Source organism: Nostoc sp. (assembly GCF_036916655.1).
In the GTDB taxonomy this organism is placed as follows: Bacteria; Cyanobacteriota; Cyanobacteriia; order Cyanobacteriales; family Nostocaceae; genus Nostoc.
Genome location: NZ_JBALFY010000099.1, coordinates 57672 through 115342 on the forward strand (window position 1 = coordinate 57672; position 57671 = coordinate 115342).

Here is a 57671-nt window from a genome sequence, read left to right on the forward strand (position 1 = left end):
TTTCCCTATACTCAAGGTCAAAATCAGATTACAGGTAAGGGAGAAAAAATTGCCGATTTGCCCGCTCAAGGTTATAACAATCATTGGACGCGCAATGTCGTTGTCTCACCCGATCGCAATAAATTATATGTTTCAGTTGGTTCAGGAACCAATGTAGATGAAGAACCCCTACCACGGGCTTCGATACAGGTGATGAATTTGGATGGTTCCCAGCAGCAAACTTTCGCTTCCGGCTTGCGTAATCCTGTTGGTTTAGACTTTCATCCTATAACTAAGGAACTTTATACCACTGTCAACGAACGGGATGGAATTGGTGATGATTTGGTTCCAGACTATTTGACACGCGTTAAACAGGGGGCATTTTATGGCTGGCCCTATGCTTATCTGACACCAAACAATCTCGATCCGCGGCAAAAGACGGATGATAAAAGCAAACGCCCCGATTTAGTAGCCCGTACCCAAACGCCAGATGTCTTGTTCCAGGCGCACTCCGCAGCATTGGGTTTGCAGTTTTATGATGGTAAAACGTTTCCGAAAAAATACCAGAACGGTGCTTTTGCGGCTTTTCGTGGTTCTTGGAACCGCGATCGCGGCACTGGTTATAAAATTGTATTTGTTCCCTTCGATGCTAAAGGGCGATCGCTTGGCTACTACGAAGACTTTCTCACAGGATTTTTACTAAATCCTTCTGTACCAACCACTTGGGGACGACCTGTAGGTTTACTCGTGTTGCCAGATGGTAGTTTATTACTAACAGAAGAAGCCAATAATCGGATTTATCGGATTCAGTATACGGGGGGTTAAACAATTAAAAATTCACGGATAGGATATTTTACCTGGCGTAAAGTTAGAGCAGTTGCCATCAATAAATATGTTGTGATTGCATCTTTGTATCTAGATTTATCTTGTTTACGGTAAATTACTGAAAAATACTAATACTTATCTGGTTGAGAAATTAATTATGACTACCAATGAAAATAATACTCAGTCAAATATCAACGAATTGTCTCCACATTCAGGTACACGATATTGGGGTGAAGTCGAGGTAATCGAGGAGGGAGAAAACTATAGAATTAGTCGTGTGGAAATCAAGCCCAGGCACGGTATTAAACCACAAATTCATTATCACCGGAATGAACATTGGGTTGTAGTTTCCGGTGTAGCTAAGGTGACTTGTGGAGATGCAGAAATATTATTGAATCGAAACGAATCAACTTATGTCCCCGCATCAACCCTACATAAGGTAGAAAATCCTGGACATATCCCGCTAATTATTCTGGAAATTCAAAATGGTGAATATTTGGGTGAGGATGATACTGAGCGCCCTTATGACTTAAATTTGGTCAAATCTGTAGCTGAAGGTTAGTAAGGGCATGGGAATGAGGAGGATGAGGGAGAAATACCCAATCCCCAATCCCCAGTCCCCAATGCCGAATTAATCAAAACCACCCTTCTTGTTCCAAGGTTTCAATTAGCTGCAAGCCACGGGGATCGCCCACTCCTAAAAGTGAGGCTTTAGCGTCTTCTCGGACTCCTAAATCTTGGTCTTCGGCAAAGGCTTGAATTAGGGCGTCGATCGCTGTGGCATAAACTACATTAGAAGGCAGTTCACGGCACAGTTGACCAATTGCCCAAGCACTGTTACTTCGCACAGCTGCTACCGGATCTTGGACTAAGGCTTCAATTAAAGGTGGTGTTGCCCCGATAACTGCTTCATAACCCACTTCTGCCATTTGTGCTAAGGCGCTAGCAGCCCATAAACGCACTGCGGAAATATCAGTTCTTAAGGCGTCTGCTAGGGGTGCTAAAGAACGGCGATCGCGACAGTTTCCTAAAGCCCAAACAACACCTTTACGCACATAGCCATTCCAATCACTGTTTAGTTGAGCAATTAACGGACTCACTGCCTCGGAACTGGGATTGCGTCCGAGGCCATAAGCTGCACTCACCCGCACTAAGGGACAGACATCAGTTAATAGACGAATCAGATGGGGCGTAGCACGCGCATCTTCAATATCACAAAAAGCACGTGCCGCTAACATTCGTTGCTGGGGCTGGGGATTTTCCAGCAGGGCTAGCATCACTTCTGGATCGGGCTTTGCCACAACTGATTCGGCAGTTAGCGGCTCTATTTTATCTAAGGGGCTTTCTAGCTCCTCCTCAATATCGAGTAGGCTTAGATCGTCATCGTCATACATAATTTCATTTCAATCCCTTTTCAGGATTGATATATAATCCCCCACGCCAAATAAGTTAAAACTTTATAAGTATTAGTTGCGTAATTATACACTTTCCTTCCACCTCGTTGAATTTGATCCAACGAGAACTTCCATAATTTAGACGCTAAAGTATGTTATCGCTATCCTTAAGTTTATTTTCTGCACTCAGGAATTTTACCATCCAGATGGATTGGGTTTGATAACCTAACTGATTGTAAAGATTCAATGCGGGTTTGTTTGATTGAAACACTTGCAGTCCAATCTGGCGATCGCCCCTTTGAACAGCCCAATTTTCCACATATCGCATCAAGGCTGTACCAATACCCCGTCGCCGATGTTCTGGTACAACGTAGAGGATAAAGATGTGAGCATGACGGTTTCCGTGTACTTGATCTATAGCATTGCCCACCCAGAGGCAAGCGATAGGGGGATGTGGGGCATAGGGGCAGAGAGGCAGAGGGGCAGAGGAGAGAGATTTTTTATTGCTCCCCTGCTCCCCATCCTCTTCTACCCACCACAACGGCGTATCGCTAGAAAAATATTGTTTAACTGTTTGCTCTAAGTGGGAAAAATCTTCATTGGGAAAGAGATCCTGGTAAGTTCGCTGCATGAATTTAAGCAGCAGCGATCGCTCCAAAAGGGAGCCACGGCGAATCATATATCCAGGTAGTAGTTGCTCAGACACTTAAATACATTTATTGACTTAGCTGGCTAAGTTAGGTGTTGCTGGTGGTAAATCAGTGGGAGTAAGTTGAGAAGTTACCTCTATGTTTTCAATTGGTGCGGGTGCTGCCATATCGGAAGGTAAAAAGATGCGGGCGCTGACTGCCACTAAGGCAAAGACAAATACTAATACTACAAGCAGTGGGGCGATGTATTGACGAAAAATAGCCATATTTTAATTGCAAAGGAAGCTACGAATTTTTATGAGAAGTTAGCTGAAGATTTGTGAAGTATTCTTGATTTATTTTAGCAATGTTATGGGCATGGAGATTGGGGACTGGGTATGGGGATTGATTATTTTTTCCTCATCCTCCCCTGCTCCCCTGCCCCTCTGCTCCCCCTGCTCCCCTACTCCCTCTGGCGATCGCTCTCCAATTCGTCAAGCACTCTTTCGCAATACCAATTTTCCGGCATTCCAGGATAAGTTTCCTTTGCCTGTTCAATTAACCGTTCGGCAGCGGCAGTATCACCGGATAATTTAGCGATTAGCCTATTTTTGAGATAGCTATCAGATAAACCCTCCTCTACCTGGTTTGGTATGCTTTCATTTATAGTTGATGGCCGGGACTGCTCTCTTCGCAACTGCCAAAATAAAACGTAATAAAGCGTACCAAAAATTAAAATTAGGCTGAGTGTTCCGAAAAAAGTTAGGAGGTTAAATGCTAGATATCCTAGAACTAACTGCGAGAGAACATAGCCAAGTAATAAACCAGTGAGTAAGAGAATAAATGTGCCGACAGCAATAACTACTTGATTCCCCATATATCCTCTTCTTCATTCTCTAATCCTGGTCTGGATAATACTACCACTGGCTTTGGATTCCAAGGGGCAAAGAATGGCAATAATAGTAATCCCGGTAAAGCTGCTATTGCTGTCAGTAGAAAGAATGTAGACCAGCCGGTGGCTTGTGCCCATGTACCTGCTGGAGCCGTGACAATATCTCTACTAAAAGCCTGCAAACTCGAAAGTAAGGCGTACTGTGTAGCGGAAAAGCTTTGGTTACAAAGACTCATCAAAAATGCTACAAAAGCAGCAGTTTCTAAACCTGCACAAAATTGTTCTATATTAACGGCAGCTAACATTAGATAGAAGTTTTTACCTATTACTGCTAACGCAAAGAAAGCCAAGTTGCCGACAGCCTGCATGATGGCGAATATCCACAGCGCCCGATTAACACCAATTTTGGTCATGACTGCTCCTGCTGCCAAGGTACCAATAATAGTGGCGAAAATTCCTAGCGCACCAGGAAATGCGATCTCGGTTTGAGTGAAATGTAAACCTTTATCTAACAAAAATGGGGTGGATACATTCTTGAGTAAAGAATCCCCCAACTTGTATATCACAATGAATACCAAAATTAAAAGTCCTTGTAACCATCCCTGACGCTGGAAAAATTCAATAAAGGGTAATTTGACGGCGGCGGATAAAGTCTGAGGTGGGCGATCGCGTAGGACTGGTTCTGGTGCAAAAATAGAACTTACCAAGCCCACGAGCATCAACAGCGACATCAACAAGTAAACAGCTTGCCAAGGCATCCTATCTGCCAAAAATAGGGTTACATAACCGGTTACTAAAATGGCAATGCGATAACCCAATAAGTAAATAGACGCTCCAGCACCTCTTTCTTCTACTTCCACGACATCAGTACGATAAGCATCAACTAAAATGTCTTGGCTGGCGCTAAAAAAGGCAACAGCCACAGCAGCAATTATTAAAGGTTGTAGCCCTTGGGATGGGTGTTGTAGAGCCATGATAGCTATACTTAACAGTAATGCTACTTGTGTAATTACCAGCCAACCTCGACGCCGCCCCAAAAAAGGCGGTACAAATCTATCTAGTAAAGGCGACCAGAGAAATTTTAAAGAATAGGGCAGCTTTACTAAACTAAAAGCGGCGATCGCTGCCAAGCTGATTCCTTCTTTGGTCAACCAGGCTTGTAATGTCTGACTGGTTAAATACAAGGGCAACCCTGATGAGAAGCCAAGAAATAACAAAGCTCCCATCTTCGGGCTGCCAAAAATTCGTAGCAGCGATTTATTTACTTCCACAATCTTGAAGATTCCTTGTTATTTAATTGAATTGCAGTTATCTTGCCATAACTGCTGTCTAATTTCGTATAAGCACACAAACCTGCTAAGATTTCCTTTATTTATAGCTGTAGTCAGATATGTTAGGACAGTGTTGATTGACAAAAGCCTTGAAGCAACTGGGTTTATACTCAGCACTCAGCACTTTGCTATAAAATACATATCAGCAATACTCTAACAGTGTGGTTATTCCTTAATTTTCCTTAATTGAATAAACCTGATGCCCTCTGATTTCGACTCTGTGGGCAGCGAGGCATTTTTTCCAACCTTCACGAGTGCCGATATCGCTTTTGCTATTGAGCAATCCTAATTCCTGTTCTTGTTGGGTGAGTTTAGCAAATTCTTCGTAGCCTGGGTAGTCGCTGGTAACAAATGTTTCCTTACGGTGCAAAATCGGTGGATTTGCCCTAGTTTCGTAGTCTCGGTGAGTGACGAAGAGGGTTTTTAAATCAATACCGATGCTGGCTTTTAACGCCGGATGGGGATCGGTATCGAATTCAGGGTAAGACAGATAGGATATTTGCGGCTTATCAGTGTGATATTTGATTAATGTCGCTTCATCGATACGCCCAATGGTACGGCTAGCGCAACCTTCACAAATTCGTAGTATGGGATCGAGTGCTGCTAATGCCGAAACATGGACGTAAATAGCACCGCGTGTATGTTTACCAATTTTGCTTTTTTCACAAGCAGTTTTAATCACCCCAAGTTTACCTAAGCTGAAAAGCTTTTGATCGGCTACAAGGCACGCTTCCTCATAGCTACTAAAAAAGGCTTTGATATCGTGACGCATTTCTGGGGCTAGCTTTTGCCATGCAGGACGTTTATCAAAGTGGGTCAGGGCAAGATAAACTTGGATATCTAGAGAACGACGATAAGCGATCGCATCCCATTCAGCCTCATCAGTAGCTTGTAAAATTACACCGAAAGCACGGCGGAAGTTACCAAATTCGCTGAGTAACTCTTGTTCATTTTCCAACTCGCCTTTCACAGGTAGTCTACCGCGCTTGGTAAAAAAAGCCATGAGTGGTTGTAGCTGTTCTTGATAGTCTTCAAACCGCTTTATGGGAATACGGACTCTGGGTGTAGAAGTCGCAGAAAAGAAGCGGACAGCTTTGTAGCTTTCTTTTTGGGCTTCATCTCGAAAAACAAAGTAAACGCCTAGTGCGATCGGTACTGCATCGACATTTAGGACTTCATCAATATAAGTTTTGAGTTCTTGTTGTTCGTAATATTTCTGAAAAGTATTGCGACGCGTCACAATGCCATCATTGTAAGCAAGTTGGGTTTTACTGGGAGCGTTAATCAGGATTTGAGCCGCGACAATTAAAACTTTCCCAGTGAGTTCCCAAGCTTGGATTAGGCTTTGACGGCGTTCCTCTGAGTCTTCAATAACGTTGAGGACATAACCCAAGTTGACCACATCGGCGGCGGTGCGTGGTACATCGGGATAATAGTAAGGGTCCCAACCTGCACTGGTGTAACCTAAGTTTGCTACTCGCTGCACATCACCACCGTAGCCGCAGCCGTAGTCAAAAAAAGTGGTGTCTTGATTGAGGATTGACCCTTCTATAGCCAATCGTACAGGACGAGATATATCAATGCGAGCGATCGCAGCTCGATGACGCTCAATTTCTAGCGCTTCAGGCATAATATTAGTTGTCAGTTAACGGTGAAGAGTTAACAGTCAACTAATATCCTTTCAATTTTTAACCGCCAGTTCAATTAAATCTTCAATTTTCTTGATATTTGGATCGCCTGCTAAGTAGCCAATACCGCGATGCAAATGTAAGCGGAATTGGGTGGCGAGGGTTTCTTTATCGGTGGGATAACCATCGTTGTGACAGCGTTGTTTGAGGGCGAGGAGAAGTATATCAGACATTTCGCCGCCAAAAACGCGCCAACTCATTTCGACGTTGCTATCTTGGGGAATTGGGACGGGGGACGGTGTGGTTGATTCTGCGAGGGAACGACAAAATGCCCAACGGCATAGAATATTCCATTGGTCGATTTTGGTGCTGCGTTTAAGTTTGGTAAGTTGGTCTTTGGCTGTTTGGGAGAGTTTTATTCTTTCGATTGGGGATTCCATAACTAAAAATAAAAGGGGAAGAGTGAGTCTGTCTACGCACACTAATATCAATATTTAAAGTGGTATATATAGTAGTTAGGAATATACAATTCAATAGTTGTCTATATCCTCGCAGTCAATATCTCATATATATTTTGAATCTAGTGTCAGGAAAATATATTTAATTAAACTTCGCATTTAGAAAATATATTATGGCTAAATTGCAATTACATTTTAATGGCTCTTTTTCCTTTAAAAAAGACGAAATCAATAGACTGCTTCATACTGCTGCCCAAGAAAAAGGCTTAAATGATAGCTTGCCTAATTTGATGGAGAAAACAAGTTTAGGCAATGGCAAAGTAGGACGAGTAAAAAGTTGGGCAGTACGTGCAGGGTTAATTAAGAATAATCGCCCCAGTCGGGAAGGCGAAATTGTCTTGCGACTAGACTCAGGCTTAGAGTCAAATATTACAGACTGGTTGATGCACTTTTATTTAACTTTTGGTGATAAAGGACTACAACAAACACCAGAAAATCCTGTTGATTGGGGTGGATGGTCTTACTTTGTATATACGTTCTTGCCTCGTTATAGTAAATTTACTAGCGAGGAATTATTGTATCATATTGCTTCCGAGTTTGAAGAAGAAAGCAAAGTGATTGCTGACAGAATCAAATTTATCTTGCGGGCATACACTGAGTTTCAAGCTTTAGCATCCTGCAAGTTTATCATTCAACAACAGGATAAATATGTTGCTGGAAATGCCCATTTACCTAACTCTTACCTAGTGGGATATTTCCTAGCCAAGCTGTGGGAACGTGACTTTAAAGGCGAAGGTTCTGTTCTTACCGAGTCCATCGTGAACCAGAAAATGGGAATTGCTGCTGTACTGGGAATCAAAGCAGACACACTACAGGAACAGCTAAATGCACTAGAAGCTTACGGCATCATCGAACAGCGACGGGCAGTACCTCCTTTTCAAGTGATTCCGCGCTGGGATGAACCTTTGGCACTGCTGGAAAAAGCCTATGACGGATAAAGCTGATTTCCTACTGAGAGATGCTAGACCCGATGACAGAATTCACTTGCTACTGTGGGATACACCTGATGAAAGCGAACTAGTACGTATCGCTTTTGACAATAATGCCCAACGGGTCAACTACCGAAAAAATTTGCTACAAAGGATTCATCCGGGAGAAAATTTTCTCACGCTTCATCATAATTTGGATCTGGAATTGGCTGCTATCAAGTCAATGTGTTCTGGGGTTAACAAGCAGATTGTTTTACTGGAAGGGTTAGATTGTCTGATTACTTATCTACAGGTGACACCTGGTAGTCACATTACCCTTTTTTGGAAGCGACTGGAAGAGACTCGCAAGTTAGAAAAACTTTTGTGGATACTGTTACCCCAGCAACTAGCACCCAAAAATTGGTCGTCAGAGCGAATTAAGCGTATTCCTTCAGGATAATTATCACCTTGCATCTGCTATTTTAATTGATTATGCTCCTCAACCAACTTGTTGAAATCAACGAAAAGGGTAGTATTGCCAGTTCTGTCAACTTTGGGATGTTGGATGATTTAGAGAAGAATTTGCCTTTGTGTGAGAGTTTTATCTTTAATTACGACTCAACAAAACCTGAATTATCGACGGTTGGTATTTTGGATGCGGTACGCCGTAGCTATCATAGTCCAAATCAGCCGAATATCCATTTGATGATTCAACAATATGGTAAGGGTAAATCTCATTTTGCGATCGCTGTAGCCAATTTTTTCAAAAAACCCTTCCACAGTCAGGAAGTGCAAGGGATTTTGTCACAAGTAGAAAAAGCGACATCTGCCAAAAATCAGGCTATTTCTGAAGGATTGAAGCTTTTTAAACAAAACCAACGCCACCAACATTTAGTTATCTGTCTGAGTGGTGACATCGGCGGTGATATCAGAAAGCAATTTCTCCAACAACTCGTTAAAAGTCTAGAAGCAGCAGGTATTCAAGATTCTTTAGCACACCATATATGCAGCGAACCTTTGCGCTATTTGGAAACTTTGAATCCAGAGAATAGGGTAAAGGCAGAGAAATATTTACAAAGTATTGATAATCCTGATGGTGATTTAAATTCTCTGATTCGCTTACTCAGAGAAAATAACTCTGGTGTAATATCCACTGTTAAAAAAATTGCCTTTAAAATCACGGGATTTACTCCTGATTTTACTGCTGATATAAATATCCAAGCAATTTTAGAAGACCTGATAAAAAATCATTGCATTGGTGAAAATGCTCACTTTCAAGGGATTTTAATTTTATTTGATGAGCTAAACCAATATCTAAAAGCTTGGGCAGCAGATGATATTGGTGCTGGAGGTACTGCACTGCAAAATATTACCAACATTTGCGAAAACTATAAAGGCAAAATCGCTCTTTTAAGTTTCACCCAAATTCATCCCGCTCAAGGAGTTGGGATTTCTGCCAATGTAATACCAGAATACCAAAAGATTGCAACTCGCCTTGCACCAAAAGATGGGACTACTTACAACCCTGCTTCTAGCTTAGAACTGGTTATAGAGAATTTATTGTTGGTAAAAAATGCATCTATTTGGCAAACATTTCGTTCCCAATGGCATAACACTCTGAGGAGAGAAGCTGAAACAGCTTTCGAGCGAAGAATTAAAATTTATAAAAATAAAGGCTGGTCTTTTGAAGAATTTTCTACCCACTTATCCGAGGGTTGTTTTCCCCTCCATCCTCTGACGGCTTATCTGCTGTGCAACCTTGATTTTACCCAAGATAGAACTGCTATCCAGTTTATAAAAGGTGATGTGAAAAAGTTTATTGCAACTCAACCTGTGGAAAATGCTGGCAAAGCCAATTATATCTATCCCATTGCTTTAGTCGATACTTTTCTTGAAAACTTTTCTAACTACCCCGTTTATAACCACTACAAAAAAGCTGTGGATTTAGTGGCAGGTGCCGAGACTGACGATGAATTAGTTGTTCTCAAAGCCTTGTTTTTATATGAAGCTAGTGGCGAGAACCTGACCAAACCAGACCGAGAAGAACATCAAGATATTTTAGTAAGTTTGACAGGTTTATCTAAATCTCGACTCCAGGCAGGACTAGATAAACTTGAAAAGGAAAGAGATTTAATTTACCACCGACCAGAAATAAAACTTTATCGTTTCTGGGAAGGAATTAATCCTAAAAGCATTCAACAAGAAATTGAAGAAAAAATCAAATTAAAGCCAACATCAATTAACGAAGTTGTTGCTTATTGTGGAGAGATTAATATTCTTAAAAAATATCCTTATAATACCACAGTTATTGCAACAAAATTTGTTAAAGATAACAAACTAGTGAGTGAAGATTGGCAGTTTGAGCGTAAAATATATAGTATTGATAAATTCCTTAAAGCGTTAGAGAACAATCGTACTCTAAACGATACTAAAGAAAAGGGAATTTTCGCGTATGTAATCGCCGAAACACAAGAAGAGTTACAAGAATTACGGAATAATATAGCTAATTACTTGTCTAAATCGCTAATTAATAATCGAATTGCGATTGCTATTCCTACAGAAGAAACTGGAAATTTAGCTCGTGTAATTCTCAAGATAAAAGCTCTTGAAGAAACTAACCCTACTTCTCAAAAATTGTTAGGAAAAGCTTATCAAGAACAGCTTCAGCGTTGGCAAGAAGAGGTAAGCACACGGTTAACGCAGTTATTAAATAATTGCACTTATTATTGTGTGGGAATCGAGAAAATTCCACCAACAGAACAACACAAAACAGAACGGGTAATCAGCGTACTTCTACAAAATTTGTATCCCTTCGTCCCGCCTGTGGATGAAATTGATAAAATGCGTTCAGACCATCAGACAGGTAAAAAAATTGTCGGCTGGACTGCAAAACAAATCTTCATAGAAGATAATATCAGTCAACAAACACTTCAAGACCAGTCTTATAGGACTGTTCTTGACCAGATTTTTGTGAAGTTATGGGGTCTATTTAAGAAAACGTCTGATAAGTATATCGTTCAAGAACCAACTCATGAAAAAATCCGCGCTGCTTGGGATAAAATTTCTGAAATAACTGATTTAGAAGGATTGCCACAAAAGATTGTTGACTTAGAAAAAATTTGGCAAGTACTTTCTGCCCCACCGTTTGGTTATAGCGAGTATAACTTTACCATGTTGCTGGCAGGATGGTTGGCAATCCACCGCAAAGAAGTTTGTTTGCGAGGACGCGTCAAAATTACTACTAAGAAGGGAGAGTTTGTTCCTTCACAAGATAAGTCTCTGCAAAACTGGGGTAATACTGATATTCTCCAAAACCCCACCGCATTTGTTGACGACTGGATTGTTAAACAAAAGTCTAAACTGATTCGTCGCCAACAAGCAGAAATGCCAATTTCGGCATCACTAATAAACTATTACGATCAGGCGCAGCAGTATTTAGAGGCAGTTGTTGCTTTTTTAGAGTCTAATGAACCAGATGAGTTACAAAAAGAAGAATTAACTAAGAATAGAAAGCAGATGAGTGCTGCGGTTGCTGAAATTGACAAGTGGTTCCAACCAGTGCAAGCTGTGGAAAATCTACCTCATGATGCACAATTGTCAGCACTTTTACCACTTTACCCGCAACTGTTGGAGCGATCGCCAAACAACTCAATTTTACCAACACAACAACAACGCGATCGCTTCTCTCAAGCATTTCAAACTGTCAGTAATAAAATTGATCAACTTGTAGCAGCAGAAAACAAGCGTGCTGAGTCACTATCTACCGAACAAGCTTGCAATGCTTATCAAAGAGAAATTCCACATATTATTGACCAAATTAACCAAATTGCAGACTTGCCTCCCCACTTAATTGAGAGTTTGCAAAATGGCCTGCGTACCAGCAATATCAGATTAACAGACATTAGGCAGCAGGCAGAAGCAGGACAAAAGCAAGCTGAAGATACACAAATCATGCACAATATTCGCAATTCTGCAACAAAAATCAAAACTATTCATCTTTCTCAAGCAGCGCTGCAAGAAATTGAAAATTTACAATCTCGCTTCAATTATCCTGATAAATTTCAGGGTGAACTTGCTGAGATTGTACAGTCAATTCAAAACAAAATCACTAGCGATCGTTCTAGTCTGGCGAATCTCCGCACTCAACTACAGTTAGTAAAGAATCTCACAGAATTAGATGTTATTAATACTGAATACGCTAAGCTTGATGTTGTCTTTCAAGATTCGGCTGATTACCAAGTTTATCAAGAACTACAACCACAAATTCAGAGTTTAAAGCATGATCTAGAGCAAATACAAAGCCTAGAAAGCCGCTATCAACAAAGTGATTCTATTCCCAGTTGTAATGATGCTTTGGCAATAATTGCTAGTGGGGAGTTGAATATTTATAATGCTGACCGCTTTCAAGAGATAATTTCTCTGTTAGAAGCAAGTCTTAGGCATAAAATAGAAGAATATGAACAAAAAGAATCGCAAATTCTCCAACAAAAACAAGCTGCTGCCCAGCAATGGGTTAAAGATTTAGAAAACAGTTGTACTCAAATAAACGAATCGCTTGATGATGCGGAGAAACTAGAGGTAGCTAACAATCTACTTGAGCAAATTCAAGCTGGAAAATCTGATTATATTAACTTAATTAGTGTTACAGAAACTCAGTTACTAGAGAATATAGAACGTCAATGCGTTGAGGAACAGAAGAAAGATATAACCAATCAAATTTTCGTACTGTTGCGGCAACTTACCCGTTTAGGGCAACAAGATGTGTACGAGAGGTTAGGGCAAATTCTCTCAGAAAAGACGGATGAGTGATCAAAATATCATACTAGACCCCACTGGATTGTACGATATTCCCTCCGGCTATATCCGAATTACAACAGAGGTGGAATGGATAAAGTTCTTTGGAATCAGTGCCGATCCTTGCTGGGTAAGAGGTGAGCGATTATGCAAATGGGCAGAAACTTGGCTGCGATCGTGGAATAGGACTGAGGAAATCGCGGAAATTAAGCAGCATCCTCGCAACAAACTAGCACAATTGTTTGATACTGTACCCTTACCGGAAGACTGGACTAACGAGCAATTACTGATTTTCGCTAACAAGTTAGATGCTTATCCCCAAGACAACCCCATTGCCCACTTTTTAGCAGATAACATCACTGAAATTAATGGGCAGATATGGTTTGCCCAAGCATCCATTTCTCATCTCGCCACTTGGTTAGCAATTTTAGTTCCACAAGAATACAAACCTTTTGAGCAAGTTTGGCAGCAACAATTTAAAGAACATGAGTTAGTAACTTATTACCAAATTGAAGATAAATTATCGCTTTTGCGTCGGTGGTTAGGTATAGCAGAACCAGTTTTTAACGAGATTGGTAAATATCCTCTGCCAATTCCCGATTTACTCAGACAAGAGTTTGACACCTATTGGGAACAACTCATTTCTCGCACCGAAGGTAAAGTCTTGGATACCCTAATGCCTGCGAACCAAGTAGGTATGGAGCGAATTGCAAATTGTGCTTACAAGGTTCTTGGCAATCGACCTAACTGGATTAATCAAGCCAGAGAAGCCAAAGTTACCCCTTATCTTAGCTATCAGCAGAAGCAAGAATTAAATCTTAATCAACATCCCCCCCAACCCTTGGCTTTAGATGCTACTCCTGGGCAAGCTTTAGCTTGGGCAACAAAAGATTACCTGCCTTTCCGTCGCTGGGAAGTTATTAAGCAACCTGCCGTTGCACCAAAAATTAGTGATAGTTTGGCGGATAGCTTTGTTGAGTGGATGCTTCAGCACTACCCCAAAATGAAGGTAGACTCAGTAGAAAATTCCTACCTCAACTACAGTGTTGCCTCAAGAGTGCAAAATCTTTGCCAAGAAAGTCCTGTTTTTTGGGTTGTGGTCGATGGCTTAGGATGGTTAGATCATCTAGAACTTTTGTCTTTACTAACGAATAATTACAAACTGGTTGTAGAAACTGCCATTGAGCCTCGGTTTAGCATCCTACCCACTAAAACAGAATATGCCAAATGGAGTTTATACGCTCAACTTTTGCCTAATGATCCTGCTTGGGTTGCTGATGCTGGCAAAGCTTTTGTAAAAATGGGTATGGGCAAACGTTATACAGATAGACAAGTTGACAGACTTGACAGCGCTTTGAGAAAAAAGACTTCTAAGTTATATTGCTGGGATACAGATGAGTTCGATAGTCTTTATCACACTCAAAAAGATTGGCAAAGTCTTTACAAACTTGACCGTCCCCACGCCCTAGAAGGCATTGCCAAGAGAATTGATTACTGTTTGCAACAATACCCCGATCCAGATGCGCTAAGAATCGTTATTGCCAGCGATCATGGTCAAATGATGGGTACTTCCGAAAAAATCACCCATTGCCCTCCAGAACTGGAAGCTAAGGGGAGAATGGCGATTGGTAAAACTGATGATACTAGGTTTGTGGTTTTAGAAGGCGATCGCTACGGTCTTCCTCACGATATTAGTATTGTTAAAGGCTCCGCTAGCTTAGGTTCTTTTAGCTACACTAGCAATAAAAAAATTATCGGTTCTCACGGTGGGCTATTTCCCGAAGAAGTTGTGGTCGGCGTATCTGTTCTGCGAAAATCGATTCAACGTCTTCCTGTGCTGGTTTTTTGCTTGGGTGAAGGCAAACCCAAACAGGCAGGAGAACTAGAAATTACTATTGACAATCCTAACTCAGTGCCGCTAACAGACCTTTGCCTATATATTCACGAACTACCTGATTTTCAGCAGGGAAAACTATTAAAGCAAGAAATTTCTGCTAATCAGCGCTTCAGTTTTCAGGTAATACTTTGCGAAGTACCCACATTGCCCCCAAATTCTTCGGTAAATAACTTATCTTTAACTGGCAATTTAACTTTTAGATTTGCCTATGCTGAAATTGAAAGCACTGCTCTCACTCCTGACTCAAAAATTATTATTAACCAAATATATAGTAGTGGATTTGATATAGATGAATTCTTGGGAAGCAACAACCTATAATAACGATTTGGTTCGTGAGGTTTTCGGAAATCTCTGTATAGATAAAACTAGACTCCCATCTAGTGGACTCAGTTCTATTGGCGTGCCTAGTTTTGTGGCTGAATGGTTATTAGATAAAATAGTACCCGGTTCAGGAACACTTACATCAATAGAATTAGAGAAAATCAATAGTTTTATTAAAAAAGCCTTTCCCCGGAAAGATGACCGGAATGAAATTATTTTTGACCTCACTCAAGGGGAAATCCGAAAACTCATTGCTTTAATGCAGGTACGCATTAAATTAGAACAGGGAGGAAAAGTAATTCCTGAACCATTGGCACAAATTCCTACATTAAATTTGACTGAATGTAGCATTGCGACTGATATTGTCGAACGTTATAAAATACTGCTACGCCAAGGAATATGGGGCAAAATTACTCTGGCTATGCTTCCCGATGGCAAAGTGGAAGTGATGGATTTTGAACCATTTCAATGTTCACAAGTTGATTTACAAGGCTATGCGGAATGTCGAGCAAAATTCAATACACAACAATGGCGGGATTTAATATTTTGCTCAATGGGTTTTAACCCCCAGCATCCCAGTTATCAGCAGGAAGCTAAAACATGGATTTTGGCTAGATTATTACCATTAGTGGAAGCTAATTACCATGTCATAGAATTAGCTCCTAAAGGTACTGGAAAAAGCTTCTTTTTTGAAAATATCACTAGTAAAGTTACTTTAATTAGTGGTGGTAAAGTTACTCCTGCCCAATTATTTATCAACGGCAGAACTAAAGAAGTTGGGCTACTCGGTCGTCATGAAGTTGTGGTTTTAGATGAAGTTCAAAGTTTAACCTTCGATAATCCTGAAGAGATGATTGGCCCACTTAAAAATTATCTGGCTAGTGGTCGTTATAATCGCTCTGGTTTTGCAGATATTTCTAGTGACTGCGGGTTAGTGATGCTAGCTAATATTGAATTAGACGATCAATTAGAACCACGCAATGAAGATAATTTAATTGCGAACCTCCCGAAGTTTTTTGCCGAAACTGCATTATTAGACCGATTATCTGGTATTATTCCCGGTTGGAAAATTCCGAAGTTTCAAAGAGAAATGATAGCTTCTCAAGTTGGGTTAAAAATGGATTTCTTTGGTGAAGTATTACTATCTCTACGCCAAGATAATCGCTTCAGATTCTACGTAGAACAGCATACGAAATTTGCCAAAAATGTGACTATTCGTGACCAAAATGCTATTCTCAAATCAGCATCAGGTTTTCTAAAAATTCTCTATCCTCATTTAGAATTAACATTAATGGACTACGAGCGCGATTGCCTGGAACCTGCTTGTAAACTACGCCAAGCAATCCGAAATTCGCTATATTATCTCGATGATGAATTCAGGCAGTTTGGTAGAGAAATTTATGTGGAGACAAAGTAAATACTAGAATCACCAAAAATATTGATTCTCTACCACTGTTGTTTGGCGGGTGGAGGAGTCGTATTTGAGCAGATATTCGCGGGCGATCGCTTCATTTTCTCGCAGTGTTTCTACTTCTTTTTTGCCAATCTCAGTATCCGTAGATAACAAAATCACTTGATGGCTGGCGGATGGAAAGTAACGTTCAACTAAGTTGCTGCGGTGAGAGGAGTCTAGTCTACCTAGCGGCGTATCGATTGCTACTGGTAAGCGGTGTCCAGAGACTTTTGCTAAACCCCAGAGAAATGCGATCGCAAGTAATTGTTTTTCACCTGCTGATAAACGATGTTTCGGAACAGATTTACCATTTAAATCATAAAGCAAAAGGCTGAAAGTCTTAGTATCAATAGTGATGCGATGCACTAAGTCTGATTTGTGTAGGAGATAAAGGAAGCAATTTTTAACTTCCTCCTCTAATTTATTGAGTTTTCGCAGAGTTAATTTTTCACGAAAAATCTTGAGTGTATTTTGAACTTTAGCCGCAGAGGTAATGATATGTTCGCTATTTTTATGCTTAATATTTTCTACAGTATAATCACTTAATTCTCTCTTTGACTTGGCAATAATAGTTTCTAATTCAGCTAAACGGCGGCGGATTGTTTCGTAATTTGCTTTGGCTTCAACAACTTGATTTTGTGCCGCTTCTAGTGCTTGACGCAGCTTTGTATAATCTTCTGGTGCTGCTGCTGTTTGTACTTGCCTTTCTAGAGTATGAATTTCTTCTTCTTTGTTTTTGAGAAGAGCTAATTTTTCTTTTGCAGAAAGTTTGGAATTTTGTAAGTGATATATGAGATTATCTAGTTGACTTAAAGTTTCATCATCGGCTAATAACCAAGGTGCTTCTATCTGGAGAGTCTTTGCATATAAATTATCTACATCTTGGATTAAAAATGATTGGATTTTTTCAACTTCTATCGGAGAAATTTCAACTTTATTTAGCCAAGTGAGTAAGCGCTGATCTCGTTCAAGTAACAAATCTTTAGAAATTTGTACCTGTTGATGGCGAAATTCCTTTTCTCCCTGTGCTTGCGCCTGATTAAGCAAATTGGGAATCAATGCCAGAGGTAAAACATCAGCCGCCAATTCACACATCGACTGACGTACTTGTTCAATTTCCGCAGTTTTTGTATCCTGTTGTAATTCTAGTTGATTGCGTTCTGCTGCAATCTTCCCACCTTCATAAATAAATTTATCAAAGGCTTCTTGCTGCTTTTGTTCTAACTCTTCTACCTGATTTTTGAGAGTTTCTGATTTTTCTTCTGTGGTTTGATAATCTTCTTGTTGTTGGGTTAATCTAGTTTCAATTTCCTCTAGGTTAGCTAAATCCTTACTATTACCAACTTCTTTCAGTTTACGGTTAACTAAGATATCTAAATCAACTGCTAAACGGTCTGCCAACTCTAGCCCTAAAAGTCCACGAATTGCATCTACTACAACTGGTGGTGGTGTTTCCTGTTCTGCAAGTTCTTTAACTTGTTCCCCATCAAAGAGAAATAAGTTAGAAATCCCTAATGGCAGGAGATTTTCAATATATTCATCCCAGATATTAACTAAAGCATCAGGCCAGGTATCACTATCGCCTAAAATACCTAATGTATCTTTACCGTCTTTAGGATTTTTTGTCCAACTACGCACAACACGGTATTTTATTGGTTTATCGTTCTCGATATGTTCAAAAAGTAATTCAATACGAGTGTCTGCAACTGGATCTATTTTGTTGTTAACACATTGATTTAGAAAATCGCTATAACTTAAATTACCACGGGTAGAACATTGGGCACGAGCGCCATAAAGAGCGAGACGAATGGCATCCATAAAGGTGGTTTTTCCGCCGCCATTCATCCCACCTAATAGGATGATTGGGTGAGAGTTTTCCTCATCAATTTTTGGGTTAAGATTGATTACCTGTTTGCCACTGTATGGGCCAAAATTTTGTAATACGAGTTCAAGAAATATCATTGATTTTTAAGATTAACATGAGTTCGACAGCGATCGCAGAAGCAGAAAGTTTGTGATGAAAGGAATCAGATAAAATTAATTAGATGGTTTTGTCTGACGCATTGAGAAAAAATATTGTCTATGAAATATAGATAATACGATCACTAACTGTTAAGAAATGCGATTGTATCTGTCTCGGTGTTTGTAAGTGTGGCTAGATTTGCACACCACCAGCTTGAAAAATCTGTTCGGCGGTTAAATTCAATTCTGGGAAAGTAGGCGAGACAATATGGGTATCGCCTTTAAATTGAGTAACTTGGTACTCACCATCAATTAATTGATAAATGGATATAGTAGGCAGCTTAGGATTACCAATAAACTTCCTAGCACCTATAGCCGCATAATCTATAATCCAATATTCGGGGATACCTATAGCTTCATAATCAGCTAACTTTTTGTAGTAATCATCTCGCCAATTAGTACTAACAACTTCAATAACTAATGGAATAGACGTAGCTTGAGATACAGTTGATTCTTTTTTCCATAAAGGCTCATTCACTAAATTTGGTCGATTGATTATTAAGATGTCTGGTGAATAAGCTGATTCACCTTCAAATGGCTTGACTAATACAGTTTTTGGAATGAAGTAAGGAAGTTTTTGTCGCCCAATTTCGATAGATATATTTAGCGCCAAAAAACCAACAACATCCTCATGATCTCCCACTGGTTGTGCAATTTCAATAATCACGCCATCATGTAATTCGTATCTTCCACCATCAGGCCGCCAAGCTGCAAAATCTTCAAAAGTTACTAATTTGTGTGTGGCTTGAATCATATAACCTCGCTTGTTTTAAGATAATCAAACTTTGTCAAGCGTTCTTTAAGTAGTTTGTTGACTCCCGTCTTCTATTATTCTAAAATTTCCTTTTTAAATTTCATACTTGCCCAAGTTACCTCTTCATCATTTTCACTTTCACCTTCATCTACCTCATTAATTGCTGCAACATCGCCCAAAGTCATCTGCTTGACTTTTGCAACATCACCTTGACTAACTGCTTCGCTTAATTCGCGTTTCAAACGAGCATTTTTAATCGCATCTTCAGGAGAACGAGAACTCGTATTAAAACATTTTTCTAGGGTTTCGTATATTCCCACGCGACGAGTCTTTTTGCGATACTGGCGTTCTGTGTCTAACAATTTCGCCATCAGTTCCAAGTGCATCGCGTCACCTTCACAGATTTCTTCTAATACTATCCATTCATCACGACCTAGTAAGCTATAGTCAGCACCAGGACGGGGATCTTGAAATTCTTCGCCTGTCACTTCTTGATAAATCCGGGGTAAGCTATCATCAAATTCGTGTTTTTCTTCTAGCCAAATACGGCGAATTTCGCTCATCTCTTCTAAAGTAATTAAGGTGATATCGCGCATATTTTCTGGCGCTGTTCGACGGGTTTTTGTTTGCGCTTCTAATAATCGTCTGAGCCAATGTTCCCGACAATATTTGGTATAGGGGCCGTGAATTGGTTCAATAGAGGTTTCACCATCTACATGACGTTCAAAAAGTTGGACTTCTCCCCAGATGCGACGGAAGTCTCTTTTATCGCGGTCATCTCTATTATCTAATTCATTACGGATATCTAATAGAGGCTGCATCCATTCTTTTTCTTCATCATTTTGAATCATTGCCTCCATTGATTTATCCTTACTAACAATTGTGCAAACCCAACAGCCAAATCGAGAATCACCACAGCTAGCAGTCGAAGTATCAACAACTAGTGGACATTCATTATCTGCTGTAGCGCCTCGATACATGGTGAATAAGTCTTTATTGCTATACTCCCAAGGATTTTGCCACTGATTTAAGTAAATCCAAACTTCATCAGTACGCCAATCTTCGATGGGGCTATAAATTAAAGAATTAGGCAAGCTTGCACTATGGTAAAGGAGAGACGTAGGTGAACTTGAATCAGAAATTAGACGATCTTTTAGGCTACCTGCTTGATGCTTTTCCATTGAGATAGCACGTTTAATACTTTCAGCTTTGCGAGTACCTAAAATAAGAATAACTTCCCCATTTACTCTAACTACATCACGGATAAAGTGGTTAGAAGGATGAATTTTTAGACGGTCTGTACACCAACGAAATTTTCCTCGCGGCGTTGGATAACCTTTACCAATCAAGCTTACCCAGAATGTCTCTTTGATTTCTGGGTGTAATAAATGGGGTTCAATGGGCATTTTCTGTTCTTGAGCAGCAACTTTCATCCTTTCTAAGGATTTGCGTACCCAAACAGAGACTACAGGGTTTTCTACTAGTGTGTCAGTTGTAATAACATGAATAATCTTTTTTCGCTTTTCAACTGGTAGCGCTGCGATCGCATTCCAGATAAGCTGTAAGGTAGCAGTACTATCTTTGCCGCCCGAATAGCCGACCACCCAAGGTATCTCATCTAAACAATACAATTCTTGAATTTCAGTGGTGAGAGCTTGGATATAGTCCACTAACTCTGCTACAGTACGTGTTTGCTGGTTTTTATTTTCTGCTTGTTGTGCTGTAGTCATTTCTCCTTCTCTCTGAAAACACTGGCTTAATATCTGGGCAAATAGAATTCACGTCTAGATAGACAAAACCCATCTCCGGGGGTTGAATAAAAGTTTTTAAAAACTTTACTACTAATATCCAAATTTTTGGATAATTAAACGACATAATCCTATTCTGTTTTTAAAATTTAACATGAAAGATAGTGCATCTGACCCCACTGCTGACATCGCTAGAGAATATCTGGAACGGGAAAACAAGGAAAAACAGGTACTAGCTTTACTCCTGGAGAAGTTTTTAGGAAGAAAAGATCAGATTCTCGTTCAAAAAACCGAGATGGGTGGTACTGAAGCTTATGTTAGCTCTGTTACCTTGGAATGGTTCGCAGGTCGGGTTCACTTCGCCTCTGGCTTACCTCTATTTCAAAAAAAGTATAATCCTGAGACTGATAATGTCGAGATTGACGCGGATAGTATTGATGAAATTCAGCAGCGTCCCCTTGATTGGTCACGTCAAGCGCCACTAGTACAGTATTTAGCGGCTCGACAAAATCACAAGTTTCCGCCAGTACTGGTAGTAATTAATCAACCGTGGGTGGATAATCCCAAAGCTGCTGAGTGGGATAGTGAAGGACGCGCCACAAAGTCTACTACTGATTTCATCCCCCTAGATAAAGACGCTAAAGTAGGTCTGCTAAATATTTCTGAGGATGATGTAACCATTTATGCACTAGATGGTCAACACCGATTAATGGGTGTACAGGGATTAATGGAGTTAATTAAAACTCGCAAACTCCAGCGCTATAAAAAAGATAAAGGTGCTGATGACAGTTTTATTACAGTCAATGATTTGATAGAAAAGTACCAAGTAGACTTTGGTTACTTGCAAAATTTACCCAAGGAAAAAATTGGTATTGAGTTCATCTGTGCGGTAGCGCCTGGGGAAACTCGTACCCAGGCGAGGCGGAGGGTGAGATCGATTTTTGTTCATGTCAACCTGATGGCTGCACCCTTGACTAAAGGTCAGCTAACGCAGTTGAATGAAGATGATGGCTTTGCGATCGTTGCTAGAAAAATTGCAGTTACACATCCACTATTAGAACAAAAACAAGATCGCAATCCCCGTGTTAATTGGAATAGTGCAACAGTAGCCTCTAATTCTACAGTTTTGACGACTTTGCAAGCTCTGCAAGATATGTCTGAGCGCTATTTGGCTCAAAAGTTCCCTCACTGGAAACCCTTGGAGAAAGGTCTAATTCCCATGCGTCCAGAGGATGAAGAACTTGAGCAGGGAATTGAGGAATTTAAAAAGCTATTTGATTCTTTGGCTAGTCTTTCCAGTTATAAAATTTTAGAACACGAAGATACACCAGCTTTACGGCGCTTCAGCTTTGAGAAGGATGGAGGTGAAGGAAATATGCTTTTCCGTCCAGTTGCTCAAGTTGCATTAGCGCAAGCTTTGGGAATTTTGGTATTTAAAAAAGGTTTTTCTCTGGCTGATATTTTCAAGAAACTGCGGAAGTTTGACCAGCAAGGTGGTTTTAGTGGTATGGAATATCCCCAATCTCTCTGGTATGGGGTTTTATATGACCCAAATAAAAAACGGGTGCAGGTTGCTGGAAGAGATTTAGCAGCGAAGTTATTGGTTTATATCCTCGGTGGAATTCAGGAACAGATGGAACGTGCTGAACTTCGTAAAGCTTTGGCCGATGCTAGGACTGTGGAAGATAAAACTATAGGTTTTGACGGCAAGTTTGTTGAACCGAAAGCGGTAGGACTTCCACCTATCCTATAATTATGCTTGAAATATATTTTGGCGATGCCATTGAAGTGCTTCCAATTCTGGAAAGTGTTGCTCTGTATTTGGTAGAAGTATTATTTCACCTTCAAAATCTTTCATAGGTTTAGCATGGGGAGATGCTTCTTCCAAATCATTACTAACTATAATTTTGTATTGCTCATCTACAGCAAACCAACCCCTATCAAATGCCCAATGATGGTTTTTACAAAGAGCTATTCCATTATGAATTTTATTATCATAAAACTGTGAAAATGGTTTGATGTGTGCGCCATCCACAATATTTTGATTTACTTTTTTAGTTACTTTTAGTCTACAAAAGGCACATCTATAATCATAAACGTGTACAATTGCTTTCCTAAAAAAAGCATTTCTAATAACTGCTCGTTTCAAGCTCCACGTTGGATTATTATCTAAATTTCCTGTTTCAATTATTTTTTCTATATCTACTGCGTCATGTTGAAAAGTTTGATTTATTTGTAAAATAGACTCTATATAATTTTCATTATCAGAAAAGAAAGCTGCCACAAGTGCATCAATTAGTTCTTTTCTGCAAAATTCATCTTGCAAAAAGTTAAATAAGTCACTGTCTAGATATGCGTATTCAACAGCCTCTTTTAGTTTGTTAATTGTTTTTGGCTGTAACCCATTAAATTCAGGCTTAAATTTCAAGTACCAAAAGCCTTCATTTTGCAGATGAAAGAAAGGATAGTGTAAACCACCTTTGTAAGATGGAGAAGCGATTACATTCCAATACCTCTCAAATGTTTGAACTAATTCGTCTGAAACTGGAATCTCATTAGTAGTAATGACACCTCGCGCAATTAAATCAATTACAGATAAAAGTAATATTGGTTTATATTGAGCATTACCACGCTTCCTGCTACTACTCACATTTAATTCAGCAAATTGTTGACAATAATATACTATATTTTTCATATTTAATAAGTAGTAATCAATTTAAGAATTTACTGAGGTCAAATTCTTCTTCTAGCTGTTCTTTTGTTCCTCTTTCAGAAATCAGAACTAATAGAATTCGCTCTGAGTAGTCAACAGAACCGCGCAACTCACTTTGTAAAATTTCTAGTCCGGCGTTAGCATATTCTTCAAATATTTGAGTACGTTTATCTTCATCTTCTTCTTCTCTAGATGAGAGTATGTTGATATCTTGCGTTTCATTGATTCCTAATAATTTAATTATTAGGTCATAACCTAATGAAGCAAAATTTTCTTGTGGAATTGGAGATGGTTCTCTTTTTGTAGTTTCTCCCAAAGGAACGCGCTTTTTATTTTTAACGCCCAATGCTGCTGCAAACACCATTACTTCTACATAAGTCTGAAAAGGCCCAGTTGTGTCTTTTGATGCGACTAGAGATTTCACCAACTCAGCCTTATCTTTAGCAACCCTAATTCTGTTTGCAGCCATTGTTTTAATATATACTGTGTTGCTATTTTAACCGAAACTCAAAAGCGATGCCTACGGCTGGCTTACGCATACGCACTTAATAACCACATTATTTTATACTAGTATGTGGGCGATCGCTTAAACAAACAAATTATCCACTAACATAGTCCATTCTGGCACTGCGGGTTCAGCTTCAGCCACCTCACCACGGCGATACACTTGCGGTTCTTCAGGATTACTAGCACGATATACTCTAATAACTTCCTCTTTGAGTACGTCTACATCCCAAACTACCAACGTACCAGCCGCAAAATAATCACGGCGTTTACTAGCCATATCTTTTTCAGCCTTATCACCGTAATCATTTTCACTTCGCACCTCAACAGCAAACACAGGCGCACCATTAAGAAACTTTCCGTCTGTAGGTTTGCCAGTATAAAACGCAGCATCAGGACTTAAAGAACGGCGATTAGGGAGATTGACAATAAAACCGACATTATCAGGCAAAGCATAACCACTTTTTGTCAATCGTTCATAATCCCGTAGACTTGCATAAATTTCACCACCTGCACGTCCTGGTAAAAATCCAGTTGGAGACATCAGCACCAATTTCCCATTGACAATCTCTGCTTTACAATTGTCAGGTAAGTGGTACAAATCTTCAATAGTTGCTTCAGTTTTAATACTCATAAAACCCCTAATCATGAATCGAGGATAATCCTAATTTAAATGGGAAACTGAACATTCTCATACACCAAAGAAATCGGGAAGTGGAAATCAACGCTGGTTAAATGAACCTCATCCCCTTCTTCATAAGGATGTAACTCCCAGAGTCCTCTATCATTTAACCGGAAGCAATCTAAACCAATTTTTTCAGCATCGATGAGGACATATTCTTGCAAAGTCTGAATACGGCGATACCGCGTAAATTTTTTACCTCTATCGTAAGCTTCAGTACTTGGGGACAGAACTTCAACAATTAAACAAGGATATTGGAGAAATTCAATAGCTTGTTTATCTCGTTCATCGCAACTCACCACAACATCGGGATAATGAAAAGGCCCTTTCTCAGATACACCTACTTTCGCATCCGCCATAAAGGGAAGACACCCACTCCCCCTTAGATGAATTTTTAACGCTGAAGCTAAGTTTAAAGCAATAGTTGTATGGGGAAGAGTACCCCCAGTCATGGCGAAAACTTCACCATCAATATATTCATATTTAATTTCTTGGCGTTCTTCCCATTCCAGATATTCCTGCGGAGACATATAATTTCTGTCTGAACTCGCAACCATAACTTTATCCTTTAAAGATTACGTTCAACCGCGATAATTTCAGTATACTCAAACTCGTTCGGACTTTGTTTCACCAAAGGATATCTTTCTCCACCCAACTCAATATAATCTTGTTCGCAATCCGGCTTAGATGAATAATACGTAAGCACATATTCTCTACCAATTCTCTGTGTCATTTCTGCTTCAACTTCACCCCGCCACTGAGTCTTAGTTACTAAAACTATCAACTGATTCGCTAATTGGGGAATTGTCTTCGCAATGTGTCGCCGCGAATTCTCATCCAAGCTACCAAAGGGTGAATCCATGACAATTGGGAAAGTACTACTGTCGGGAATCATCATCATTTTTCGTTTCTCACTCCATTCCCGCACTTTGTCAATGATGCTGGCAATAAAGGATAAACTGAGAATTTGATTTTCGCCTGTGGATGCTGCAACTGGTGCTTCTATCCCTGTGGTATTTTCTACTAATGTCAGTTCATATTTATCGCTAATTTTAGGAATGTATGGAGTTACAGAAATCTCCGTAAATATTTCTTGCACTCGCTTTTCTAGTTGCAGGCGAAATTGTTGTTCTTGGCGATTTCTAACTTCCGTTAACCGTTCAATTGCATCTTGAGTTGCGTTAATCCGTCGCTGTGCTAAAGTTTGCTTGTCTTCATTCAGCTTTTGCTTGGCAATTTGTTTATTTAAACCTTCAATCTCAGTTGTGAGTTGAGCAATTTGCTGCTGATTTGCACCCTGTTCTCGATTTAATTCATCAATTTTACTTTCAATTTCATCTAAGCGTTTTTGTAAACTGCTAATTTCTTCATTAGCATCTTTTCGCAACCGTTCTTGAATATTGTCTAAATCGCTTTCAATTTGAGATATACTTTGCCTTAACTGATTAATTCTGGTTTGTTCTCTATCAACCTCTTCCCAAAATCCTATAGCTTGCTTATCAATTTCGTCTACTTGAGCTATCATCCGAATTGCAGTTTCTTCTACCGCCGAAGAACCGGCTTTATTTAACCACGTACTCACATGAGTATGAGAATGATTACCCGCGTGTAATTCTGCGCCACAAATACAGCGCTGAGAATTGAGTAAATCATTCACAAATTCCCGCGAGATTCCAGAGGTTAAATCGCCTCGCTGTTTCAAATCATTGATTATTCCTCGGAATTGGGATGTCGTTTCTGAGAGTAAAACTGTATAACCCCGCGCGGAAATAACTTTTTTTAGTGCTTCTTTGGTTTTTTTATATTCTTCTTGATTCGCCGTTTTCTGTGATTCTAAATACTGCCATCTTTCTTGCAATTCCTTAGCAGCACTCAATTCTCGCAAACGGTTACTTGTCTCTTTTTTAAAAGTTTGTTGATATTCTAACTCTTCTTTAATTTCAGTTTGCCGCTTGGTAATGCGTTCGCGTTCGCGTTCTATCTTTTCTTGCTGTCGTAATAGTTGTTTTGTTTCAGAATCACCAATAGCTTTTAACTCATTTTCTAGAGTTTTTTTAGCATCTCCCAAATGTCTGATGGAACGGTTGATTACTTCCACACCCAAGAAAATTTTTGTAGCTTCGGCAATTTCAGCTTTTTTGTCAGAACGGACTATTTCTTCAATTCGTTCGCCGTCAAAGAAAAAGTATTGATGTAAAGTAGCGGGTAAAATTTGATTAATGATATCGTCTGGTTGCTGAGTTGGTATATTCCATTTGCCATCATCTGCACCAACCCACATGGTTAATTGAGTTTTGCCAGCGTCAAAATCACCTTCGTTTTTATAACCCCGACAGGCGCGTTTAACTCGATAGCGTTTACCTTCATGTTCCCAGCCAATCTCTACCCAACATTCTACGGCTTGACCTTTTTGAGCTTCTGCGATCGCACGCTTATTCACCAACTGCTCTATCGATGCAAATGCTGCACTAAATTTATCATACAATACCCACGTAAAGGCATTTAGTAAACTGGTTTTTCCAGAGCCATTATTGCCATGAATAATCGTTGTATTCTGAGCCTCTCCCCCAGCGATAATCATCTCTGGTGTCATACCATAAAAGGAGCGAAAGTTGCATAGCTTGATTGAAGTCAGCTTCATCGCACCTCTTCCTTAATAATGTCCAAAATATTATCATTTATATGGCTGTTAATCTTCTTATCTAGCCTGCCTTTCTCCAGTTTCCATACCCGCTCAATAATTTGCCGCACTTCCGGCGGTGCGCTGGTTATTGGCTCCTGTACATCATCAATATTCGCCTCTTGTGACATCTTCAGTATAGAAATATAGTTTTTCTATATTTTAACTTTCTCTAGTACTGCATTTACCTCCGTAAAGTCACTGCTAGCGTTAGCTTTAATTTTGCCAAAACTATTTTTTCAAATTTATAATTTTCTTTGAAAAAAGACTTTATTATTGAATTGTCTTCTGCTATAATTAATATTAACAATCTAGATCATAATGGGATGTAAGTGAAATTTTTAAAGCAACTTACATCCCATTATGATCTAACTCATAGTTTTATTATTTCATACTTAATGCTTCTTTTTTCAAAAATCGAAAAATTTTACAATTGCTCATCAAATATCCAATAAACCATATCGCTTTTGTAAATCAAGTAACTTCATTCTTGCTTCCCCTGCGTTATCAGCTAAATCAGCGAACTCTACAAAGCGACGCAATTCCTTTTTTAACAGATTGCGCTCAACTTCTATAGTTTCTCTATCTAAATCTGGTGGTAAAACAATCATGTCAAATATAGTGGCGCGTTCCTTAGCTGGATGAGGACGTAAAACTCGCCCCCGTCGTTGGATAAACTGGCGGGGATTACCAGAACTTGATAAAATCACCGCAGTTTGAATTGCCGGAATATCAACACCTTCATCCAAACAACGAATTGCCACCAAACCCTGCAATTCCCCACTTTCAAATTGATGGCGCAATATTTCTCTTTCTTGTAAAGTTGTTTGGGCTGTATAGGTGCTTACCTTGTACCCTAAATCTACTCCTAAAATTTTAGCAACAGCTTTAAGTTGGCGTAACGATGAACGTTGTCCTGCATCTTGGGAACCATCACTGCAATAAAAAAGAGTGTGACTAGTTTCGCGGCGAGTTGCCATTAAATCCCGCAAGGCAGTTAATTTATTTTCCGCCGCCCCAATTAATCTTGCTCTTTGCATTAACAAAGGCTTTAAATCTTCATTGTCTTCAAAGCTTCCTGCATCGCCATTTTGTCGATCTCTATATAATAGCGATCGCCCAATTCTTTTAGTTAACTTTAAATAGGCAATGCTTTCTGCTTCAGTTAACTCTACCAGCACCGGATAATAGAGATAATGCACCAAAGCACCTTGAGCGATCGCATCTCTCAAAGTAAACTCTGGCTGGAGAACTGGGCCAAAATAATCAAATAAAGATTGCGTACCAAAATCATCAAAATATCTCTCCGGTGTGGCAGATAAAGCCAATCTCAACCCAACACTACGCGGTAAACTTTCTTCTAACTTGGGTGCGCCTAAATTATGCGCTTCATCCCCAATAATTAAAGTTTTGGCGGGAAAATATTTGAGTTGAGACTGAAACCCATTTCCAATTAAAGTAGAGTTCGTAGTAATCACCGTGACAAACCCTTGAGAACCAGAACGCAGATTATAAATTTGGGTCGAAAGTTGACTTTGCCAAGTGCGTAAATTCTCAAAGGCTAAAATGGGTTGCAAATTAAACTTTTCGCATTCTCGTGCCCATTGGGTAACGAGATGGCGATAGGGACACACCACCACCAGAACTTGTAAATTAATCTGCTGATATAATTCACAAACGATCGCTAATGCGGTAATGGTTTTACCACTACCAGTAGCCATTTTCAGCGTCCCTCTGCCATTGTTGGTAAACCAGCTAGCGATCGCTTGGCGCTGATATTGCCGTAATTGCAGAGACACAGGCATTCTTGGGCATCCTGGTAATGGTTGCGTATAATAACTGCCCCTACTTTCCCTTGCAAACGGTAATTTCAATCGGAAAGTGGGCAGTTGCGGCACTGGATTTTTCGTCAGGTACATATTTATTTAGTCATTGGTCATTGGTCATTGGTACTTATCTTTCCCAATCCCCACTCCCCATTAATCAGTTGTAACCGCGCCAAACACCAATGAGAGAACCTTGCACCTGTACTTGTTGAGCCATGACTTCTATGGGATTGTACTTGGGATTTGCTGGTTTGAGAGTGACGCGATCGCCTTGACGATAAAAACGTTTTAATGTTGTCCCAAATCCATCTACTCTGGCGGCGACGATAGTACCATTTTTTAAATGATTTGGTTCTGCTACTGGACGCAGAAATACCACATCGCCATCAGTAATTAAATCTTCAATCATGCTATCGCCAGCTACGCGCAAAGCGTAGGTTTGGGGAGGTAAATCGAAATTAGAAAAGTCTAAATGATCTACAGCATCAGTAAACGGTTCTATTAAACCACCAGCCGCGATCGTGCCCAAAATTGGTACACCTTGCTTCACAGGACGCAAAATCCGAATTGTTCGCGCTTGTCCTTCAGTCCATTCTATATATCCCTTAGTGCGTAAATGTTCTAAACGACTTTGAATTGGTGCTGGTGACTTCAAATTCATCGCTTGCATCATTTGCCGAATCGAAGGCGAATGCTGATGCGTTCTGATGTATTCTGCTAACCATTCGTAAAGTTCTTGTTGGGCTTCTGTTAGACGTTCCATAAATTTGCGGGAAGTAATTATTAATGTCTCTAGAACATTAGTACTACAAAAAACTCCCGATAACAAGAGAAAAGTAAAAATATAAAAGGCAAAAGCAAAATTATTTTCTTCTCTTTTGCCTTTTGACAAATAAGAATATTACAGGTTAAAGGGTACAGGTTACAGGTTACAAGGAAGAAAACTATACCCTATACCCTGTGCCCTATTCCCTACTTTGCTCCTAAAAGACTTGCAAGTAAAGCTTTTTGAGCGTGGAGACGATTTTCAGCCTGTTCCCAAACTCGTGATTGGGAACCTTCAATAACTTCTTCGGTAATTTCTTCACCGCGATGGGCTGGTAAGCAGTGTAAAACAATTGCCTCTGGTTCAGCAAGGCTCAATAGCTGCTCGGAAATTTGATAAGGCTGGAAAATTGGCAGCCGATTATCTGCTTCTGCTTCTTGTCCCATACTTGCCCAAACATCAGTATAAAGTACAGCAGATCCCTTAACGGCTAATTCTGGATCGTGAGTTAAGAGGACTTCAGTTTTGCTATTAGCGATCGCTCTTGCTTGCTCTACAATCTGAGAATCTGGCTCATATCCTTTAGGAGTAGCAATTCTGACATTCATCCCCACTAAAGCACAGCCCAACATCAGCGAATTAGCCACATTATTCCCATCACCCACGTAGGTTAAAGTTAACCCAGCTAGAGTGCCAAAGCTTTCTTGAATCGTCAATAAATCCGCTAATACCTGACAGGGATGTTCTGCATCAGTCAGCGCATTAATCACCGGAATATTGGCATATTCAGCAAAAGTTTCCAAATCTTGCTGGGCAAATGTGCGAATTGCCAAAATATCCAAATATCGATCTAACACCCGCGCCGTATCCTGCAAAGGTTCCCCGCGACTAACTTGAATGACATTGGGGTTGAGATCGATTACCTGTCCACCCAGTTGATACATCGCCACGGTAAAACTTACCCGTGTGCGAGTCGAAGCTTTGGAGAACAACAACCCCAAGACTTTATTACTCTGCAACTTCAGCTGTTGTGATTTAAGTTGAGTTGCCAATTCTAGAAGTTCTTGAAGTTCCGTAGGACTAATGTCCACCAGACTTAATAAATCTCGTCCGAGCAGTGCTGCCATGCTTATGATCTGTAAAAAATAATTATATATTTCTGTTCCTTTATTCAGCTGTCTAAAGAAAAAACAGTTTTGGAACTGTACCAGATATTTTTGCGTCCAGCCTGAAGAAGGAGATATTTTTTAGCAATTACAGCTAGACAAATAAATTGATTATGGTACAATAAGAAATTGTGGTTGCTAATTAAAAGTAATCGCCAAGCTTGCCAGCATAGCACAGTGGTAGTGCATCCGACTTGTAATCGGAAGGTCGCGAGTTCAAATCCCGCTGCTGGCTTTGATAGATGTACGTAAAAATTCCCTTAGTACAGGTGTGACATTTTCTTGCCGCCACACTATAGCCGTTTCTACTAATGGTGTTTTCTCCTCCAGAGTGCGATAAACTATGCCAACCCTCTGAAGATTTTGCAATGAAGACGGTGCGATCGCAATTCCCATTCCCGCTGACACCAATCCGATAATCGTCTGCATCTGAATCGCTTCTTGAGTCACTTTTGGACTGAAATTTCCTTGCTGACAAAGACTCACGATTTGGTCGTAAAGCCCAGGCCCCAAATGGCGAGGGAACATGATAAAGTTTTCGTTTACTAGCGATCGCACTGAAATCTTTTCTTGTTCAGCTAAAGGATGAGTTTCTAACATAGCCACAATTAGAGCTTCCTGCTGAATGCACTCTTGATTGAGTGTGTTGTCTTCTAAAGGTGGATGGGCAAAACCTACATGAATGCGGCTATCCTGTAGCGCTTGTTCCTGCTGAGTTGTGGTTAATTCTTGCAACACCAACTCTACTTCTGGAAACTGTTCTCGAAACCGCCGCAAAATTATTGGAAGCAAATCATAAGTTACCAAACTGGTAAACCCAATTCGCAGTAGTCCCTTTTCACCTCTTCCTGTTTTTTGGGTTAGCTCAATTGCCTTTTCCAGTTGAGCTAAAAGTTGATAAGCTTCTTGCAAAAAAACTTGCCCAGCTTCCGTTAACTGCACCTGTCGCTTAGTTTTGCGCTGAAACAGTTCTACCCCCAACTGCGCCTCTAGTTGCTGAATTTGCTGGCTTAAGGGCGGTTGAGCAATGTGCAATCGCTCGGCGGCTCTACTGAAGTGCAGTTCTTCAGCAACAGCAATAAAGTAGCGCAGGTGTCGCAATTCCATTTTTTTGATACTTTATAAGTTTCAATTCTCTATAAATATATATTGGACATCTCAAAATTACCTACATATCATACTTATACAGATATCGTAGGGAGTCAAAACGATGCCGGAAAAGTATACTCCAGGCTATTCAAGTAATGCGACGAATTTCATGGCAAAACGCAGCGTAGATACTCATGCGGCGTTTTTTACGCCTTATTTACGTCCAGGGATGAAATTGTTAGATTGTGGTTGTGGCCCTGGTGCGATCGCTTTAGGTTTAGCAAGAGTTATTGCCCCTGGTATGCTTACCGGTATCGATCGCGAAATATCTCAAATCCAGATAGCTGCTGAAAGTGCTTTTAACCAAGGTGTCAGTAATACTAATTTTCTGGAGGGAAATATATATGCTCTACCCTTTCCCGATAACTCATTTGACGCAATCTTTTCTCATGCGCTGTTTGAGCATCTTCAAGAACCTGTGCAGGCGTTACGGGAACTGTGGCGAGTTTTGAAACCGGGGGGAATTGTTGGGCTTCGTAGTCCTGACTGGGGCGGGTTTTTGATTGCACCGTCTACACCAGAACTGGAAAAAGCATTTTCTTATTACAAGTGGCTCCAGCAGCAGAATTCTGGTAATCCTAACGTGGGTAGAGAGTTACGCGCTCTGTTGCGCCAAAGTGGGTTTACTAATATCAAAGCTTCGGCTTCTTATCAATGTTATGAGCCGTTGAGTGAAGCTACAGAATATTTGGCGCTGCGAATTGAGGCTTCTGCAAAAGAAGATCGAGCTGTAGAGAAAGGTTGGACTGATGAGCGATTGCTTACAGCAATGAGTAATGGTTTGCGGGAATGGAGTCAGCACCCAGATGGATTTTTTGCTGCTGCTTGGTGTGAAGTTGTGGGACAAAAGGGTTAGAAGTTAAACGCAGAGGGGAGGCAGCGCGTTGCGGGGGTTCCCCCCGTTGTAGCGACTGCCGTCGCGCAAAGTTGAACGCAAAGTAGCGCAGAGGTTTTAGAGAATTTGTGACAAAAATTTGCGTGTTCTTTCTTCTTTGGGGTTGTTGAAAAATGCGTCAGGGGTGGCTGACTCGACGAGGAAACCGCTATCCATGAGAATAACTCGGTCGGCGACTTCACGGGCGAATCCAACTTCGTGGGTGACAACTACCATTGTCATTCCATCACGGGCTAAACCTCGCATTACATCCAAAACTTCTCGTACCATTTCTGGATCTAAGGCTGAGGTGGGTTCGTCAAACAGCATAATTTTGGGTTGCATAGCTAAAGCACGTGCGATCGCCACCCGTTGCTGTTGTCCACCAGATAACTGTCCTGGATATTTTTGCGCCTGTTCTAAAATACCCACTCTTTCTAAGAGTTGCATCGCCAATTCTTCGGCCTTTGCCTTTAGCGATCGCCGTACCCAAATTGGTGCTAGAGAGATATTTTGCAGTACTGTCAGATGAGGAAATAAATTAAATTGCTGAAATACCATTCCCACCTCTTTGCGAATAGTTTCAATATTTCGCAAGTCATGACTGAGAGTAATCCCATCAATTTCAATTCTTCCCTGTTGGTATTCTTCTAAAGCATTAAATGTGCGGATAAAGGTAGATTTACCGGAACCAGATGGCCCCATCAGCACTACTACTTCTCCACGATTGACTGTCAAGCTCACACCCTGAAGAGCATGAAACTTTCCATACCACTTGTGAACATCTTCCGCAATAATTATTGACCCTTGTTTTGTTGTCACAGATTTGCACCTCCAAATTTTTTAGTAAATTAGCGATGTCTCGCTACAAGCTGATGAAATGAATATCAAATAATTGCTGATTTTAGATAGTAACAATAATTTTTAACATACTAATCAATAATAACCCTAATTAATCAGATTTTATAGCGCGATGCCTATTTGCTATTGTGCTAGGGAACAATATCACCACATTACAAAACCACTCATAAATAAAATTTATGCCATAAGTACTACGAAGATATATTATGAGTTCAAATAAATTTTTTGCAGTCCATAGATGCGCCGAGACTCAATTTTCTACAAACTCTTTCAACAATCCCCAAGCTTATTATTTGAATTGTTGACAAATCCCCCAGCCAATGCTGATAATTATCGCTTTGATTCCGTAGCTGTCAAGGAACCCAAATTTGAAATTGATGGTGTGTTTCTTCCACCTGATAGTGCTAATGGCGGGGTTGTATATTTCAGCGAAGTTCAATTTCAAAGGGATGAAATGCTCTATGAAAGGCTATTTGCCGAGTCGTTATTGTATTTCTATCGCAACCGGATGAGATACAGTGATTGGCAAGCGGTAGTAATCTACCCATCCCGCAGTATCGAACAAAGTAATAGTTATCCCTACCGCGCATTTCTTAATAGCGAACAATTGTATCGCGTTTACTTGGACGAGTTAGGAGATATTCGCGAATTACCTTTGGGTTTAGCACTCATGGTACTGACTACGATAGAAGAAAATGCAGCACCGGCAGAAGCTAGGTATTTGCTAACCAGAACATATCAAGAAGTGCCCCAAGTATCAAGTCGCGCCATAATAGAATTGATAACGACCATAATGGTGTACAAATTTGAACAATTGAGCCGAGCCGAGGTGGAAATCATGTTAGGCATAACTTTACAGCAAACGAGAGTTTATCGAGAAATTAAAGAAGAAGGACGACAGGAAGGACGACAGGAAGGAGAACAGGAAGCAACTATTAAATTGATTGTTCGACTCTTAACTAAGCGTCTTGGGCAAGAACTGTCTGAAGAAATGCAAGCAACGATTTCTCATTTACCCTTAACAGTACTTGAGAATCTAAGTGTTGCTCTGTTGGATTTTAGCAGCTTGGCAGATTTACAAGCTTGGTTAAATGCACAATAAATTACACGACTGACCAAACGAAGTAAAAGTTAAAGATTAAAAGGAGTCAGAATACTAGAACCATTCTAAATTCTGGCTCTTAATTTTTTCTGGGATAATTTATTTTTTAAAATCTCTGAACTACTGACTTAACTGTTTTTCTAATCGCCGAGAAGCTAACGACATGGAGTAACAAAATACCCAGTAAATAAATCCAATAAACAGATAAACTTCTGCATAGCGGCCGAGAAACTGTGGTTGTGCCAATATTGAACGGGCAATACCTGTAAGTTCCACCAATCCTACTAAAGATAAGAGTGAAGTGTCTTTAAATAAGCCAATAAATTGACCAACGATCGCAGGAATAACACTACGTAAGGCTTGAGGTAGGACAATTAATATCACTACTAAGGGTGTATTTAAACCTAGTGCTTTCGCAGCTTCAATTTGCCCGCGAGGAATTGATTGGAGTCCACCACGCACGTTTTCTGCCATATATGCGGCACTAAATAGTACTAGTCCAGCAATTGCTCTTAATACCCGATCTAAACGCACATCTGCTGATAAAAATAAGGGAAGCATCACCTGAGCTAAGAACAAAATTCCAATCAGTGGTACTCCCCTAATAATTTCAATATACAGGATAGAAAACCAACGGACTACAGGCAAATTGCTTGTGCGCCCTAAAGCGAGTAAAACCCCAATGGGAAAGGAAAGTACAATACTCACTGCTGCCATTAGTAGGGTAAGTAGCAAACCGTTCCATAAATTTGTAGGTACAGGCTGCAATCCAAATCCACCACCAATTAGCCATAAAATTATTGGGAAAGACAATAACCATAATAGGGAAAGCCAAGGACTTAGTACCTTAGTAAACTTTCCTCCAACCCAAAAACCTGCAAATACTAAAACTGCAATTAACAATAACCAAAGGCGGGATGTAAAATCCAGTGGTAAAACAACTAACAAAACGCCGATGATAAAAGCAAACAAAGAAGTTCCCCGCTTTGTTAACTGTTGTTTACTAAAGAATACACCGCCAGTTATAGCGCCTAAACTCGAAGCGATCGCAAGCACAATCCAAGTTCGCCAATATAGCGTTTGCGGAAATCTGCCAACTAGAAATAAACGTAAATTAACCTGAATTATCGCCCATTGTGCTTGAGTAGTTGCCCAAGTTAGAATTCCTCGCACTACCCAAAACAGAAATACTAAACAGACAACAGTTAATAAGCTGTTATACCAAGTACTAAACAGGTTTTTACGGAGCCAAGTTAATTTGTCATTAGTCATTTGTCATTGGTCATTTGTCATTGGTCATTGGTCAAAACTCATATTTCAACCTTAAAGGTGCAACTTCCAAGTTCAAAGGCGCAACTTCCAAGTTCAAAGGCGCAACTTCCAAGTTCAAAGGCGCAACTTCCGAGTTCAAAGGTGCAACTTCCGAGTTCAAAAGCGCAACTTCCGAGTTCAAAGGTGCAACTTCCGAGTTCAAAGGTGCAACTTCCGAGTTCAGAGGCGCAACTTTCGAGTTCAAAGGCGCAACTTCCGAGTTCAAAGGTGTAACCTCCGAGTTTAAAGGTGCAACTTCCGAGTTCAAAGGCTCAACTTCCGAGTTCAACTGCTTCCTTGTCCCCCTCATCACCCTTATCTTTCTTTAATTTGCACGCTGCGATTGAATAAATTCATCACTACAGAGATAGTCAAACTCAAGGTGAGATAGGTGAGAATAATCAGTAATATCACTTCTACAGCTTTCCCAGTTTGGTTAAAAGTGGTGGAGGCGACAAAATAAATATCGGGGTAGCCAATCGCGATCGCTAAACTGGTATTTTTGGTCAAATTCAGATATTGACTCGTTAATGGTGGAATGATTACCCGCAAAGCTTGGGGAAAAATTACCAACCGCATTACTAACCCTGGTTTTAATCCTAGCGATCGCGCTGCTTCCCATTGTCCCTTCGGTACTGATTGAATCCCACCTCGCACAATTTCTGCAATAAATGCACCTGTATAAAAAGTTAATCCCAACAGCAACGTAGAAAACTCTGGTGATAGGGTAAACCAAGGAAATTCTAAGCCATTTTGACTAACACCAATAAAACCCCAAAGGGATATCTTATTTTCTGTTTTGGGAAAACTGATAAAAACAGCAAAGTACCAAAACAGCAATTGCAGCAGTAAAGGCGTATTGCGGAAAACCTCTACATAAACCATCGTGATATTCCGCACTAGCCAGTTGTCAGAAAGTCGGGCAATCCCAGCACTTACCCCAACAATGGTTGTCAGAAAAATTCCTGCGATCGCCACCCGCAAAGAGTTAATTAACCCCACCCACAAAGCACGACTGTAGGTATCAGTGGGTTTGTAGCTAATCAGCGTCTCGCCAATATCAAAAGATGCCTGTTGCTTAAGAAAATCAAATCCAAACGGAATACCCAATTGCCGCAAATTGCGCTTGAGATTACCCCACAGTATTACTATTACAACTACTGCTAAAAATACAGCAACTAATTGCAAAGCAATCCTCCAAAAACGGACATCACGCCATATAGACGGTTTTAAATTAGTCATTTATTATTTCTCCCTCCCCTGCCCCCTTGCTCCCCTGCCCCCTTGCTCCCCTGCTCCCCTGCCCCTCTGCTCCCCCTGCCCCTCTGCTCCCTGCCCCCTGCCCCCTGCCCTTCTACCGAAACGGTGGAGAATAAAGCAGTCCGCCTTTGTTCCAGAGTTGATTTTGACCACGAGCTAGATTCAGTTTTGTCTTGGGGCCGAGGTTGCGATCGTAAATTTCGGCGTAGTTACCAACGTGCTTAATTATTCTGGCTGCGAAGTCGTTAGTTAAGCCGAGTCCTTCGCCAAGGTTGCCTTCGGTTCCTAAAAAGCGCTTAATATCTGGATCTGTACTAGTAGCAAACTGACCTATATTCTGGGAAGTAATGCCCAATTCTTCGGCTTTTACTAGAGAATAAACCACCCACTTAACAGCATCACTCCACTTAGCATCCCCTTTAGCAACTGCTGGCGCAAGGGGTTCTGAAGAGATCACTTCATTGAGAATCACGTTATCTTCTGGTTTGGGTAAAATTGTACCCCGCGAAACTAATGCTGAACGATCAGCCGTAATCCCGTCGCAACGACCTTCAGTATAAGTAGCAAAGGTAACGTTAACGTCTTCAAAAACAACGGGTTTGTAAGTGATGCCCCTTTTCCGCATTTGGTCTGCTAAGTTCTGTTCGGTAGTAGTTCCAGTTTGAACGCAGATGGCTTTATTCTTGAGGTCTGTCAGGGACTTAATGTTACTACTTTTGCGAACCATGATGGCTTGTCCGTCGTAAAAGACCACAGGTGCAAATTCTAGACCTACTGTGGTTCCGCGACTAAGTGTCCAGGTAGTGTTGCGGCTGAGAATGTCTACTTCTCCAGTTTGCAAAGCTGTAAACCGCTCTTTGGAATTGAGATTGCGAAATTCTACTGCATCTGGCTTATCAAACAAAGCTGCGGCGATCGCTCGACAAACATCGACATCGATGCCACTGTATTTACCATCGGTTCCCACAAAGCTAAACCCTGGTACTTCACCACTGACACCGCAAATTATCTGGCCGCGTCTTTTAATGTTATTCCAGCGATTTTGATTTTCTGGTGCAGCTAGAGTACTGCCTGGAGTGCCGGGTGTACTTGCTGTTTTTCCTGAATCTCCATCACAAGCCGCGATCGCAAAAACTAAAGGTGCGATCGCAAAAACTAAAGCTGATTTACGCATGAACTTCATAAATTACTAGATCAAAGAATTGTATTGCTCACTACAATCATTTAGTGAAAACAATTTGTTGCTTGTAATATAAAACTGTACCAGCCTATGTGCTATATTCATTCGCTTTTAAAAGCGGTAATTGAAGTTTTTACTTATATATTCAAAAGCCTCAGATGCTATGGGGAAATTATCTCAACTTGGCTTCAGCTTTCAAATTTGATTAAAAATCCTGTCATCATACTCGATATAACAATACACTCATTCAACCTAGAAGAGAATATTAAAACTTAAGTGAGTTAGTGATATATCCTTCACTGACTAAGATTTTAAAAATAGTGATTATTGCTTCTTTAAGAAGAAGCTAATAAGCAACAATCCATAAAAAAATATCATTCACAACGCCGAACGATCATCTATTCTTCTTATCTTTGCAATGCCAAACACCCAGGGATTGGGGACTAGGGACTAGTGATTGGGATATTTTTGCTAATGCCCAATCCCCAGTACCCAGTACCCAGTACCCAACCCCCAATCCCCAATCCCCTTGCACACTTCTATGCAATCAGAAGTATCCACACCAACCCAAACAACTACCCCTAGCAGGTTAAACTAGGTCTGGTAACAACTGCTCCACGTTCCTTATGAGGCTTTTATGGGAGCTAACCTCGAACAGATTGCCAACTATTTAGACAACCTTGGCTGGGACTACCGTTTTGATGATGAAGAAGACCGAATTATAACAGGTGTGGAGGCTGACAACCTAGAAGATTTCCTAATAGTTGTCCAGTTGGATGAAGAAGGAAAATTTTTTCGGGTATTTGCGCCTCAAGTTCTGGCAGGAATCCAAGACCATCCCCACAAGGCAACTATCCTACAGACGATGCTTGCCATTTCTTGGGAAACCAAAATGTTGCAATGGGAATATGACCCATCTGATGGTGAAATCCGTGCCATTATTGAGTTTCCTCTAGAAGACTCGATTCTTACAGAAAAGCAATTTCACCGTTGTCTGAGTGGGTTAATTCAGATTGTAGATGGCATAGCGATACCTCGCCTGAAAGAAGTAATGGCAACAGGTCTCGATCCGGGGAATATAGAACTTGGGGAAAGACTGTTACTCAGTATCCAAGAAGAAGCCCCAGGATTGTTAGATTTACTAGAAAAAGCAATGGAAGCGCGAAAAAAGCGAGGAAGTTTTCCTAGTGAGTGAGACGGATCATCACTTAAATAGCTATACTCCAAAGTGATACCCTCACTATATACATGAAATTTTCTGGGGCTGGATATTATGACATCCTACGCAACCTCCTCTGCCAAAGCGGAAATGAGTGAACTACGGCGGTTGAAAGGCTTATTACCGCCAGAATTGCAAAGCTGGGTTACGGTTGAAGGCACAACTGAAGTCAATCCACCCCTGGTTCGCTGCGAAGAAATTGGTAAAGACCAGGTAGAAATTCAAATTGACTTGGTGAAATGGGATGCCCTCGCAATGGATCAGCGTAATCTGCTGTTTTGGCATGAAGTTGCTCGCGTTCAAAATGACACAATTCCCAAAGATGGTTGGGAAATGGCAGCACTAGCCATCGGTTTAGGTGGTGCTGTAGGCGAATTGTGGGTACAAGATGGATTGCTGCTGGTATTAGCTTTGTCGCTTTGTGGTGTGTCAGGCTGGCGACTGTACCAAAAGAATAATGGGGAAAAGCAACTAAGAGAATTGCTCAATGCTGATGAGAAAGCGATCGCCTTGGCAACTCGTTTTGGTTATAGCCTCCCCAATGCCTACAAGAGTCTTGGTAGCGCCTTAAAAACCCTGATTGACAATACTCCTAGTAAGCGCCAACGGTCAAGATACGAAGCAAGACTCTCTGCCCTCAAACGCAGTGCCAATAAGGCAAAAGCTAAATCTAAAACTCCAGATGAGGACTCACTGTAATTAGTTAGGAGTTAGGAATTATGGCGTTGCTGATTGCGGTATGAAAAATAATTTTGCGTTATTTCAAAATCCTTGTAGAGACGTTGCAATGCAACGTCTCTACATCCAAATTCATACCTCGATTCAGCAACACCGGAATTATGAGTGAAATCCAAACTTCAAACTCCTCATTCCTCGCTCCTCACCAAATCTTACTTTTTTCTTGACTACATCTTTATCAAAATCAAATTTTACAACTGGTTCAGCATTTTATGCGTCTGGGGGATCACACGGACATGCTTGAGAAACCCCTTCATCAAAGCTTGCCAGGTCAAAACTTGATCGCTCGAAGGCGCTAGTACAGGGATTGAGGAAAATTGTTCTGACACTGCCAAAGGCGTAACAGGTTGTAAAAATACTGAGATATCTGGACTAACCTCTGCCACCAAGGAAGCTGAACGTTCCAACTCGGCGGGATCTGTGTTTTGAGACACAATTATCTTGACAAAAACATTTAAATATGAGTCATAACATAACTGGAGAGATTTACTATGTTCTTGCCAATGACTTTCGCCGCTAACACTGGGCAATTTAAAATCCATGCCTACGGAGTCTAAGTAGGGGAGAATCATTGCTAGTTGTTCTGGGCGATGTCCGCCAGTTTCTAAGTATATAGGTAGGCCAGTTATGGCTCGCACTTGGGGTAGAAACTGCGTTAAAAATGGGGCATGAAGAAGTGGTTCGCCTCCGGTTAAGCTAATGCTATCGTGTAGACAAGGTAGATTTTGCTGTTCCACCCATTCGAGTAATATGGGTAATGGGACAGGGTTAGAGTGGATTTCAAAGTCGCGCAATCCAGGCGAGCGCTCTATCCGACAAGTATCAGGTGCATTCCAAGTGTGGGCGCTATCACAAAACTGACAGCGCAAATCACACAAAGCAAAACGAATAAATATTTGACGCGTCCCTACATTCAGTCCTTCCCCTTGAATGGCAGAAAAGACCTCAATCAGGCGTGCGGTAGGTGTAACCGTATTTTTAGCAATCATAAAATGAGAGCAACGCAATCGCGCTGCGTCGACACAACAGCAAGGATGTTTTTTGGCTTCTTGTTCTATTGTGAATCGTCGCTAGCGATCTCCAATCTCAGCCCCGGTAAATAGCAATTAGTCCTAATTACTACTGATTCCGATATTTAGGTTAGGTAATTTTGTAGGACAAAATAATGTTTGGCAGATTACATTATACATGGCAACGAAAGTGCAGAGCTTCATGACTAGCCAACCGACAGAGGTCGATTTTCCAGTTAATTCCCTAAACGACACCGCTATAGTGCAGGTGCCGACGCGGTTAAGTGTGCTGGAGGCTTTAGGCTTTAAGCAAACCTGCCAAGGCTTAATCCAGACCAATTCGCATCCCAAGCACATCATCATTGACTTTCACCAAACTACTTTTATGGATAGTAGTGGTTTAGGTGCCCTGGTCAGTAATTTTAAATCCGCTCAAGCGAAACAGATTACATTAACACTGCGGAATGTAACACCTCAGGTAATGGCAGTCCTAAAACTCACAGGATTGGATCAAGTTTTTCCCCTTGAACCTGTGGATGATGTGTCGCTAAGAGAACCAGAAGACTTAGTAGATAATCGGAAGACAACTCCCCGAAAAGTAGAGCCGTTACCCGCTACTCACCCTTCTGTGGCATCTTGGATGAAACGGTTCTTAGATATTATCGGGTCAATAGTCGGTTTATTAATTACAGGAGTTTTGTTTATTCCCATTGCGATCGCTATTCAAATTAACGATCCTGGGCCCATTTTCTTTAGTCACACCCGTTGTGGTTGGATGGGGAAGCGGTTTGAGATTTGGAAATTCCGCTCTATGTGTGTGGATGCGGAAGCGAAGAAATCCCAAGTTAAAAACCAAGTACAAGGTGCTTTTTTCAAGAATGAAAATGACCCCAGAATTACCAAGGTAGGGCGCTTTTTACGGCGAACTAGTCTTGATGAACTACCGCAATTTTGGAACGTCCTCAAAGGAGAAATGAGTTTAGTCGGCACTCGACCACCGACACCCGATGAAGTGGAACGCTATGAAGTACCGGAGTGGCAACGTTTAGATGTGAAACCCGGTATGACTGGCGAATGGCAAGTAAACGGCCGTTCTACAGTCCGTAGTTTTGAAGATGTAATTCGTCTGGATTTGCAGTATCAAAAAAATTGGAGTTTGGTGTACGATTTAAAGCTAATTTTCAAAACTATAGCTATTCTATTTAATAGAAACAGTGGTGCTGTTTAGCTAATTACCCTTATTCACAATTTTTTGGTAACTTTCAACTTTCGCAATAATTCTTAAATACACCCAAGCCCGTAATGGGCTTGGGTAAATTTTAGGTTTCTACAGCACCAAGTAAGTAAAATTATCCTACAGCCTTCTGAACAGCAACTACTTCAACCTGTTGCGCTTCTGGAAATAAACGCTTCACGCCTTGCTTAACAAATCCCTGCAAAAAACCAATCTGCTGATTTTGCTGAAACACCTTTTGCAAGGTTTGCCGCAAATTCTCCAAATTCAAACCAGTCCCAGAATCTACCGCTATTTCCTGCTGTTGGAAATATTCAACTAAACTTAACCCTGCGACTCTAGTCAGATAAGCTGCACTGACTCCCTGAACTACGCCACCAGCAACAAAGGTAACGGTATTACTTTTCAGAACAGTACTAATCGCCTTTGTCGAAAGTTCAACTAAGCCCAATTTCAGCATCAAACTTCCCATTGTTCCAGCTACAGTTTGCGCTTGTTCTAGGGAAAACTTCTGCTGATAGATGTTACCCAAATCCATTACCATTTGAGCATTAATTGCCGCAGTCGCCAAAATATCAAGGGCTGGTACTGGGTTAGCAAAGGCCGCCGCCGCAGCTATCCATTGATATTGTTCAATAATTGGGGTGGCGCGATCGCGTCTGGTTCCATTCAGCCAGTTTTTCGCCTCAGCTTTCAATAACCCGGCTTTCCTCATGGTAGTTAGCCATACCAACCGTTGTCTTTGCTGTACCAAAACTTCATCCAACTGCTGAGTTAACTGCTGGATATCTGCTGCTGGTTGTTCCATCCACTCTTGCACAGCACCATCAGCCTCATGCTTTCGGACTTTGATGGCAATAGGAGAGGCCGCAGTTGCAACTACATTCCCCTGCATTCGCTGTTTTAATGACAGCAAGATGCTGGCGCTTTCATCGGCTAAATACTGGTCTTGTTTGTTGAAAACCAGGATTGTAGGCTGATTTGCTGCTTTTAGCTGCTGTAAGGTTTGAAATTCTGAGTCTGTCAAATCACCGTTTGTCAGGAACAGAACAAAATCTGATTTTGCTACTTCTGTCAAAATAGCTGCATCGGAATTTTCACCCACTTCTCTAAATAAAGGTGCTGTCTCTTGTAAAGACACGAAATTCCGTGTCTCGACATTTTGCTTTAGCACTTGAATTAAAGTGCTTTTACCCACGGATTTCCCGCCAGTCACAGCCACTTTAATTTCTTGTCTGTCTAATTCCAACAATAGTTGGTTAACTTGTTCTCGCAGTGTTTGTAACGCCGGATGGTTTTCTGATTCTTGTGCCAGCTGGTTTATTATAGTTTCAGTTTTAGCGATCGCACTTTCCACAGTCGCCCGATCCACAAGCATACCATTTAGCTGCTCTAAACTATCTTTCGGGCGATTTTGCTGGAATAACCACAAACCACCGCCTACAGCTAAAGCACTCAACAAACCAAACTCACCCACCTGCACTATCGAATCGTGCCAACTGTCCAACATCCACAAAGAAAAGGACAGTCCCAATCCTCCCACTAAAATTGGTCGCTGCAACTTCACAACCATGATTCTCCGCGCCTTTTAGATGGCTATTTCTTCCAGAATAGATTAAAAACCTGCTTCTGGGAATTTAACAGGCGATCGAACACAACTTTCTTTACCTACAGATGCTTGTAAAATTAACTCCCAAGCATTCCTAATATTGTGCCGAACGCGGTTTACGCTGTCTTTTCTCAGCCTCAACAAGATGTATTTCGCTACCGTAGCCAACGAATATGTCTATTGGGAATATATAAAACAGGTCAAGATTTTCTATATAAACTAAAGCAAAATTAAAGTCTGCTGGCTTATAGGCTTCTCGAAGCATTTGTCGCCGATTGGTTTTAGTGCGGCGATTATCTACAACATAATTGCCAGAAGGTTCATCGAACCAAGCGTATTTGACTTGGATTTTAATTAGAGTTCCGTCAACATCAAATACTAAATCATAAGGTAGTCTATCACCAACAGGTTTCAAAACTCCCCAACCACGCTTTAAGGCATGAAGAACAGCAGCTTGTTCAGCTATATCTCCCTTAAGCTTTGTGTCCATCTGCAAGATAAAAATAGTTAAATAAAACAAAACCCCGGAATCTTTTCAAATTTCGGGGTTTTGTTTTAATTTGGTGGCGGGAAGTGGATTTGAACCACTGACCTTCGGGTTATGCTTACCAACTACAACTTTCGTTGCCCAGATTAACTGGTTTGTGGTCTGGACTGTCCCTTCACCCTCGGCGTTATCGTTAGGGTGTCTGCCTTCCAGTCTCTACACCTTCTCCATTTCTGGAGCTTGGTTCGGGATTACCGCGCTATTGGCTTCCCCGAGTTTGACAGATAAACACACATAAGTTTCTTTATGTGCCGCCCATAGCAAACTTAACTAATAAGCGTGTAGTTAACTTTGCCCGTTGAGCCCGACGAGCTACCAGGCTGCTCTATCCCGCGTTGCTCTCGACTTATTTATAGTAACCTATAGTCAAGAGTTTGGCAACTACAAAAATGATAATTCTCCAATTACTTCTAAACGCTTGTATTTTCCTAAGGTGACAAACTTCTCTGAGAGGCTTTCGGCGGCACTGGGACTAATCCAACCCATTTGCTGGAGTAAGTGAATCGCCACGGCGTATTTTGCTCGTTTCGCCCCATCCATGACTTTGATTGCCAATCCCAAGCCTTCACCGAGTCTACCAATGCACTGCACTCCTTCGGAACCAGTTTTACTGACTAGTTCTCCTGGAGTTAAGCGCATCAGTTCCGTATCAAATTCTCCATCTCCTGCTACCATTGCGGGGTGATGAGTCATCGCTCGGACGATGCGCTCCATATCCAAATTGGTACTAGAGGCTAACAGTGCATACAAAGATGCCATGTGACCGAGCTGCATCAGATAAGTTGGTACGCCACAGTCATCATGAGCGCTAATAAATTCTGCGGCTGGCATTCGCAGCAACTCTGCTACTTTGCCCAAAATTAACTGCTGGATTGGGTGCTTGCGATCCAAATAGTTATTCAAGGGCCAATGGCGTTGCTGACAAACAGCTAACATTCCTGCGTGTTTTCCAGAGCAATTGTATTCTAAAGGACTCCGCTTTCCTTCAGGAATTGGACACTGGAGTACAGTCGGGTCAAGATCCGCCCGCCAAAGGATGTTAAATACCTGTCGGACTTGATCTATTCTTCCTTTATGGGAACTTGTGATAATTGCTAAGTCGCGATCGCTGAGTTGATAGCGTTCCAATGTCCCTGTGGTGGTGACAGCGAGTGCCTGAAATGGTTTGAGCGCTGAACGGATAAATGCAGCAGTTTCAGAATTTCCAGCAACGGTGAGAACCCGTCCTCGTTCGTCGCAGACAACAGCTTGGACTATATGCCTGGATTCAATAATACCTTCTCGCAGCAACCGGACTTCCAGTGCTGCGGCTTGAGTTCGTTTTCCCATTGTCATGGGTTTATATTTATCACCTTTTTTAATTAATTAGTCATTAGTCTTTTGTCCTTTGTCCTTTGTCATAAGTCATTTGTTTATTCACTAATGACTAATGACTAATGACGAATGACCAATGACTAATGACTTTTTAAAACAAATGCCAACCTATAGTACCAATAACGTACATTCCCGCCAAGCCAGCAAAGGTAAATTGTAACCGTCGCAGAATGGGTTTGATTTCGTATGCAACAATTAAGCGATCGCGGTTAAGGATTTCCTGTGGTTTAGTCCAAGTTTGTCCGTCGTACCAGCCCGACTCTTCATAAAATACTGTAGGACTGCCAAGGCGATCGCACACGTAGAACCAACCTAAGTACAACCTTACCAGTATTAGTACTAAGCCGACACTCGCTCCGGCTGCACCGCAGAGAATAAAATGTGCAATATACTTGTGAGGGGGAAAACTTGCCGCAGCTATGGGCCCTGCAAAAAGCCAAGATAAACCCCAAATCCAAAGGAGTTTCGTGATATACTCGCGCCAATCTAAAGTAGTATCACGAAACAGCCAGGAAGTTTTTAACTCTTCGTATTCATTGAGCGGTTGTTGGTCTGTAGGAACTGGGCAATTAGAAACCGAAGACCTAATCATGTTGGCTTACCCTCACCCTCGTCTGATTCTGGAAGGGAAATACGTTCTGCATGAATCCAGAACGCTTCTAAATTATAAAACTCCCGTTCCTTGGGCATCATGATGTGAACGATCACATCACCGTAATCTTGTAGTACCCAACTCCCCTCAACTTTTCCTTCTGTCCTTATGGGACGACGTTGCAACTCAGTTTCGACTTTTCCTTCAATTGCTTGAGCGATCGCTCTGACTTGTACCCTAGAATAGCCAGTCATCATCACAAAGTAATCCGCTAGGTAAGATACCTCTGCTACTTTGAGCAATATAATCTCACCTGCTTTGCGGTCTGATGCCGCTTCTGCGATCGTTGCAGCTAATTTTCCGCTCTCCTCTTCAGTATGGGCGTGGCTTTTAACCACACTCTTCGTCAGTGGGACGGATTGTAATGGGAAATTTCCTTGGAAATAGTCAGTCATTAAACCTCAGGTGCTTTTTTTCTTTGGAAACAATTGTTTACATTTACTTACAAATCACAAACAATTGATCTGAAAATGTGTCAATAGGTTTTTTTGAATACTAACAAAAAAACAGGTGTCTATGGGGCTAGTACCGCAAGGCGGAATTCAAAATTCAAAATTCAAAATTCAAAATTAATACAGTGTAAGCGTTTCATTGATTTTGAATGGATGGTTTATTTACGCCGTGTTGTACTAGTTTGATCGTTGGCTGTTTAAATTTCGACATCTGCAACTGCTGATTGCTAATGGTTATTGTGCAGCTATAAATCAACCAATAGCTTGCCAGCAAGTATTTCTAGCGAAAATAACCGTAGATTCATCAAACAGCACAATATGTAATGTAAAGCTAGTAATTCGTAGGTAAAGGTTCTGGACTTAGACTGTCTGCTAAAAACTACGATACAACACACCAGACTCATGACTGAATCTAGCAAAAGTGCGATTAATATACGTATTTTACAAGTATCAATAAATAGCAGTATATTCCGCTATATGGATAACAAATTGGTTTACTCACGGATTGAATGAAGTGAAGCCGTGGGATTTTTAGTTTAATAATGCACCTGAAAACCTGCCTATCTATTGCTATGTGTTTCCTAATAAAATTAGTGTCCCTCAAAATCTCCTGCTACCTAGATTTGAGGGCATAATTGCAATTGCTACAGATGCAATTTAACTTTGCTGCAAAGCTTAAACTTCTTGTTTCGTAACTATGCCTGTAGACTGAATTGCTTGACGATTTGCCATCAATGAGTAACATAAGGACTCATACTGATTTAAAGCTTGCTCAAAAGAATATTGCTCAACGGCATACTGGCGACTTTTGTAACCCAGAGTTTTGACTTTTTCAGGATTTTGGTACAAATCTAAAATTGCGATCGCTAAAGCTTGGGGATCTTCTGGAGGTACAATAACTCCGCCACCACTTTGCCTGATAGCTCTTGCTGCTGTACCATTGTCAGGGACAGAAGCAACTAAGGCCCCTCCACTGGCAAGTAGCACTTGAATTTTTGATGGCATATTGAAGGATACAACATTTTTCTTTTGCACCACCAAGCCAACATCGGCAGCTGCTAACATTTGTGGCAAATCTTTGCGGGGTTGAAATGGCAGTAACAAAACATTATCTGCACCACAGTCTAGACATTCCTGTTGCAATCGCTGTAAACCTTTGGCCTCGCCAACAATCACAAAGACAATATCTCGGATATGGCGCAATACAGCAGCAGCTTTGACGACGCTTTCTAAACCTTGGGTGAGGGCAATATTACCAGAATAAAGTACTACAAATTTGCCATTCAGATTATGTGCTTCGCGGAAAGGGTTATTTTCTTTAGGCAAAGGGCGAATAAAATTTACATCAACCCAGTTAGGGATTTGCACAATTTTGTCAGCTTCTACACCCTTAGATCGTAAATTCTCCACAAACCCATCGGCGATGACGCTAATTTTACTGGCAGTACGATAGGCAAATTTTTCCAACACTGTAAATAACTTTATAAGCCATTTATTTTTAAGTAGACCGACGTGGACTGCTGCTTCTGGTAATATATCTTGTAGATTTAAGACCACAGGACAAGCACGTAACCATCCTAAAAGAGCAACTGGTACACAGCTTGGTAAGGATGGTGATGTTGAGAGGATCACATCTGGACGCCAACCGATGAGGGCGGGTAAAAAACTAGTGACAACGAAACTAGCATCTAATAACACCCGATCTAATAGGTTGGGTTGTGGACGAATCCAAACGTAACTGCGTTGAATTTGAACGCCATTTTTGGATTCGTTAACATACCACTTGCCCCGATATTCTTGGTAAATTTGACGTTCGGGGTAGTTAGGCATAGCAGTTACTACGCGCACTTCATGTCCACGCTTCACTAATCCCTCTGCTAATTCAGTCATCAGTGGGGCAATGCCAATTGGTTCTGGATAGTAGTTGTAGGAGTAAATTAAAATCCGCATAAAAAATTAGTCCGAAGTACCCCGGTTTTTATTTAATGACAAATATTTGTCCGAAACATTATTTGGAGCTTGGTAACTCCTATATTTAATTGTGACTTCAGACTCTTTTTCTGTCAGGGATTTTCCTTAAAGATTGAGTAAACTTCGATATGAGATACTTAGAGGAAGTATGAATTTTTTTGACTATTTAAGCAGTCTTCAAATTGTTCGTTTTTAATTGGTACTTACGTATAAACCCCAAGTATATTAGGGTTTGCCAACCCTTAAGACCAAATGGGGATAGTTAGTATTAGTTTCCCTGGAAGAAAAGATATAATCAATTTTATTAAAATTTGATATTAATTAATACTGTTTGATCATACTAGTAATTTAATGAGCGATCGCCCTTGTATTTTCTCTTTTTTTGCTGGATCGGGTTTCCTAGATTTAGGTTTTGAAACCAGCGGTTTTAATATTGTTTATGTCAATGAAATCTTCGCCCCATTCATCGCCGCCTATCGCCATTCACGAGAAGTTCTGAAAATGCGATCGCCTGAATATGGATATCATCACGGTGAAGCCGCCGATGTAACAAATCTTATTACCGGAAAAGAAGCGCAACGCCTTCAAGAATTAGTCAAAGACTGCCGCAAATCTCATAATATAATTGGTTTCATCGGTGGGCCTCCCTGTCCTGATTTTTCTATTGGTGGAAAAAATAGAGGACGTTTAGGAGATAATGGTAAACTTTCCGCTTCTTATGTTGAATTAATTTGCCGTAATCTTCCTGATTTCTTTTTATTTGAGAACGTTAAGGGTTTATGGAAGACAAAAAAACACCGTTTATTTTTTGAATCGCTCAAGCAACAATTACAAGCAGCAGGTTACATATTAACAGAGCGGTTAATTAATGCTATTGAATACGGCGTACCCCAGGATAGAGAAAGAATTATTTTAATTGGTTTCAAAAAGAATTTTCTTCAGAATATAGGGATCAAAATCGGTAGTAAGGAGTTACTACATGAGAGATATTTCCCTTGGGAAAATCATATTTTATATCCTCACGAAAAAGTTTTTGCTTACCCCTGGCGTCAGTGTGAACCATTCCAAGAAAATTCTTTAATACCTTGTCCTGATGACATTCCCGAAGAATTAACAGTTGAATACTGGTTTAGAAAAAATAACGTTCTGAAACATCCCAATGCTGAACACTATTTTCAACCAAGGGCAGGGATCACAAAATTTGCTGCTATTAATGAAGGAGATGATTCTAAAAAATCTTTCAAACGTCTGCATAGATGGCGTTACTCTCCGACAGCTTGCTATGGAAATAATGAAGTACATTTACATCCTTACAAAATCCGGCGGATTTCTGTAGCAGAAGCTTTAGCTATTCAATCTTTGCCTGTCAATTTTGTACTTCCAGAAAATATGTCACTAACTAATATGTTTAAAACTATTGGTAATGGTGTTCCATATTTGGCATCGCAGGCATTAGCTCAAACTATTATTAACTTCTTAGAAACTAGTGTGAAAAATACTGTTGAAATTCATAACATTACTACTACTTAACGTCTAAATAAATACTTACAGTAATTCTGGGATATCTGTAAAGCCAATATTAAAGACAATTCAGCAGCTTGTTTTCAGGATAAACTCGTAATAAATGTGGTTTAATATATATATAAGAAATGTTTTAATTTTTTATAAAGTTTAATAATCAATCACAGGCAGAAGACACGATGGCAGCAGACTATCCAGACATTGATATTGCGCCATTCATCGATCACTCCTTGTTAATACCGACAGCTACTCCAGAGCAGGTTGAGCAATGGTGTGAAGAAGCATACAGATTCAACTTTGCGGCGGTTTGTCTGTTCCCCGCTAATGTTAAGCAAGCAGTAGAACTCCTCCACGGTAAAAACCCTAAAGTCTGTACGGTGATTGGTTTTCCTTCTGGTGCAACGACTTCAGCCGTGAAACTGTATGAAGCTCAAGAAGCGGCGGATAGTGGGGCCACTGAGTTGGATGTAGTTATGAACTTGGGCTGGTTGAAAGCTGGCAAAACTGAAGAAGTCCACCGGGAGATTGCCGAAATTTGCGAAGAGACTGGGCAAACAGTCAAGGTAATTTTGGAAACTAACCTGTTGACAGATGCAGAGAAAAAAATAGCTGCTGAAATCGCTATGGAGGCGGGAGCAGCATTCTTAAAAACTAGTACAGGTTGGAATGGTGGTGCCACAGTGGCAGATGTACGACTTTTGCAGGAATTGGCCAAAGAAAGAGTGGGAATTAAGGCTTCAGGTGGTATTCAGACTATCAATCAAGCCCTAGACTTAATTGTAGCGGGTGCTACTAGATTAGGCACATCTCGCGGTATGGATTTGATCCGTCAGCGCGATAACCTGGGAAAGGGTGAATAGTCATTTGTCCTACCCTGCGGGAAGTCGCAGAAGCGTCTATGTCATTTGTCCTAAGCTAATGACCAATGGCTAATTACTACTAATTAATAATGAGTAGAACCTACAAAGCAACTGGTATTAATCTTAAAACCCAGGCGCTAGGAGAATCGGATAAAATAGTGACGATTTTGACGCGAGAATTCGGTTTGATTCGAGCCGTGGCTCCAGGGTCACGTAAGCACAACTCCAGCCTGGGCGGTAGGAGTGGGATGTTCGTTGTGAATGAACTATTGATTGCCAAAGGGCGATCGCTTGATAAAATTACTCAAGCACAGACTTTAAAAACTTATCCTGGTTTAGCTAAAGATTTGGGAAAACTGGCCGCCAGTCAATATTTAGCAGAAATAGTTCTATGTGAAGCTTTGAGCGAACAACCCCAAGAAGAACTTTATGATTTGTTCAATGAACATCTTCATCGTTTGGAGATGGTGTCTAGTGCAAATCCATCTGGTGTTTTAGCTCATCTGGCTCATGGTGTATTTCATCTTTTAGCCTTAGCAGGACTAACGCCACAAGTGCAAATCTGTTGCCTATCTCAGCACCCCCTCAAACCAGACTTTACAAACCCCAACTGGCAGGTAGGATTTAGTATCCCTGCGGGTGGAACGGTTTCTTTAGAAGCTAGGGAACGTTTACGAAAAGAAGGGCAGAGGGGCAGGGGAGCAGAGGGGCAGAGGGGCAGGGGAGCAGAGGGGCAGAGGGAGATTAATAACCAATTCCCCATGCCCAATGCCCCTTACCTCTTATCCCCAGAGGGGGCCCCACCATCCCCAACGCCCAATACCCAAACAGTTGTTGTGCATCGGCAAGAAATACCTGTAATTTCTAGTCGTTTGGGTGCTATGGAACTGGCTTTGCTTCAACATCTATCACAACCAGAGATAAGGCAAATTGATGGTGCTAGAGATCATCACTGGTTATCTGTTGAGCAGACTTTGCGCCAGTATGCTCAGTATCAATTAGGCCGCCCTATTCGCTCTGCTACCTTAATCGACTCTTATTTTGCTGCCAACCATGATGCAACCGTCTGATTTGGATAAAAAAATCCTGCCTTTGTCACCAAGCCTCGTCAAAAAACAGAATAGGGTATCAGATCCGACAGTCAGGAATCACTTAAGTGCTGTTTCTAAATGTACACTTAGTCAAATAAATGGCCAAGAAATGTCCCAAAAAGATGTTTCTAAAAACGATCAAAGTTGGACAGCAGAAATCCCAAAAACTGATGTTCCAAGTCAATCAGAAACACAATCTGAGGACAAATTAACCACTGCTGAGGTAGATAATAACGGCGCTAGCAATGGGCATAATTTGCCAGTAGCCGCGATCGCAGAAAAAGAACCACTGCAATTAGATGGATCTGGTTCAGGTGGAGAAGCTATTGCAGGGAATGTAAAACAGCAGGGATTTTTACCTGTATTAAAAAACCCTAATTTCTTGGCTCTTTGGGGTGGTCAAGTTTTTTCCCAATTGGCAGATAAAGTTTATTTGGTGCTGATGATTGCCTTGATTAATACTCAGTTTCAAGGAAGCAATCAGAGTATTAGTGGTTGGGTGTCAGTCTTGATGATGGCTTTTACGATTCCAGCCGTATTGTTTGGTTCCGTTGCTGGCGTGTTTGTCGATCGCTGGTCGAAAAAGGCTGTGCTGGTAGCAACGAATATTTGGCGCGGCATTTTGGTTTTGTCAATTCCCTTGTTGATGTGGTTGACTCATGATTGGAAACCCATAGGAGTGCTGCCAGTGGGTTTTGTAATCATTTTGGGTGTGACTTTTTTAGTTTCCACACTGACACAGTTTTTTGCCCCGGCAGAACAGGCGGCAATTCCCTTAATCGTAGAAGAACAGCATTTACTCTCGGCTAATTCGCTTTACACAACAACGATGATGGCATCGGTGATTGTTGGGTTTGCCGTTGGAGAACCGTTGTTAGCGATCGCGGATGGACTCTGGCTGCAAATTGGTGGTAGTGGTAGTTTAGGCAAAGAACTTTTAGTAGGTGGCAGTTATGCGATCGCTGGACTAATTTTGTTCCTCCTGGCAACTAAGGAAAAACACCACCACCCCGATACAGAATTTCCTCACGTATTCTCTGATTTGCGAGACGGTTTTGCCTATCTCAAAGCAAATCATCGTGTCCGCAATGCTTTGCTTCAATTGATTATCTTGTTTTCTGTCTTTGCAGCATTAACTGTTCTAGCCGTTCGGATGGCAGAAATAATTCCCAACATGAAAGCCTCCCAGTTCGGCTTTTTACTAGCAGCTGGCGGTGTTGGTATCGCGGCGGGAGCAACAATTCTCGGTCAATTTGGTCAACGCTTTTCCTATACTCAGCTAAGTCTGTACGGCTGTATAGGTATGGCAGCATCCCTGATTGGTCTATCAGTATTTACAACTCAACTGTGGCTAGTCTTGTTACTGGTAGCGCTCTTAGGTATCTTTGGGGCACTAGTGGGAATCCCGATGCAAACTGCCATCCAAACAGAAACACCTCCAGAAATGCGTGGTAAAGTTTTTGGCTTGCAGAACAATGTAATTAATATTGCTCTCTCCTTACCTTTAGCATTAGCTGGTGTCGCAGAAACCTTTCTGGGACTACAGGTAGTTTTTTTGGGATTAGCTGCGATCGTCTTTTCAGGAGGTATATTAACCTGGTATAACTCGCACAAGTAGTTATCAGCTAACAGAAGTTATTATTCATTACCTTGAAGTAATTAATATTTACTTAAAGATTTTGCGTTCATGGTAAACTGTTTCCAGTGAAAATTTATCACATACTTGCCGGATATGAATCTGACATTAGTCAGAATAAGTTGTTGAAATATCAAAAATTAACAACTTATAACTAAAATAAATAAAGCCATCAATCCACTGGTTTAATCAGCTGACAATAAGCTTTTTAAACTGGTAGAAATTTGTGGAAATTTTTAATAAATAAAAAAACCAGCAAGTATAGCTAGATAAAAGAAAAATCACAAAGGACACACAAGTAATACATTAAACCCGCTTTTCTTACAGCTAAATAAAGAATGCGTATAGCCTGGATTGGAAAAAAATCACCCTTTTGCGGCAATGTTACCTACAGTCGAGAAATTACAAATGCCTTGCTAGATAGGGGACATCAAGTTAGCTTTCTTCACTTCGCCCAGGAAGAGTCTGAACCTGATAATTGGCCAAATCTTCGAGAGGTTTCCCTACCTTTCATTTACAAGTCCCAGGTTTACACGATTCCTACTTTTAAAGCCACCAAAGTTTTAACCGATTCACTGCGGGAAATCAAACCAGATGTAGTCCATGCTTCCTTGACCTTATCTCCTCTAGACTTTTTTCTACCAGAAATCTGTGAGGAACTGAGGTTGCCCTTAGTTGCCACTTTTCACACACCGTTTGCTGGCAAAGGAGCAAAGCTGGTATCGGGAACACAACTTTTGGCTTATCAGCTCTACGCGCCTTTTTTAGTTAACTACGATCGCGTGATTGTATTTTCCCAAATTCAGCGAGAATTATTAGCAGGGATGGGCGTGCGGGAAGAAAATATTGCCGTAATTCCCAACGGTGTTGATACCGCTAAGTATTCTCCAGGACTTTCTCAAATTAAAACAGAATTTAAAGCCGATCGCTTGTTTGTCTATCAGGGTAGAATAGCGCCAGAGAAAAATGTCGAAGCCCTCCTCCGCGCTTGGAAGCAGTCGGCAATGGAGCCTGGTACTAAGTTGCTAATTGTTGGCGACGGCCCTTTGAAGTCTTCCTTAGAGCCGTTTTTTGGTTCAGAATACGGCATTATCTGGTTGGGATTTGTCGCTGATGAAGACCGACGCATCGAAATTTTGCGGGGCGCAGATGTATTTGTTTTGCCTTCATTGGTAGAGGGTTTATCCCTATCTCTGTTAGAAGGAATGTCATGTGGGTTGGCTTGTTTAGCAACAGATGTGGGTGCAGATGGAGAAGTCTTGGAAAAGGGCGCAGGTGTCGTTATTAGTACCAAAACAGCGCGATCGCAATTAAAAACTCTCTTACCAGTGTTGCAAGACCATCCAGAGTTAACAACGCTACTGGGGCAAAAAGCTAGACAGCGCGTATTAGACCGCTATACCCTGAGTAAAAATATTAGTCTGCTGGAAGAACTTTATAAAGGAGTTTTAGCACAGCGACCTCTACCGCTAAGTCGTAGAGCGTAAGGAAAGGGAAGAAGTGCGATCGCACTCTAAATCTTAGGATGGTAATGAGTGCGATCGGGTAAAATACAAATACCTAACTAAGAATTCTCTTACCAGTTTTACAAGGCTATCTAAAGTTAAAAAAATGAAGTATCACGTAAGTCAGATAAAGGTGATAAATATCCCTGACTTAGAGCAGCTAGAACATGGAAAGTGCTGCCGAACATACGTTTATTGCTTCACAAATCTGTTACCCGAACAAAACTTTATTGACCAAATTGCAAATAGTTTGGAGAAGAGATTCACCTTTTTCAAGGAAGTATATGAGATTCCTGAAGATGTTGAAATTTGTGCATCTATTTTCATAGAGCGTTTACAAGATAACGAAGCCAGAGTTCGTGTTTTGACAAATCAACCAGAAGAAGATTGCGTTTACATCTTTGGGATATACACTCTGCCACGCAAAATTGAGGAAAGGTTTGGAATTGTACAGTCTATTCAGGGAGAACAGCGAGAGACTTGGATTGACTGACAGACGGTAGGGTAGAACTTTTGCTTGCTTGTTCTTCTGGCAGTCGCTGGATATCTTCTGACTTAACTTATGGGTGCTGTGTATGTTTTTTCTGGGCAATTATCGGCAAAAATTAATAAATTCGTTAACATGAAATAATAAATAATAGTAAATTAAAGCTACAAAATCAAAAAATGACTGCAATCATCGACATAAAAACATTATATGAATCCAATTACCTGCAATGGTTAGAAGAGACTATTAAATGTCTTAAAAATCGACAATTAGCAGACATTGACTATGAAAACTTAATAGAAGAATTGGAAGATTTGGCTAAAAATGAAAAAAGGCGAGTAAGAAGTTTATTAGAACAGATTATTAGACATTTATTACTTTATCAATATTGGGATTTAGAAAAGCCAAGAAATGCTAATCATTGGGCGGCGGAAATTATTAGTTTTCGGAACCAACTAAATGAAGATTTAAGTGCCAATTTACGCAATCATTTAGAGGAGAATTTCAGCATAATTTATAGCAATGCCTTAGATTATGTTAAAGCTAAAACAAATTTAACCAATTTACCTGAATTATGTGCTTATACCTTAGAGCAAAT

Annotated in this window: 52 protein-coding genes and 1 tRNA gene (2 of these 53 cut by a window edge); 21 read left to right on the forward strand and 32 right to left on the reverse strand. The window is 40.8% G+C overall.

Annotation, left to right across the window (positions count from 1 at the left end):
* Positions 1-804: the 3' portion of a PQQ-dependent sugar dehydrogenase gene (locus tag V7L31_RS26370; RefSeq protein ID WP_334699003.1), read on the forward strand. 540 nt of this gene lie to the left of the window's left edge; 804 of the gene's 1344 nt are visible here — the last part of the coding sequence; the start codon falls outside the window, past its left edge; it ends in the stop codon at positions 802-804.
* Between the two features lie 157 nt (positions 805-961).
* Complete coding sequence (locus tag V7L31_RS26375) at positions 962-1366, forward strand: phosphomannose isomerase type II C-terminal cupin domain (RefSeq protein WP_334699004.1); 405 nt, start codon at positions 962-964, stop codon at positions 1364-1366.
* A gap of 73 nt (positions 1367-1439) precedes the next feature.
* On the opposite strand, the gene V7L31_RS26380 is transcribed toward V7L31_RS26375, so the two are convergent.
* The 7 genes from V7L31_RS26380 to dndE all read right to left on the reverse strand — a co-directional run bounded on the left by V7L31_RS26380 (position 1440) and on the right by dndE (position 7118).
* Positions 1440-2198 (reverse strand): HEAT repeat domain-containing protein, encoded by a 759-nt coding sequence (locus V7L31_RS26380; protein ID WP_334699005.1) that lies wholly within the window; start codon positions 2196-2198, stop codon positions 1440-1442.
* Positions 2199-2343: 145 nt separating this feature from the next.
* Entirely contained in the window at positions 2344-2877 is a 534-nt protein-coding gene (locus V7L31_RS26385; RefSeq protein ID WP_334699084.1) for a GNAT family N-acetyltransferase, read from the reverse strand.
* Positions 2878-2922: 45 nt separating this feature from the next.
* Positions 2923-3114, reverse strand: coding sequence for a hypothetical protein (locus V7L31_RS26390; protein WP_334699006.1), 192 nt, complete (start codon positions 3112-3114; stop codon positions 2923-2925).
* 176 nt (positions 3115-3290) lie between these two features.
* Positions 3291-3704: an ABC transporter permease gene (locus tag V7L31_RS26395; protein ID WP_334699007.1), complete on the reverse strand. Its 414-nt coding sequence runs from the start codon at positions 3702-3704 to the stop codon at positions 3291-3293.
* Complete coding sequence (locus V7L31_RS26400) at positions 3689-4990, reverse strand: AmpG family muropeptide MFS transporter (protein WP_334699008.1); 1302 nt, start codon at positions 4988-4990, stop codon at positions 3689-3691. Before V7L31_RS26400 ends, V7L31_RS26395 begins: the two co-directional genes overlap by 16 nt.
* Before the next feature lie 232 nt (positions 4991-5222).
* Positions 5223-6680: a DNA phosphorothioation-associated putative methyltransferase gene (locus V7L31_RS26405; RefSeq protein WP_334699009.1), complete on the reverse strand. Its 1458-nt coding sequence runs from the start codon at positions 6678-6680 to the stop codon at positions 5223-5225.
* Between the two features lie 51 nt (positions 6681-6731).
* Complete coding sequence (dndE, locus tag V7L31_RS26410) at positions 6732-7118, reverse strand: DNA sulfur modification protein DndE (protein ID WP_094345020.1); 387 nt, start codon at positions 7116-7118, stop codon at positions 6732-6734.
* Between the two features lie 191 nt (positions 7119-7309).
* On the opposite strand from dndE, the gene V7L31_RS26415 reads away from it, so the two are divergent.
* The 5 genes from V7L31_RS26415 to brxL are packed head-to-tail and all read left to right on the forward strand — an operon-like array spanning position 7310 to position 16533.
* Entirely contained in the window at positions 7310-8134 is an 825-nt protein-coding gene (locus V7L31_RS26415) for a DUF4007 family protein (protein WP_334699010.1), read from the forward strand.
* Positions 8124-8564 (forward strand): hypothetical protein, encoded by a 441-nt coding sequence (locus V7L31_RS26420; RefSeq protein WP_334699011.1) that lies wholly within the window; start codon positions 8124-8126, stop codon positions 8562-8564. Before V7L31_RS26415 ends, V7L31_RS26420 begins: the two co-directional genes overlap by 11 nt.
* Positions 8565-8596: 32 nt before the next feature.
* A complete protein-coding gene (locus V7L31_RS26425) occupies positions 8597-12913 on the forward strand; it encodes a hypothetical protein (RefSeq protein WP_334699012.1) in 4317 nt (1438 codons plus the stop codon).
* Complete coding sequence (locus V7L31_RS26430; protein ID WP_334699013.1) at positions 12906-15113, forward strand: hypothetical protein; 2208 nt, start codon at positions 12906-12908, stop codon at positions 15111-15113. Before V7L31_RS26425 ends, V7L31_RS26430 begins: the two co-directional genes overlap by 8 nt.
* Positions 15085-16533: a BREX system Lon protease-like protein BrxL gene (brxL, locus tag V7L31_RS26435; protein ID WP_334699014.1), complete on the forward strand. Its 1449-nt coding sequence runs from the start codon at positions 15085-15087 to the stop codon at positions 16531-16533. Before V7L31_RS26430 ends, brxL begins: the two co-directional genes overlap by 29 nt.
* A 9-nt stretch (positions 16534-16542) precedes the next feature.
* Here the strand turns inward: brxL and dndD are convergent, their stop codons facing one another.
* From dndD to dndC, 3 genes are all read right to left on the reverse strand, one after another.
* The gene (gene dndD / locus V7L31_RS26440) at positions 16543-18531 is read right to left on the reverse strand and encodes a DNA sulfur modification protein DndD (RefSeq protein WP_334699015.1); all 1989 of its coding nucleotides are present in this window, start codon (positions 18529-18531) and stop codon (positions 16543-16545) included.
* 193 nt (positions 18532-18724) lie between these two features.
* Positions 18725-19345, reverse strand: coding sequence for a Uma2 family endonuclease (locus tag V7L31_RS26445; RefSeq protein ID WP_334699016.1), 621 nt, complete (start codon positions 19343-19345; stop codon positions 18725-18727).
* Between the two features lie 74 nt (positions 19346-19419).
* Positions 19420-21075 (reverse strand): DNA phosphorothioation system sulfurtransferase DndC, encoded by a 1656-nt coding sequence (gene dndC / locus V7L31_RS26450; RefSeq protein WP_334699017.1) that lies wholly within the window; start codon positions 21073-21075, stop codon positions 19420-19422.
* Positions 21076-21247: 172 nt separating this feature from the next.
* Here dndC and V7L31_RS26455 point away from each other — a divergent pair, with 172 nt between their 5' ends.
* Positions 21248-22846 carry a DGQHR domain-containing protein gene (locus V7L31_RS26455; RefSeq protein WP_334699018.1) on the forward strand — a complete coding sequence of 533 codons (1599 nt, stop codon included), beginning with the start codon at positions 21248-21250 and terminating at the stop codon, positions 22844-22846.
* Here the strand turns inward: V7L31_RS26455 and V7L31_RS26460 are convergent, their stop codons facing one another.
* From V7L31_RS26460 to argF, 9 genes are all read right to left on the reverse strand, one after another.
* Entirely contained in the window at positions 22847-23788 is a 942-nt protein-coding gene (locus tag V7L31_RS26460; protein WP_334699019.1) for an HNH endonuclease, read from the reverse strand.
* A 16-nt stretch (positions 23789-23804) separates the two neighbouring features.
* On the reverse strand, positions 23805-24275 hold the full coding sequence (locus V7L31_RS26465; protein ID WP_334699020.1) for a DNA phosphorothioation-associated protein 4: 471 nt from the start codon (positions 24273-24275) through the stop codon (positions 23805-23807).
* A 117-nt stretch (positions 24276-24392) separates the two neighbouring features.
* Entirely contained in the window at positions 24393-24944 is a 552-nt protein-coding gene (locus tag V7L31_RS26470) for a Uma2 family endonuclease (RefSeq protein ID WP_334699021.1), read from the reverse strand.
* 35 nt (positions 24945-24979) lie between these two features.
* On the reverse strand, positions 24980-25549 hold the full coding sequence (locus tag V7L31_RS26475; RefSeq protein ID WP_334699022.1) for a Uma2 family endonuclease: 570 nt from the start codon (positions 25547-25549) through the stop codon (positions 24980-24982).
* A gap of 11 nt (positions 25550-25560) precedes the next feature.
* On the reverse strand, positions 25561-27633 hold the full coding sequence (locus V7L31_RS26480) for an AAA family ATPase (RefSeq protein ID WP_334699023.1): 2073 nt from the start codon (positions 27631-27633) through the stop codon (positions 25561-25563).
* Complete coding sequence (locus tag V7L31_RS26485) at positions 27630-27803, reverse strand: hypothetical protein (protein WP_180277607.1); 174 nt, start codon at positions 27801-27803, stop codon at positions 27630-27632. Before V7L31_RS26485 ends, V7L31_RS26480 begins: the two co-directional genes overlap by 4 nt.
* 309 nt (positions 27804-28112) lie before the next feature.
* Positions 28113-29591 (reverse strand): DNA phosphorothioation system restriction enzyme, encoded by a 1479-nt coding sequence (locus tag V7L31_RS26490; RefSeq protein ID WP_334699024.1) that lies wholly within the window; start codon positions 29589-29591, stop codon positions 28113-28115.
* A 64-nt stretch (positions 29592-29655) separates the two neighbouring features.
* The gene (gene lexA / locus V7L31_RS26495; RefSeq protein WP_104901782.1) at positions 29656-30261 is read right to left on the reverse strand and encodes a transcriptional repressor LexA; all 606 of its coding nucleotides are present in this window, start codon (positions 30259-30261) and stop codon (positions 29656-29658) included.
* 209 nt (positions 30262-30470) lie between these two features.
* A complete protein-coding gene (gene argF, locus V7L31_RS26500) occupies positions 30471-31391 on the reverse strand; it encodes an ornithine carbamoyltransferase (RefSeq protein ID WP_334699025.1) in 921 nt (306 codons plus the stop codon).
* Between the two features lie 202 nt (positions 31392-31593).
* Between argF and V7L31_RS26505 the strand changes: the two genes are divergently transcribed.
* Positions 31594-31665: transfer RNA gene (locus tag V7L31_RS26505), tRNA-Thr, on the forward strand.
* Here the strand turns inward: V7L31_RS26505 and V7L31_RS26510 are convergent.
* A complete protein-coding gene (locus V7L31_RS26510; RefSeq protein ID WP_334699026.1) occupies positions 31647-32537 on the reverse strand; it encodes a LysR family transcriptional regulator in 891 nt (296 codons plus the stop codon). The genes V7L31_RS26505 and V7L31_RS26510 overlap by 19 nt on opposite strands.
* A gap of 151 nt (positions 32538-32688) precedes the next feature.
* Here V7L31_RS26510 and V7L31_RS26515 point away from each other — a divergent pair, with 151 nt between their 5' ends.
* On the forward strand, positions 32689-33435 hold the full coding sequence (locus tag V7L31_RS26515; protein ID WP_334699027.1) for a methyltransferase domain-containing protein: 747 nt from the start codon (positions 32689-32691) through the stop codon (positions 33433-33435).
* Positions 33436-33531: 96 nt separating this feature from the next.
* Here the strand turns inward: V7L31_RS26515 and V7L31_RS26520 are convergent, their stop codons facing one another.
* A complete protein-coding gene (locus V7L31_RS26520) occupies positions 33532-34275 on the reverse strand; it encodes an amino acid ABC transporter ATP-binding protein (protein ID WP_334699028.1) in 744 nt (247 codons plus the stop codon).
* A 277-nt stretch (positions 34276-34552) separates the two neighbouring features.
* Between V7L31_RS26520 and V7L31_RS26525 the strand changes: the two genes are divergently transcribed.
* Positions 34553-35416, forward strand: coding sequence for an Rpn family recombination-promoting nuclease/putative transposase (locus tag V7L31_RS26525; RefSeq protein WP_334699029.1), 864 nt, complete (start codon positions 34553-34555; stop codon positions 35414-35416).
* 120 nt (positions 35417-35536) lie between these two features.
* Here the strand turns inward: V7L31_RS26525 and V7L31_RS26530 are convergent, their stop codons facing one another.
* The 4 genes from V7L31_RS26530 to V7L31_RS26545 form a co-directional block, all read right to left on the reverse strand.
* Positions 35537-36688, reverse strand: a complete 1152-nt coding sequence (locus V7L31_RS26530) for an amino acid ABC transporter permease (RefSeq protein ID WP_334699030.1) — start codon at positions 36686-36688, stop codon at positions 35537-35539.
* A gap of 31 nt (positions 36689-36719) precedes the next feature.
* Complete coding sequence (locus V7L31_RS26535) at positions 36720-37037, reverse strand: hypothetical protein (RefSeq protein WP_334699031.1); 318 nt, start codon at positions 37035-37037, stop codon at positions 36720-36722.
* Between the two features lie 5 nt (positions 37038-37042).
* Positions 37043-37969, reverse strand: a complete 927-nt coding sequence (locus V7L31_RS26540) for an amino acid ABC transporter permease (RefSeq protein WP_334699032.1) — start codon at positions 37967-37969, stop codon at positions 37043-37045.
* A gap of 112 nt (positions 37970-38081) precedes the next feature.
* Positions 38082-39161, reverse strand: coding sequence for an amino acid ABC transporter substrate-binding protein (locus V7L31_RS26545; protein WP_334699085.1), 1080 nt, complete (start codon positions 39159-39161; stop codon positions 38082-38084).
* Between the two features lie 643 nt (positions 39162-39804).
* Here V7L31_RS26545 and V7L31_RS26550 point away from each other — a divergent pair.
* Together V7L31_RS26550 and V7L31_RS26555 are read left to right on the forward strand one after the other, a co-directional pair.
* Positions 39805-40362, forward strand: a complete 558-nt coding sequence (locus tag V7L31_RS26550) for a hypothetical protein (protein ID WP_334699033.1) — start codon at positions 39805-39807, stop codon at positions 40360-40362.
* 78 nt (positions 40363-40440) lie between these two features.
* Positions 40441-41085, forward strand: a complete 645-nt coding sequence (locus V7L31_RS26555; RefSeq protein WP_179066624.1) for a DUF3318 domain-containing protein — start codon at positions 40441-40443, stop codon at positions 41083-41085.
* Positions 41086-41315: 230 nt separating this feature from the next.
* Here V7L31_RS26555 and V7L31_RS26560 read toward each other — a convergent pair whose 3' ends face one another.
* The gene (locus V7L31_RS26560; RefSeq protein ID WP_334699034.1) at positions 41316-42113 is read right to left on the reverse strand and encodes a 7-carboxy-7-deazaguanine synthase QueE; all 798 of its coding nucleotides are present in this window, start codon (positions 42111-42113) and stop codon (positions 41316-41318) included.
* A gap of 199 nt (positions 42114-42312) precedes the next feature.
* Here V7L31_RS26560 and V7L31_RS26565 point away from each other — a divergent pair, with 199 nt between their 5' ends.
* Positions 42313-43362: an anti-sigma factor antagonist gene (locus V7L31_RS26565; RefSeq protein ID WP_334699035.1), complete on the forward strand. Its 1050-nt coding sequence runs from the start codon at positions 42313-42315 to the stop codon at positions 43360-43362.
* 121 nt (positions 43363-43483) lie between these two features.
* Here the strand turns inward: V7L31_RS26565 and V7L31_RS26570 are convergent, their stop codons facing one another.
* From V7L31_RS26570 to V7L31_RS26595, 6 genes are all read right to left on the reverse strand, one after another.
* Positions 43484-44941 carry a slr1306 family protein gene (locus V7L31_RS26570; protein WP_334699036.1) on the reverse strand — a complete coding sequence of 486 codons (1458 nt, stop codon included), beginning with the start codon at positions 44939-44941 and terminating at the stop codon, positions 43484-43486.
* A gap of 130 nt (positions 44942-45071) precedes the next feature.
* Entirely contained in the window at positions 45072-45467 is a 396-nt protein-coding gene (locus tag V7L31_RS26575; RefSeq protein WP_334699037.1) for a group I intron-associated PD-(D/E)XK endonuclease, read from the reverse strand.
* A 438-nt stretch (positions 45468-45905) separates the two neighbouring features.
* Positions 45906-46859, reverse strand: a complete 954-nt coding sequence (locus V7L31_RS26580; RefSeq protein WP_334699038.1) for an asparaginase — start codon at positions 46857-46859, stop codon at positions 45906-45908.
* A gap of 130 nt (positions 46860-46989) precedes the next feature.
* Entirely contained in the window at positions 46990-47490 is a 501-nt protein-coding gene (locus V7L31_RS26585; protein ID WP_334699039.1) for a CGLD27 family protein, read from the reverse strand.
* On the reverse strand, positions 47487-47945 hold the full coding sequence (rsfS, locus tag V7L31_RS26590) for a ribosome silencing factor (RefSeq protein ID WP_334699040.1): 459 nt from the start codon (positions 47943-47945) through the stop codon (positions 47487-47489). The genes V7L31_RS26585 and rsfS overlap by 4 nt, the downstream gene beginning before the upstream one ends.
* A 732-nt stretch (positions 47946-48677) precedes the next feature.
* Positions 48678-49952 (reverse strand): glycosyltransferase family 4 protein, encoded by a 1275-nt coding sequence (locus V7L31_RS26595; RefSeq protein ID WP_334699041.1) that lies wholly within the window; start codon positions 49950-49952, stop codon positions 48678-48680.
* A 372-nt stretch (positions 49953-50324) separates the two neighbouring features.
* On the opposite strand from V7L31_RS26595, the gene V7L31_RS26600 reads away from it, so the two are divergent.
* From V7L31_RS26600 to V7L31_RS26630, 7 genes are all read left to right on the forward strand, one after another.
* Complete coding sequence (locus tag V7L31_RS26600) at positions 50325-51503, forward strand: DNA cytosine methyltransferase (protein WP_334699042.1); 1179 nt, start codon at positions 50325-50327, stop codon at positions 51501-51503.
* Positions 51504-51673: 170 nt separating this feature from the next.
* Entirely contained in the window at positions 51674-52354 is a 681-nt protein-coding gene (deoC, locus tag V7L31_RS26605) for a deoxyribose-phosphate aldolase (protein WP_094349124.1), read from the forward strand.
* A gap of 89 nt (positions 52355-52443) precedes the next feature.
* A complete protein-coding gene (gene recO, locus V7L31_RS26610; RefSeq protein WP_334699043.1) occupies positions 52444-53424 on the forward strand; it encodes a DNA repair protein RecO in 981 nt (326 codons plus the stop codon).
* Complete coding sequence (locus tag V7L31_RS26615; protein WP_334699086.1) at positions 53411-55063, forward strand: MFS transporter; 1653 nt, start codon at positions 53411-53413, stop codon at positions 55061-55063. Before recO ends, V7L31_RS26615 begins: the two co-directional genes overlap by 14 nt.
* Positions 55064-55419: 356 nt before the next feature.
* Entirely contained in the window at positions 55420-56568 is a 1149-nt protein-coding gene (locus V7L31_RS26620) for a glycosyltransferase family 4 protein (protein ID WP_334699044.1), read from the forward strand.
* A gap of 124 nt (positions 56569-56692) precedes the next feature.
* On the forward strand, positions 56693-57079 hold the full coding sequence (locus V7L31_RS26625) for a hypothetical protein (protein WP_334699045.1): 387 nt from the start codon (positions 56693-56695) through the stop codon (positions 57077-57079).
* Between the two features lie 173 nt (positions 57080-57252).
* Positions 57253-57671, forward strand: the 5' portion of a protein-coding gene (locus V7L31_RS26630) for a DUF29 domain-containing protein (RefSeq protein ID WP_334699046.1). It continues 25 nt past the right edge of the window; the window shows 419 of its 444 coding nt (coding positions 1-419); its start codon is at positions 57253-57255; its stop codon lies beyond the right edge, outside the window.

Excerpts from the sequence above, each read along its gene's own strand:
- V7L31_RS26430 (WP_334699013.1), top strand. The coding sequence starts at position 12,906 with ATGAGTGATCAAAATATCATACTAGACCCCACTGGATTGTACGATATT.
- dndD (WP_334699015.1), bottom strand. The coding sequence starts at position 18,531 with ATGATATTTCTTGAACTCGTATTACAAAATTTTGGCCCATACAGTGGC.
- V7L31_RS26455 (WP_334699018.1), top strand. The coding sequence starts at position 21,248 with ATGAAAGATAGTGCATCTGACCCCACTGCTGACATCGCTAGAGAATAT.
- recO (WP_334699043.1), top strand. The coding sequence starts at position 52,444 with ATGAGTAGAACCTACAAAGCAACTGGTATTAATCTTAAAACCCAGGCG.
- V7L31_RS26485 (WP_180277607.1), bottom strand. The coding sequence starts at position 27,803 with ATGTCACAAGAGGCGAATATTGATGATGTACAGGAGCCAATAACCAGC.
- V7L31_RS26395 (WP_334699007.1), bottom strand. The coding sequence starts at position 3,704 with ATGGGGAATCAAGTAGTTATTGCTGTCGGCACATTTATTCTCTTACTC.
- V7L31_RS26600 (WP_334699042.1), top strand. The coding sequence starts at position 50,325 with ATGAGCGATCGCCCTTGTATTTTCTCTTTTTTTGCTGGATCGGGTTTC.
- V7L31_RS26415 (WP_334699010.1), top strand. The coding sequence starts at position 7,310 with ATGGCTAAATTGCAATTACATTTTAATGGCTCTTTTTCCTTTAAAAAA.
- V7L31_RS26540 (WP_334699032.1), bottom strand. The coding sequence starts at position 37,969 with ATGACTAATTTAAAACCGTCTATATGGCGTGATGTCCGTTTTTGGAGG.
- V7L31_RS26405 (WP_334699009.1), bottom strand. The coding sequence starts at position 6,680 with ATGCCTGAAGCGCTAGAAATTGAGCGTCATCGAGCTGCGATCGCTCGC.
- V7L31_RS26550 (WP_334699033.1), top strand. The coding sequence starts at position 39,805 with ATGGGAGCTAACCTCGAACAGATTGCCAACTATTTAGACAACCTTGGC.
- V7L31_RS26490 (WP_334699024.1), bottom strand. The coding sequence starts at position 29,591 with ATGTACCTGACGAAAAATCCAGTGCCGCAACTGCCCACTTTCCGATTG.
- V7L31_RS26510 (WP_334699026.1), bottom strand. The coding sequence starts at position 32,537 with ATGGAATTGCGACACCTGCGCTACTTTATTGCTGTTGCTGAAGAACTG.
- V7L31_RS26465 (WP_334699020.1), bottom strand. The coding sequence starts at position 24,275 with ATGGCTGCAAACAGAATTAGGGTTGCTAAAGATAAGGCTGAGTTGGTG.
- V7L31_RS26595 (WP_334699041.1), bottom strand. The coding sequence starts at position 49,952 with ATGCGGATTTTAATTTACTCCTACAACTACTATCCAGAACCAATTGGC.
- V7L31_RS26570 (WP_334699036.1), bottom strand. The coding sequence starts at position 44,941 with ATGGTTGTGAAGTTGCAGCGACCAATTTTAGTGGGAGGATTGGGACTG.
- V7L31_RS26535 (WP_334699031.1), bottom strand. The coding sequence starts at position 37,037 with ATGAGGGGGACAAGGAAGCAGTTGAACTCGGAAGTTGAGCCTTTGAAC.
- lexA (WP_104901782.1), bottom strand. The coding sequence starts at position 30,261 with ATGGAACGTCTAACAGAAGCCCAACAAGAACTTTACGAATGGTTAGCA.
- V7L31_RS26475 (WP_334699022.1), bottom strand. The coding sequence starts at position 25,549 with ATGGTTGCGAGTTCAGACAGAAATTATATGTCTCCGCAGGAATATCTG.
- V7L31_RS26560 (WP_334699034.1), bottom strand. The coding sequence starts at position 42,113 with ATGATTGCTAAAAATACGGTTACACCTACCGCACGCCTGATTGAGGTC.
- deoC (WP_094349124.1), top strand. The coding sequence starts at position 51,674 with ATGGCAGCAGACTATCCAGACATTGATATTGCGCCATTCATCGATCAC.
- V7L31_RS26515 (WP_334699027.1), top strand. The coding sequence starts at position 32,689 with ATGGCAAAACGCAGCGTAGATACTCATGCGGCGTTTTTTACGCCTTAT.
- V7L31_RS26525 (WP_334699029.1), top strand. The coding sequence starts at position 34,553 with ATGCGCCGAGACTCAATTTTCTACAAACTCTTTCAACAATCCCCAAGC.
- V7L31_RS26565 (WP_334699035.1), top strand. The coding sequence starts at position 42,313 with ATGGCAACGAAAGTGCAGAGCTTCATGACTAGCCAACCGACAGAGGTC.
- V7L31_RS26445 (WP_334699016.1), bottom strand. The coding sequence starts at position 19,345 with ATGATTCAAGCCACACACAAATTAGTAACTTTTGAAGATTTTGCAGCT.
- V7L31_RS26480 (WP_334699023.1), bottom strand. The coding sequence starts at position 27,633 with ATGAAGCTGACTTCAATCAAGCTATGCAACTTTCGCTCCTTTTATGGT.
- V7L31_RS26470 (WP_334699021.1), bottom strand. The coding sequence starts at position 24,944 with ATGAGTATTAAAACTGAAGCAACTATTGAAGATTTGTACCACTTACCT.
- V7L31_RS26375 (WP_334699004.1), top strand. The coding sequence starts at position 962 with ATGACTACCAATGAAAATAATACTCAGTCAAATATCAACGAATTGTCT.
- argF (WP_334699025.1), bottom strand. The coding sequence starts at position 31,391 with ATGGCAGCACTGCTCGGACGAGATTTATTAAGTCTGGTGGACATTAGT.
- V7L31_RS26460 (WP_334699019.1), bottom strand. The coding sequence starts at position 23,788 with ATGAAAAATATAGTATATTATTGTCAACAATTTGCTGAATTAAATGTG.
- V7L31_RS26425 (WP_334699012.1), top strand. The coding sequence starts at position 8,597 with ATGCTCCTCAACCAACTTGTTGAAATCAACGAAAAGGGTAGTATTGCC.
- V7L31_RS26390 (WP_334699006.1), bottom strand. The coding sequence starts at position 3,114 with ATGGCTATTTTTCGTCAATACATCGCCCCACTGCTTGTAGTATTAGTA.
- V7L31_RS26625 (WP_334699045.1), top strand. The coding sequence starts at position 56,693 with ATGAAGTATCACGTAAGTCAGATAAAGGTGATAAATATCCCTGACTTA.
- dndE (WP_094345020.1), bottom strand. The coding sequence starts at position 7,118 with ATGGAATCCCCAATCGAAAGAATAAAACTCTCCCAAACAGCCAAAGAC.
- V7L31_RS26585 (WP_334699039.1), bottom strand. The coding sequence starts at position 47,490 with ATGATTAGGTCTTCGGTTTCTAATTGCCCAGTTCCTACAGACCAACAA.
- V7L31_RS26420 (WP_334699011.1), top strand. The coding sequence starts at position 8,124 with ATGACGGATAAAGCTGATTTCCTACTGAGAGATGCTAGACCCGATGAC.
- V7L31_RS26575 (WP_334699037.1), bottom strand. The coding sequence starts at position 45,467 with ATGGACACAAAGCTTAAGGGAGATATAGCTGAACAAGCTGCTGTTCTT.
- V7L31_RS26620 (WP_334699044.1), top strand. The coding sequence starts at position 55,420 with ATGCGTATAGCCTGGATTGGAAAAAAATCACCCTTTTGCGGCAATGTT.
- rsfS (WP_334699040.1), bottom strand. The coding sequence starts at position 47,945 with ATGACTGACTATTTCCAAGGAAATTTCCCATTACAATCCGTCCCACTG.
- dndC (WP_334699017.1), bottom strand. The coding sequence starts at position 21,075 with ATGACTACAGCACAACAAGCAGAAAATAAAAACCAGCAAACACGTACT.
- brxL (WP_334699014.1), top strand. The coding sequence starts at position 15,085 with ATGAATTCTTGGGAAGCAACAACCTATAATAACGATTTGGTTCGTGAG.
- V7L31_RS26555 (WP_179066624.1), top strand. The coding sequence starts at position 40,441 with ATGACATCCTACGCAACCTCCTCTGCCAAAGCGGAAATGAGTGAACTA.
- V7L31_RS26385 (WP_334699084.1), bottom strand. The coding sequence starts at position 2,877 with ATGATTCGCCGTGGCTCCCTTTTGGAGCGATCGCTGCTGCTTAAATTC.
- V7L31_RS26615 (WP_334699086.1), top strand. The coding sequence starts at position 53,411 with ATGCAACCGTCTGATTTGGATAAAAAAATCCTGCCTTTGTCACCAAGC.
- V7L31_RS26580 (WP_334699038.1), bottom strand. The coding sequence starts at position 46,859 with ATGACAATGGGAAAACGAACTCAAGCCGCAGCACTGGAAGTCCGGTTG.
- V7L31_RS26380 (WP_334699005.1), bottom strand. The coding sequence starts at position 2,198 with ATGTATGACGATGACGATCTAAGCCTACTCGATATTGAGGAGGAGCTA.
- V7L31_RS26545 (WP_334699085.1), bottom strand. The coding sequence starts at position 39,161 with ATGCGTAAATCAGCTTTAGTTTTTGCGATCGCACCTTTAGTTTTTGCG.
- V7L31_RS26530 (WP_334699030.1), bottom strand. The coding sequence starts at position 36,688 with ATGACTAATGACAAATTAACTTGGCTCCGTAAAAACCTGTTTAGTACT.